This window comes from Pseudomonas sp. NUPR-002 (genome assembly GCF_056322725.1).
The window spans coordinates 6,183,574-6,240,096 of the sequence record NZ_CM150476.1; the positions used below are offsets into that span (position 1 = coordinate 6,183,574).

Annotated in this window: 54 protein-coding genes (2 of these 54 cut by a window edge); 27 read left to right on the plus strand and 27 right to left on the minus strand. The window is 60.1% G+C overall.

What is annotated here, in order from left to right; translation table 11 throughout:
* From exbD to ACVWSC_RS28550, 5 genes are all read left to right on the plus strand, one after another.
* A protein-coding gene (exbD, locus tag ACVWSC_RS28530) for a TonB system transport protein ExbD (RefSeq protein WP_133213767.1) crosses the window boundary here: on the plus strand, positions 1-181 show its end. It extends 245 nt beyond the left edge of the window; the window shows 181 of its 426 coding nt (coding positions 246-426); its start codon lies off the left edge, out of view; the stop codon is at positions 179-181.
* Positions 178-915: an energy transducer TonB gene (locus tag ACVWSC_RS28535; protein ID WP_442110894.1), complete on the plus strand. Its 738-nt coding sequence runs from the start codon at positions 178-180 to the stop codon at positions 913-915. The genes exbD and ACVWSC_RS28535 overlap by 4 nt, the downstream gene beginning before the upstream one ends.
* A gap of 93 nt (positions 916-1,008) precedes the next feature.
* The gene (locus ACVWSC_RS28540) at positions 1,009-1,929 is read left to right on the plus strand and encodes a hydrogen peroxide-inducible genes activator (protein ID WP_442110896.1); all 921 of its coding nucleotides are present in this window, start codon (positions 1,009-1,011) and stop codon (positions 1,927-1,929) included.
* Positions 1,930-1,938: 9 nt separating this feature from the next.
* Positions 1,939-4,014 carry an ATP-dependent DNA helicase RecG gene (gene recG / locus ACVWSC_RS28545; protein ID WP_442110897.1) on the plus strand — a complete coding sequence of 692 codons (2,076 nt, stop codon included), beginning with the start codon at positions 1,939-1,941 and terminating at the stop codon, positions 4,012-4,014.
* Between the two features lie 78 nt (positions 4,015-4,092).
* Positions 4,093-5,493 carry an aminoacyl-tRNA deacylase and HDOD domain-containing protein gene (locus ACVWSC_RS28550; protein ID WP_442110899.1) on the plus strand — a complete coding sequence of 467 codons (1,401 nt, stop codon included), beginning with the start codon at positions 4,093-4,095 and terminating at the stop codon, positions 5,491-5,493.
* A gap of 23 nt (positions 5,494-5,516) precedes the next feature.
* Here the strand turns inward: ACVWSC_RS28550 and ACVWSC_RS28555 are convergent, their stop codons facing one another.
* The 4 genes from ACVWSC_RS28555 to ACVWSC_RS28570 all read right to left on the minus strand — a co-directional run bounded on the left by ACVWSC_RS28555 (position 5,517) and on the right by ACVWSC_RS28570 (position 7,976).
* Complete coding sequence (locus tag ACVWSC_RS28555) at positions 5,517-5,891, minus strand: helicase (protein WP_442110901.1); 375 nt, start codon at positions 5,889-5,891, stop codon at positions 5,517-5,519.
* Between the two features lie 273 nt (positions 5,892-6,164).
* A complete protein-coding gene (locus ACVWSC_RS28560) occupies positions 6,165-6,440 on the minus strand; it encodes an HU family DNA-binding protein (protein ID WP_133213757.1) in 276 nt (91 codons plus the stop codon).
* 186 nt (positions 6,441-6,626) lie between these two features.
* Positions 6,627-7,775, minus strand: a complete 1,149-nt coding sequence (locus tag ACVWSC_RS28565) for an NAD(P)/FAD-dependent oxidoreductase (protein ID WP_442110903.1) — start codon at positions 7,773-7,775, stop codon at positions 6,627-6,629.
* A 33-nt stretch (positions 7,776-7,808) separates the two neighbouring features.
* Positions 7,809-7,976, minus strand: a complete 168-nt coding sequence (locus ACVWSC_RS28570) for a rubredoxin (protein ID WP_028942479.1) — start codon at positions 7,974-7,976, stop codon at positions 7,809-7,811.
* A gap of 207 nt (positions 7,977-8,183) precedes the next feature.
* Between ACVWSC_RS28570 and ACVWSC_RS28575 the strand changes: the two genes are divergently transcribed.
* A complete protein-coding gene (locus ACVWSC_RS28575) occupies positions 8,184-8,708 on the plus strand; it encodes a chorismate--pyruvate lyase family protein (RefSeq protein ID WP_442110906.1) in 525 nt (174 codons plus the stop codon).
* Entirely contained in the window at positions 8,708-9,595 is an 888-nt protein-coding gene (ubiA, locus tag ACVWSC_RS28580; protein WP_442110908.1) for a 4-hydroxybenzoate octaprenyltransferase, read from the plus strand. The genes ACVWSC_RS28575 and ubiA overlap by 1 nt, the downstream gene beginning before the upstream one ends.
* Before the next feature lie 67 nt (positions 9,596-9,662).
* On the opposite strand, the gene ACVWSC_RS28585 is transcribed toward ubiA, so the two are convergent.
* The gene (locus ACVWSC_RS28585) at positions 9,663-10,034 is read right to left on the minus strand and encodes a COG4315 family predicted lipoprotein (RefSeq protein WP_442110910.1); all 372 of its coding nucleotides are present in this window, start codon (positions 10,032-10,034) and stop codon (positions 9,663-9,665) included.
* Between the two features lie 145 nt (positions 10,035-10,179).
* On the opposite strand from ACVWSC_RS28585, the gene phoB reads away from it, so the two are divergent.
* From phoB to ACVWSC_RS28600, 3 genes are all read left to right on the plus strand, one after another.
* Positions 10,180-10,869: a phosphate regulon transcriptional regulator PhoB gene (gene phoB / locus ACVWSC_RS28590; RefSeq protein WP_010225936.1), complete on the plus strand. Its 690-nt coding sequence runs from the start codon at positions 10,180-10,182 to the stop codon at positions 10,867-10,869.
* Between the two features lie 116 nt (positions 10,870-10,985).
* Positions 10,986-12,296 carry a phosphate regulon sensor histidine kinase PhoR gene (gene phoR, locus ACVWSC_RS28595; protein WP_442110912.1) on the plus strand — a complete coding sequence of 437 codons (1,311 nt, stop codon included), beginning with the start codon at positions 10,986-10,988 and terminating at the stop codon, positions 12,294-12,296.
* Between the two features lie 115 nt (positions 12,297-12,411).
* A complete protein-coding gene (locus ACVWSC_RS28600; protein WP_442110914.1) occupies positions 12,412-13,752 on the plus strand; it encodes a hemolysin family protein in 1,341 nt (446 codons plus the stop codon).
* A 111-nt stretch (positions 13,753-13,863) separates the two neighbouring features.
* Here ACVWSC_RS28600 and ACVWSC_RS28605 read toward each other — a convergent pair whose 3' ends face one another.
* The 8 genes from ACVWSC_RS28605 to ACVWSC_RS28640 all read right to left on the minus strand — a co-directional run bounded on the left by ACVWSC_RS28605 (position 13,864) and on the right by ACVWSC_RS28640 (position 24,416).
* Positions 13,864-14,760, minus strand: a complete 897-nt coding sequence (locus ACVWSC_RS28605; RefSeq protein WP_442110915.1) for a peptidoglycan DD-metalloendopeptidase family protein — start codon at positions 14,758-14,760, stop codon at positions 13,864-13,866.
* 223 nt (positions 14,761-14,983) lie between these two features.
* Positions 14,984-15,880 carry a response regulator gene (locus ACVWSC_RS28610; RefSeq protein WP_442110916.1) on the minus strand — a complete coding sequence of 299 codons (897 nt, stop codon included), beginning with the start codon at positions 15,878-15,880 and terminating at the stop codon, positions 14,984-14,986.
* A gap of 162 nt (positions 15,881-16,042) precedes the next feature.
* The gene (gene phoU / locus ACVWSC_RS28615; protein WP_442110917.1) at positions 16,043-16,801 is read right to left on the minus strand and encodes a phosphate signaling complex protein PhoU; all 759 of its coding nucleotides are present in this window, start codon (positions 16,799-16,801) and stop codon (positions 16,043-16,045) included.
* 120 nt (positions 16,802-16,921) lie between these two features.
* Positions 16,922-17,755 (minus strand): phosphate ABC transporter ATP-binding protein PstB, encoded by an 834-nt coding sequence (gene pstB, locus ACVWSC_RS28620; protein ID WP_442110918.1) that lies wholly within the window; start codon positions 17,753-17,755, stop codon positions 16,922-16,924.
* A 96-nt stretch (positions 17,756-17,851) separates the two neighbouring features.
* Positions 17,852-19,522 carry a phosphate ABC transporter permease PstA gene (gene pstA / locus ACVWSC_RS28625; RefSeq protein WP_442110919.1) on the minus strand — a complete coding sequence of 557 codons (1,671 nt, stop codon included), beginning with the start codon at positions 19,520-19,522 and terminating at the stop codon, positions 17,852-17,854.
* A 17-nt stretch (positions 19,523-19,539) separates the two neighbouring features.
* Positions 19,540-21,828 carry an ABC transporter permease subunit gene (locus tag ACVWSC_RS28630; RefSeq protein WP_442110920.1) on the minus strand — a complete coding sequence of 763 codons (2,289 nt, stop codon included), beginning with the start codon at positions 21,826-21,828 and terminating at the stop codon, positions 19,540-19,542.
* 138 nt (positions 21,829-21,966) lie between these two features.
* Positions 21,967-22,965 carry a phosphate ABC transporter substrate-binding protein PstS gene (locus tag ACVWSC_RS28635; RefSeq protein WP_442110921.1) on the minus strand — a complete coding sequence of 333 codons (999 nt, stop codon included), beginning with the start codon at positions 22,963-22,965 and terminating at the stop codon, positions 21,967-21,969.
* 161 nt (positions 22,966-23,126) lie between these two features.
* Positions 23,127-24,416: an MFS transporter gene (locus ACVWSC_RS28640; RefSeq protein ID WP_442110923.1), complete on the minus strand. Its 1,290-nt coding sequence runs from the start codon at positions 24,414-24,416 to the stop codon at positions 23,127-23,129.
* A 373-nt stretch (positions 24,417-24,789) separates the two neighbouring features.
* Between ACVWSC_RS28640 and ACVWSC_RS28645 the strand changes: the two genes are divergently transcribed.
* Together ACVWSC_RS28645 and ACVWSC_RS28650 are read left to right on the plus strand one after the other, a co-directional pair.
* Positions 24,790-25,191 (plus strand): acyl-CoA thioesterase, encoded by a 402-nt coding sequence (locus ACVWSC_RS28645; protein WP_009402429.1) that lies wholly within the window; start codon positions 24,790-24,792, stop codon positions 25,189-25,191.
* 72 nt (positions 25,192-25,263) lie between these two features.
* Positions 25,264-26,160, plus strand: coding sequence for a D-hexose-6-phosphate mutarotase (locus ACVWSC_RS28650; RefSeq protein WP_442110925.1), 897 nt, complete (start codon positions 25,264-25,266; stop codon positions 26,158-26,160).
* A 61-nt stretch (positions 26,161-26,221) separates the two neighbouring features.
* On the opposite strand, the gene ACVWSC_RS28655 is transcribed toward ACVWSC_RS28650, so the two are convergent.
* The 6 genes from ACVWSC_RS28655 to purE all read right to left on the minus strand — a co-directional run bounded on the left by ACVWSC_RS28655 (position 26,222) and on the right by purE (position 29,632).
* The gene (locus tag ACVWSC_RS28655; protein WP_442110927.1) at positions 26,222-26,488 is read right to left on the minus strand and encodes a DUF3077 domain-containing protein; all 267 of its coding nucleotides are present in this window, start codon (positions 26,486-26,488) and stop codon (positions 26,222-26,224) included.
* Positions 26,485-26,745: a hypothetical protein gene (locus ACVWSC_RS28660; RefSeq protein WP_442110929.1), complete on the minus strand. Its 261-nt coding sequence runs from the start codon at positions 26,743-26,745 to the stop codon at positions 26,485-26,487. Before ACVWSC_RS28660 ends, ACVWSC_RS28655 begins: the two co-directional genes overlap by 4 nt.
* A 385-nt stretch (positions 26,746-27,130) precedes the next feature.
* The gene (locus tag ACVWSC_RS28665; RefSeq protein ID WP_442110930.1) at positions 27,131-27,664 is read right to left on the minus strand and encodes a DUF3299 domain-containing protein; all 534 of its coding nucleotides are present in this window, start codon (positions 27,662-27,664) and stop codon (positions 27,131-27,133) included.
* A gap of 44 nt (positions 27,665-27,708) precedes the next feature.
* Positions 27,709-27,954, minus strand: coding sequence for a GlsB/YeaQ/YmgE family stress response membrane protein (locus tag ACVWSC_RS28670; protein WP_442110931.1), 246 nt, complete (start codon positions 27,952-27,954; stop codon positions 27,709-27,711).
* Between the two features lie 93 nt (positions 27,955-28,047).
* Positions 28,048-29,130: a 5-(carboxyamino)imidazole ribonucleotide synthase gene (locus tag ACVWSC_RS28675; RefSeq protein WP_442110933.1), complete on the minus strand. Its 1,083-nt coding sequence runs from the start codon at positions 29,128-29,130 to the stop codon at positions 28,048-28,050.
* 10 nt (positions 29,131-29,140) lie between these two features.
* On the minus strand, positions 29,141-29,632 hold the full coding sequence (gene purE, locus ACVWSC_RS28680; RefSeq protein WP_028942499.1) for a 5-(carboxyamino)imidazole ribonucleotide mutase: 492 nt from the start codon (positions 29,630-29,632) through the stop codon (positions 29,141-29,143).
* A 330-nt stretch (positions 29,633-29,962) separates the two neighbouring features.
* Here purE and ACVWSC_RS28685 point away from each other — a divergent pair, with 330 nt between their 5' ends.
* Complete coding sequence (locus tag ACVWSC_RS28685) at positions 29,963-30,574, plus strand: zinc metalloprotease (protein ID WP_442110935.1); 612 nt, start codon at positions 29,963-29,965, stop codon at positions 30,572-30,574.
* Positions 30,575-30,590: 16 nt separating this feature from the next.
* Here the strand turns inward: ACVWSC_RS28685 and ACVWSC_RS28690 are convergent, their stop codons facing one another.
* The gene (locus ACVWSC_RS28690) at positions 30,591-31,499 is read right to left on the minus strand and encodes a LysR substrate-binding domain-containing protein (RefSeq protein WP_442110937.1); all 909 of its coding nucleotides are present in this window, start codon (positions 31,497-31,499) and stop codon (positions 30,591-30,593) included.
* A gap of 178 nt (positions 31,500-31,677) precedes the next feature.
* Here ACVWSC_RS28690 and aspA point away from each other — a divergent pair, with 178 nt between their 5' ends.
* The 4 genes from aspA (at position 31,678) to ACVWSC_RS28710 (ending at position 36,559) form a co-directional block, all read left to right on the plus strand.
* Positions 31,678-33,102, plus strand: a complete 1,425-nt coding sequence (gene aspA / locus ACVWSC_RS28695) for an aspartate ammonia-lyase (protein WP_442110939.1) — start codon at positions 31,678-31,680, stop codon at positions 33,100-33,102.
* Between the two features lie 227 nt (positions 33,103-33,329).
* On the plus strand, positions 33,330-34,322 hold the full coding sequence (locus tag ACVWSC_RS28700; RefSeq protein WP_442110941.1) for an asparaginase: 993 nt from the start codon (positions 33,330-33,332) through the stop codon (positions 34,320-34,322).
* 57 nt (positions 34,323-34,379) lie between these two features.
* A complete protein-coding gene (locus ACVWSC_RS28705) occupies positions 34,380-35,372 on the plus strand; it encodes an AraC family transcriptional regulator (protein WP_442110943.1) in 993 nt (330 codons plus the stop codon).
* A gap of 143 nt (positions 35,373-35,515) precedes the next feature.
* Positions 35,516-36,559, plus strand: coding sequence for a histone deacetylase family protein (locus tag ACVWSC_RS28710; protein WP_442110945.1), 1,044 nt, complete (start codon positions 35,516-35,518; stop codon positions 36,557-36,559).
* Between the two features lie 150 nt (positions 36,560-36,709).
* On the opposite strand, the gene pdxR is transcribed toward ACVWSC_RS28710, so the two are convergent.
* Entirely contained in the window at positions 36,710-38,236 is a 1,527-nt protein-coding gene (gene pdxR / locus ACVWSC_RS28715) for a MocR-like pyridoxine biosynthesis transcription factor PdxR (protein ID WP_442110947.1), read from the minus strand.
* Between the two features lie 90 nt (positions 38,237-38,326).
* Between pdxR and ACVWSC_RS28720 the strand changes: the two genes are divergently transcribed.
* The 3 genes from ACVWSC_RS28720 to ACVWSC_RS28730 are packed head-to-tail and all read left to right on the plus strand — an operon-like array spanning position 38,327 to position 40,103.
* Positions 38,327-38,956: an FMN-binding negative transcriptional regulator gene (locus ACVWSC_RS28720; protein ID WP_442110948.1), complete on the plus strand. Its 630-nt coding sequence runs from the start codon at positions 38,327-38,329 to the stop codon at positions 38,954-38,956.
* A 12-nt stretch (positions 38,957-38,968) separates the two neighbouring features.
* Positions 38,969-39,415 carry a GNAT family N-acetyltransferase gene (locus ACVWSC_RS28725; protein WP_442110950.1) on the plus strand — a complete coding sequence of 149 codons (447 nt, stop codon included), beginning with the start codon at positions 38,969-38,971 and terminating at the stop codon, positions 39,413-39,415.
* A gap of 16 nt (positions 39,416-39,431) precedes the next feature.
* A complete protein-coding gene (locus ACVWSC_RS28730; RefSeq protein WP_442110952.1) occupies positions 39,432-40,103 on the plus strand; it encodes a GNAT family N-acetyltransferase in 672 nt (223 codons plus the stop codon).
* 166 nt (positions 40,104-40,269) lie between these two features.
* Here the strand turns inward: ACVWSC_RS28730 and oadA are convergent, their stop codons facing one another.
* Positions 40,270-42,078 carry a sodium-extruding oxaloacetate decarboxylase subunit alpha gene (gene oadA, locus ACVWSC_RS28735; protein ID WP_442110954.1) on the minus strand — a complete coding sequence of 603 codons (1,809 nt, stop codon included), beginning with the start codon at positions 42,076-42,078 and terminating at the stop codon, positions 40,270-40,272.
* Between the two features lie 11 nt (positions 42,079-42,089).
* On the minus strand, positions 42,090-43,505 hold the full coding sequence (locus ACVWSC_RS28740; RefSeq protein WP_133213701.1) for an acetyl-CoA carboxylase biotin carboxylase subunit: 1,416 nt from the start codon (positions 43,503-43,505) through the stop codon (positions 42,090-42,092).
* A gap of 188 nt (positions 43,506-43,693) precedes the next feature.
* On the opposite strand from ACVWSC_RS28740, the gene ACVWSC_RS28745 reads away from it, so the two are divergent.
* Positions 43,694-44,656, plus strand: coding sequence for a LysR family transcriptional regulator (locus ACVWSC_RS28745; RefSeq protein ID WP_442110957.1), 963 nt, complete (start codon positions 43,694-43,696; stop codon positions 44,654-44,656).
* Here the strand turns inward: ACVWSC_RS28745 and ACVWSC_RS28750 are convergent.
* Together ACVWSC_RS28750 and hexR are read right to left on the minus strand one after the other, a co-directional pair.
* Positions 44,598-44,816 carry a PA3496 family putative envelope integrity protein gene (locus ACVWSC_RS28750; RefSeq protein WP_442110959.1) on the minus strand — a complete coding sequence of 73 codons (219 nt, stop codon included), beginning with the start codon at positions 44,814-44,816 and terminating at the stop codon, positions 44,598-44,600. The two genes, ACVWSC_RS28745 and ACVWSC_RS28750, sit on opposite strands and share 59 nt — an antisense overlap.
* A gap of 170 nt (positions 44,817-44,986) precedes the next feature.
* Complete coding sequence (hexR, locus tag ACVWSC_RS28755; RefSeq protein WP_442110961.1) at positions 44,987-45,853, minus strand: transcriptional regulator HexR; 867 nt, start codon at positions 45,851-45,853, stop codon at positions 44,987-44,989.
* A gap of 104 nt (positions 45,854-45,957) precedes the next feature.
* Here hexR and zwf point away from each other — a divergent pair, with 104 nt between their 5' ends.
* From zwf to ACVWSC_RS28770, 3 genes are all read left to right on the plus strand, one after another.
* The gene (gene zwf / locus ACVWSC_RS28760) at positions 45,958-47,400 is read left to right on the plus strand and encodes a glucose-6-phosphate dehydrogenase (protein ID WP_442110963.1); all 1,443 of its coding nucleotides are present in this window, start codon (positions 45,958-45,960) and stop codon (positions 47,398-47,400) included.
* Between the two features lie 85 nt (positions 47,401-47,485).
* On the plus strand, positions 47,486-47,809 hold the full coding sequence (locus ACVWSC_RS28765) for a hypothetical protein (RefSeq protein WP_442110965.1): 324 nt from the start codon (positions 47,486-47,488) through the stop codon (positions 47,807-47,809).
* 134 nt (positions 47,810-47,943) lie between these two features.
* A complete protein-coding gene (locus tag ACVWSC_RS28770; RefSeq protein WP_442110967.1) occupies positions 47,944-48,276 on the plus strand; it encodes a hypothetical protein in 333 nt (110 codons plus the stop codon).
* A gap of 37 nt (positions 48,277-48,313) precedes the next feature.
* Here the strand turns inward: ACVWSC_RS28770 and ACVWSC_RS28775 are convergent, their stop codons facing one another.
* A complete protein-coding gene (locus tag ACVWSC_RS28775) occupies positions 48,314-51,193 on the minus strand; it encodes a putative bifunctional diguanylate cyclase/phosphodiesterase (protein WP_442110968.1) in 2,880 nt (959 codons plus the stop codon).
* Between the two features lie 224 nt (positions 51,194-51,417).
* Here ACVWSC_RS28775 and uvrD point away from each other — a divergent pair, with 224 nt between their 5' ends.
* From uvrD to ACVWSC_RS28790, 3 genes are all read left to right on the plus strand, one after another.
* On the plus strand, positions 51,418-53,601 hold the full coding sequence (gene uvrD / locus ACVWSC_RS28780) for a DNA helicase II (protein WP_442110970.1): 2,184 nt from the start codon (positions 51,418-51,420) through the stop codon (positions 53,599-53,601).
* 158 nt (positions 53,602-53,759) lie between these two features.
* The gene (locus tag ACVWSC_RS28785; protein WP_442110972.1) at positions 53,760-54,617 is read left to right on the plus strand and encodes a TIM44-like domain-containing protein; all 858 of its coding nucleotides are present in this window, start codon (positions 53,760-53,762) and stop codon (positions 54,615-54,617) included.
* 111 nt (positions 54,618-54,728) lie between these two features.
* The gene (locus ACVWSC_RS28790) at positions 54,729-55,136 is read left to right on the plus strand and encodes an SMI1/KNR4 family protein (protein ID WP_038616029.1); all 408 of its coding nucleotides are present in this window, start codon (positions 54,729-54,731) and stop codon (positions 55,134-55,136) included.
* 146 nt (positions 55,137-55,282) lie between these two features.
* Here ACVWSC_RS28790 and ACVWSC_RS28795 read toward each other — a convergent pair whose 3' ends face one another.
* Positions 55,283-56,523 carry the 3' portion of a cation:proton antiporter gene (locus ACVWSC_RS28795; protein ID WP_442110974.1) on the minus strand. The gene runs 520 nt beyond the window's last position, so the window shows 1,241 of its 1,761 coding nt (coding positions 521-1,761); its start codon lies beyond the right edge, outside the window; the stop codon is at positions 55,283-55,285.

Consider the following 56,523-nt stretch of genomic DNA (forward strand, 5'->3'; position numbering starts at 1 on the left):
GCGCGATCAGCTCGGCGCCGTGCTCGACGCCAAGACCAAGGGCGACAAGGACACCACGATCTTCTTCCAGGCTGACAAAGGCGTGGATTACGGTGATCTGATGGAAGTCATGAATTCGCTGCGCGCGGCCGGTTACCTGAAAGTCGGTCTGGTCGGCCTTGAGACGGCAGCCAAGAAATGATCAAGACGCGGCATAAGCTGGCGCGTTACAGCAGTAGTCTGGCGATTGTGCTGGGTATCCATGCCGTCGCCGTGCTGCTGACGCTCAATTGGTCAGTGCCCCAAGCGATCGAACTGCCGCCAGCGGCGATGATGATCGAAATGGCGCCGATGCCTGAACCGGCACCTCCACCACCGCCTAAGGTGGTGACCCCGCCACAGCCGCCAGCGCCGGTTGAAGAACCGCCGTTGCCGAAACTGGCCGAGGCGCCAAAACCGAAAATCGCCATTGCCAAGCCGGTCAAGCCGAAGGCCAAACCGCAGCCGCCCAAGCCAGAGAAAAAGCCTGAGCCGCCGCAGGAAAAGCCTGCTGACGAAGAAGTGGTCGACACGCCGCCAAGCAACGCGCCGACGCAAAAATCCGCAGCGCCTGCGCCAAGCATCGCGACCAACAGCAATGCCCTGCCCACCTGGCAGAGCGATCTGTTGCGCCACCTGGCCAAGTACAAGCGCTACCCGGAAAACGCCCGTCGTATGCGTATGGAAGGCATCAACCGCTTGCGCTTTGTCGTCGATGGCGAGGGCAAGATCCTGTCTTACACCCTGGCCGGCGGCTCGGGCAGTGCGGCACTGGATCGGGCAACGCTGGAGATGATCCGTCGCGCCCAGCCGGTTCCACCTCCACCGAAGGAATTGCTTAACAACGGCAGCATCGAGGTGATCGCGCCTTTCGTCTACTCGCTGGACAAGCGCTAACACATTGTTTCTGTCACAACCAAGCAACTCTGATAACGTGCGTCTATCGATTGCAGCCGCTATGCTGGGGCCGCAACTTCATGGACGCACGTTATGACCCTCACAGAATTACGCTACATCGTCACCCTCGCTCAAGAACAGCACTTCGGCCATGCCGCCGAGCGCTGCCATGTCAGCCAGCCGACCCTGTCGGTGGGCGTGAAAAAGCTCGAGGACGAGCTGGGTGTACTGATCTTCGAGCGTAGCAAAAGCGCGGTACGCCTGACCCCGGTTGGCGAAGGTATCGTCGCCCAGGCCCAGAAGGTGCTTGAGCAGGCCCAGGGCATTCGCGAACTGGCCCAGGCCGGCAAGAACCAACTGACCGCGCCGCTGAAAGTCGGGGCGATCTACACGGTCGGTCCGTACTTGTTCCCGCACCTGATCCCGCAACTGCATCGGGTTGCCCCGCAGATGCCGCTGTACATCGAAGAAAACTTCACCCACATCCTGCGCGACAAGCTGCGCAATGGTGAGTTGGACGCGGTGATCATCGCGCTGCCGTTCAATGAAGCCGATGTCCTGACCCTGCCGCTGTACGATGAGCCCTTCTATGTGCTGATGCCCAGCGAGCACCCATGGACCAAGAAGCAAACCATCGACGCCAGCCTGCTGAACGACAAGAGCCTGCTGCTGCTCGGTGAAGGCCATTGCTTCCGTGATCAGGTACTCGAAGCCTGCCCGACCCTGACCAAGGGTAGCGACGGCGCCAAGCACACCACGGTTGAATCCAGCTCGCTGGAAACCATCCGTCACATGGTTGCCTCGGGCCTTGGCGTGTCGATCCTGCCGCTGTCGGCAGTGCACAGCCACCACTATGCCCCTGGGGTCATCGAAGTGCGTCCGTTGAGCCCACCGGCGCCGTTTCGCACCGTGGCGATTGCCTGGCGCGCAAGCTTCCCGCGGCCGAAAGCGATCGAGATCCTCGCCGACTCCATCCGCCTGTGCTCGGTGGCCAAACCACCAGTGAGCGCGTAGGACGTCAACATGCCGGAGTTGTCGCAGGTCTCGGTAACTGCACTGAAGGGCGTTGGCGAGGCCATGGCCGAGAAGCTGGCCAAGGTCGGCCTGGAGAACCTTCAGGACGTACTTTTCCACCTGCCCCTGCGCTATCAGGACCGCACCCGTGTGGTCCCGATCGGCGCTTTGCGCCCTGGCCAGGATGCGGTGATCGAAGGCGTTGTCAGCGGCGCCGATGTGGTCATGGGCAAGCGCCGCAGTTTGGTCGTGCGCCTGGGTGACGGCACTGGCGTACTGAGCCTGCGTTTCTACCACTTCAGCAATGCGCAAAAAGAAGGCCTGAAACGAGGCACGCACCTGCGCTGCTATGGCGAAGCCCGCCCTGGCGCCTCGGGCCTTGAGATCTACCACCCGGAATACCGCGCCCTGACCGGCGATGAACCGGTCCCGGTGGAGCAGACCCTGACGCCGATCTACCCGACCACCGAAGGCCTGACCCAGCAGCGCCTGCGCCAGCTGTGCCAACAAAGCCTGGCGATGCTCGGCCCGCGCAGCCTGCCCGACTGGTTGCCGCTGGAACTGGCCCGGGATTACCAACTGGCGCCGCTGGATGAAGCCATCCGCTACCTGCACCATCCACCGGCCGATGCCGACGTCGACGAACTTGCCGAAGGCCAGCATTGGGCCCAGCACCGCCTGGCCTTCGAAGAGCTGCTGACCCATCAGCTGTCGCAGCAACGCCTGCGCGAAAGCCTGCGTGCCCAGCGTGCACCGGTGCTGCCCAAGGCCACGCGCTTGCCCCAGCAATACCTGGCCAATCTCGGCTTTGCCCCCACCGGTGCTCAGCAACGGGTCGGCAACGAGATTGCCTACGACCTCAGCCAACCGGAGCCGATGCTGCGCCTGGTACAAGGTGACGTCGGTGCCGGGAAAACCGTGGTGGCCGCGCTGGCGGCCCTGCAAGCCCTGGAAGCGGGCTATCAGGTTGCACTGATGGCCCCCACCGAGATCCTCGCCGAACAACACTTCGCCACCTTCAAGCGCTGGTTGGAGCCGCTGGGTATTGAAGTCGCCTGGCTGGCCGGCAAGCTCAAAGGCAAAGCCCGCGCCAGTGCCCTGGAACAGATCGCCAGTGGCACACCGATGGTGGTCGGCACCCATGCGCTGTTTCAGGAAGAAGTGAAATTCCACAACCTGGCCCTGGCAATCATCGACGAGCAACACCGTTTCGGCGTTCAACAGCGCCTGGCGCTGCGCCAGAAAGGTGTGGGTGGCGAGCTGTGCCCACACCAGTTGATCATGACCGCAACGCCCATCCCACGCACCCTGGCGATGAGTGCCTACGCCGATCTGGACACCTCGATCCTCGACGAGCTGCCGCCCGGGCGCACGCCGGTCAACACCGTCCTGGTCGCTGACAGCCGTCGCTTCGAAGTGGTCGAGCGGGTACGCGCGGCGTGCGCGGAAGGGCGTCAGGCTTACTGGGTGTGTACGCTGATCGAAGAGTCGGAAGAACTCACCTGCCAGGCCGCAGAAACCACATTCGAAGAACTGGGTAGCGCCTTGGGCGAGTTGCGTGTCGGCCTGATTCACGGGCGCATGAAGCCTGCCGAAAAGGCAGCGGTGATGGCCGAGTTCAAACAAGGCAACCTACAGTTGCTGGTCGCGACCACGGTGATCGAGGTGGGCGTCGATGTGCCCAACGCCAGCCTGATGATCATCGAGAACCCCGAACGCCTGGGCCTGGCCCAGTTGCACCAGCTGCGCGGGCGGGTCGGACGCGGCAGCGCCGTGAGCCACTGTGTACTGCTCTACCACCCGCCGCTGTCACAGATTGGCCGCGAACGCCTGGGGATCATGCGCGAAACCAACGACGGCTTTATCATCGCCGAGAAAGACCTTGAGCTGCGCGGTCCCGGTGAAATGCTCGGAACACGCCAGACCGGCCTGCTGCAGTTCAAGGTGGCCGACCTGATGCGTGATGCCGACCTGTTGCCGGCGGTACGCGATGCCGCCCAAGCGCTGCTGGCTCGCTGGCCGGAGCATGTCAGTCCGCTACTGGACCGCTGGCTGCGTCACGGCCAGCAATATGGCCAGGTGTGACCCTTGTCTCAAATTGGATCCAGCTCGAGGTTGAAGCTGGTTATACTCTTGCGAACCTAAAACCTCTGGATACAGACAATGACTGAAGTTGCCTTGGACACCGCAACCCCCCACGCTCCGTCTGTTATCCGGCTGTTGCTGGAAAAGCTCGGTATTGCCTACCGGGAAGTACTCGATCATCCGCACTTGCTGCCTGAGCGCAAAGTCCAGGCCGTCTTGCTCGACGACGCGGTCGGCGCCCTGATGGTGCTGTTCCCGCAGAACCAGCTACTGGACCTTAACCGCCTCACTGAACTGACCGGCCGTAAGCTGGCTGCCGTGCCCCTGGATCGCCTCAAGACCATGCTGGACAAGCACACGCTGAAGATCCTGCCCGGCATTCCAGCGCTGACCAGCTCGCCGTGCCTGTATGAAGAGAGCCTGCTCGAACCCGAGAAGCTACTGGTCCACTCTGGCGAAGCGCACCTGTGGCTGGAAATTGAGCGGGACGATTTCAAGAAGATGTTGAGCAAGGCCAGCGCGGGCAATTTCGGTGAGCCAGTGGCGCGCATCCGCCCCAACCTCGATCGCCCAACCGACGACCGCGCGGAAATCTCCCAGGCGGTCCAGGTCTTTACCGCCCGGCGTATTCAACAGCGCCTGGAAAACACCATCGAGATTCCGCCACTGGCAGAAACGGCGCAGAAGATCATCAAGCTGCGGGTTGATCCCAACGCGACAATCGACGACATCACCGGCGTGGTCGAGACCGACCCGGCCCTGGCTGCACAAGTGGTCAGCTGGGCGGCGTCACCCTACTACGCCTCACCGGGCAAGATTCGCTCGGTAGAAGACGCCATTGTGCGCGTGCTGGGTTTTGATCTGGTGATCAACCTGGCGCTGGGCCTGGCCCTGGGCAAAACCCTGAGCCTGCCCAAAGACCACCCGCAGCAAGCCACGCCGTACTGGCAGCAGTCGATCTACACCGCCGCAGTGATTGAGGGCCTGACCCGTGCCATTCCACGGGCAGAACGCCCGGAAGCCGGGCTGACCTACCTGGCCGGGCTGCTGCACAACTTTGGCTACCTGCTGTTGGCGCATGTCTTCCCGCCGCACTTCTCGCTGATCTGCCGTCACCTGGAGGTCAACCCGCACCTGTGCCACAGCTACATCGAGCAGCACCTGCTGGGTATCAGCCGCGAACAGATCGGTGCCTGGTTGATGCGCTTCTGGGACATGCCTGATGAGTTGGCCACCGCGCTGCGCTTCCAGCACGATCCTTACTACGATGGCGAACATGCCGCCTTCCCGAACCTGGCGTGCCTGGCCGTGCGCCTGTTGCGCGCCCGAGGCATCGGCTCGGGCCCTGATGAGCCGATTCCGGACGAGCTGCTGCAACGCCTGAACATCTCCCGCGACAAGGCAGAAGATGTGGTCACCAAAGTGCTAGAGGCCGAGGCGCTGCTGCGCGAGCTGGCCTCGCAGTTCAACCAGCACTGATCAGCACAGGCCTGAGCCTAGGCTCAGGCCTTTTTCTTCGGTTTCAGGTACTTCATCAGGCCCTGGAACCAGATCACCAGCGCCGGATTGCCCTTGATCTGGATGCTCTTGTCCTGAATCCCCTGCATAAATGCCAACTGCTTGTTCTTCGCTTGCAAGGTGGCAAAGCCGAAGGCTGCGTCTTTGAAGGCGATGGCAAATGCCGGCTGCGGGTGGACGCCAGACTGGCTGTTGATGCGCATGTCTTTGACGATGAAGTGGCGCGCGACCTTACCGTCGAGCGTCTGCAGCTGGAAAACCAGATCCTTGTCGGTCAGCTGCTGCTGAAACGCCGGGTTCTGACGGCTGGCCTTGGCCATCAGCAAGCCCATGGCCCAAAGGAGAAAGCGAAACTTCATGTGCACGCCTCGGCTAAAAAATGACTGGCGAAGCAGTTTATAGTCTCGCTACAAAAACACCATACTTTGCCGCACATTTCGCGACGTTCATCGCCGTTTACATCTTTGTGGGAGCGGGCTTGCCCCGCGATGCGATGTTGGCTGACACACCGCTATCGCGGGGCAAGCCCGCTCCCACAGGTGGTGCAAGACAGGTACTCCTATCAAGCGCCCATAAAAAACGGGCACCGTCGCCGGTGCCCGTTTCTCAATGCAGTCAATCGGTGCGAGGCATCACGGATTGACGCTGTCCTTCAGGGATTTGCCTGGCTTGAAGGCAACCGTGTTGCTGGCTTTGATTTTTACCGGCTCACCGGTTTGCGGGTTCTTGCCGGTACGGGCACCGCGATGACGCTGCACGAAGGTACCGAAACCGACCAGCGTCACACTGTCTTTACGATGCAGGGCGCCGGTGATTTCTTCGAGTACGGCGTTAAGCACGCGATTGGCTTGCTCTTTGGTGAGATCGGCCTTTTCAGCGATAGCTGCGGCGAGTTCTGGTTTGCGCATAGTGAAGCCTCTTTGACGGTTTTTTGTTGTTATGCCGTGCTGCCCTTCAGGACAGCGCCCAAGGCACCGCAGGCTCTAAACTGCGGCAGACGGGAGTGAGGATGGCATGCTGTCGGGGGCCGCGCCAGTCTCTGGACGGCCATTGTTGAGGCAATAACAGGGGAAATCCGACAGAACGCCCGCTATTTACGCCATTAGCGCCGGAAGTTGCCGATTTAGAGCCAGTTTCTCCATCACCGCCGAGCCGGTCAGGGCATAGCCCAGCAGGTTGCCATCAGCATCGTGGCACAGCACTTTGAGGTCTGTACCCTGGCCTTCAACCTGCCATGTGCCTTCACGGCCATGGGGTGGCGGCGACACCACCAACGGGCACGCCGGGGTTTTCACGGTCACCGGCATAGGGCCATAGGCAACGCTCGTTGGATGACCGGCCAGGGTTTGCGCCAATGCCCGCGCGCAGCTCATCAGGGGCATGACGTAGAGCAGGTTGAGGCCATCGACTTCGGCACAATCGCCCAACGCGTAGATGTTGGCATGCGAGGTACGCAGCTGGCGGTCGACCACCACGCCACGATTCACCTGCAAGCCGGCAGCGGCGGCCAGATCGATACGCGGGCGCAGGCCAACGGCTGAAACCACCAGGTCGCAGGCGATAACAGTGCCATCGCTCAGATGCGCCTCCAGAGCGTCGCCAATGCGCTGCAAACGGTTAAGCACGGGGCCAAGATGGAAACGCACGCCAAGCCCTTGCAACCCAGCCTGCACGGCGCCAGCGGCCGCAGGATGGAGCAAGGTCGGCATGACCTGCTCGCAGGGCGCTACCAGATCAACCTGAAAACCACCCAGGCTCATGTCGTTGGCAAACTCGCAGCCGATCAACCCGGCACCGAGAATCAACACGCGCTGCTTGCCAGCGGCAGCGGCGCGAAAGCGTGCGTAATCTTCCAGATCGTTGATCGGGAAGATCGCGTCGGCCGCATCACCCGCAACGGGCACCTGAACGGTTTGCGCGCCCCACGCCAGGACCAGGTCACGGTAAGCCACCTGTTCCTCACCAATCCACAGGCGCTTATGGCCCGGATCGATGCCGCTGATGCGGGTGTGCGTACGCACTTCGGCGTTGAGCTGCTCGGCCATGGCGCCGGGTTCGGCCATGCTCAGGCCATCAGCATCCTTGTTCTTGGCAAAGCCGGTGGACAGCATCGGCTTGGAATAGGAACGGCCGTCATCGGCGGTAATCAACAGCAACGGCGTGTCGCTGTCGTGTTTGCGAAATTCGCGGGCCAGGTTGTAGCCCGCCAACCCTGTACCCACAATTACCACCGGTGCCGTCATGCCTTGTGTCCTTGCATCCTGATTAAAGAGTGATCAGCCGATGGCGATCATTTCGAAGTCCATCTTGCCCACGCCACAATCCGGGCACAGCCAGTCTGCCGGTACGTCTTCCCAACGGGTGCCCGGGGCAATACCGTCATCAGGCCAGCCTTCAGCCTCGTCGTAGATCAGACCGCACACAATACACTGCCACTTTTTCATTACGCACTTCCTCAACAGACCCAGGCATTGGAGGGGTCGCTCTTGGATAAATTACAGTGGCGACCCGCTAAGGAGGGGCTTTGTACTGGAGCCAGGTGCCAGCATGCAAGCCGGATCGGGCAATCATGCTAAGCTCGCGGTCTCTTTGGCCTGTTAATCCATACCATCGTGCCGTACGAAACATCGCAAGCGCCCGCTGCAGAATGGTTGCAGTACTCTCAGGTAGCAGACAGCACAACGCCTGCACTCCTTGACTGGTTGTTCGATCAAGGGTCACTGACGCGTCGCCTGACTCGATTATCCGCCGATCACTTTTCTGTTACACCCCTTTGCGAGGGCTGGCAGCCGCTGCGTGATGACGAGTGTCAAGCGCTCGACCTGCCGCCCGGCAGCGAAGGCTGGGTGCGCGAAGTGTACTTGCGTGGTCACGGCCAGGCCTGGGTATTCGCCCGTAGTGTTGCCGCGCGCAGTGCCCTGGAGCGCGGCGGGCTGGATATGGAGGCGCTGGGCAGCCGCTCGCTGGGCGAACTATTGTTCTGCGACCAGGCGTTCACCCGCCGTGCCATTGAGGTCTGCCACTATCCCCGCGGCTGGCTGCCAAGTGCAGACGCCAGCGACACACTCTGGGGGCGGCGCTCGCGCTTTGATCGCGGCGAGTTGAGCATTCTGGTTGCCGAAGTCTTCCTGCCATCACTGTGGCAGGCCGCTGAGATCACCGGGGAGATCCGCTGATGTACCTGCAGCTGCTCAAGTCGTTCAATCGTCTGCACCCTCGGGCCTGGGACTTCATTCAGCTAAGCCGCATGGATCGTCCGATCGGTATCTATCTGCTGCTGTGGCCCACCCTCTCAGCCGTATGGATCGCCGCCAAGGGTTCGCCAACCCTGGCCAATGTGCTGATTTTCACCCTTGGCGTGGTGCTGATGCGCGCCGCCGGCTGTGCCATCAATGACTTTGCCGACCGCAAGGTCGATGGCCATGTCAAACGCACCGCCGAGCGTCCGCTGGCGGCCGGCAAGATCAAGGCCCGCGAGGCCTTGGTGCTGTTTGCCGTGCTGGTGGGCGTGAGTTTCTTGCTGGTGCTGTGCACCAATGCCCAGACGGTGTGGCTGTCCTTCGGCGCGGTGGCGTTGGCCGCCTGTTACCCGTTCATGAAGCGTTACACCTACTACCCGCAAGTGGTACTCGGGGCCGCTTATTCCTGGGGCATTCCCATGGCCTTCACCGCCGCCACCGGTGAACTGCCTGCCATCGCCTGGCTGCTGTACATCGCCAACCTGCTGTGGACGGTGGGTTATGACACCTACTACGCCATGGTCGACCGCGATGACGACCTGAAAATCGGTGTGAAGTCTACAGCGATCCTGTTCGGTGAAGCCGATCGGGCAATCATCCTGACCCTGCAGGTGCTGTCGTTGGCGTGTTTGCTGCTGGCCGGCAACCGCTTTGAGCTGGGTGGCTGGTTCCATCTGGGGCTGGTAGCGGCGCTGGTGTGCTTTGTCTGGGAGTTCTGGTCGACCCGCAAGCTGGACCGCGAGTCGTGCTTCAAGGCGTTCCTGCACAACCACTGGGCGGGGTTGCTGGTATTTGTCGGGATTGTGCTGGATTACAGTTTTTGATGTGTCGCGGGGCAAGCCAGCTCCCACAGAGCCTGTAGGAGCGGGCTTGCCCCGCGATCAGAAACTGCTACTTAATCACGTGCCAAACATCTTTCATGCCGTCACCGGTCATGTCACCGGCTTTCTTGTCCTTGATGAAGGTGTACACCGGCTTGCCTTTGTAGGCCCATTGCATTGAGCCGTCGTCGCGCTTGATCTGCGTCCAGCCCTCTTCGGCCGTATCTCCCGCTTTGACCATCAACGGTGGCCAGTTCTTGGCACACTCGCCGTTGCACATGGACTTGCCGTCAGAGTCCTTGTCAAAGGTGTAGAGCGTCATGCCCGCATGATCGACCATCATCCCGTCTTTCATCATGGCATGATGGGCCGAGGCTATCCCTGGCAACGCCAGTGCCACCGCAGCGAAAAGCGTCATCCAGTTCAGCGTATGTCGTGTCATTGGATCCACCGTGTTTCTCGGGAGAGGGAATTTAAGCCTAGCTCAGTAACAGAATGTTGCTGGAAGCGTCACACCCTGTCACACGACTGCAATAATTCCGTTATCTAATGCGGGCCAAGACACCTGAACGGGAAGAGGTTTGAACATGGTTGGCAGAAACATTCTGATCGTTGACGACGAAGCGCCAATCCGCGAGATGATCGCCGTTGCATTGGAAATGGCCGGCTATGACTGCCTGGAGGCAGAGAACTCGCAGCAGGCCCACGCCATCATCGTTGACCGCAAGCCGGACCTGATCCTGCTCGACTGGATGCTTCCGGGCACCTCGGGTATCGAACTGGCCCGCCGCCTCAAGCGCGATGAGCTGACCGGTGATATCCCGATCATCATGCTCACTGCCAAGGGCGAGGAAGACAACAAGATCCAGGGCCTGGAAGTCGGTGCAGACGACTACATCACCAAACCGTTCTCGCCGCGCGAGCTGGTGGCCCGCCTAAAGGCTGTACTGCGCCGTGCCGGCCCCAGTGATGGCGAAGCACCGATCGAAGTCGGTGGCCTGCTCCTCGACCCCATCAGTCACCGCGTCACCATCGATGGCAAACCTGCGGAAATGGGCCCGACCGAATACCGCCTGCTGCAGTTCTTCATGACCCACCAGGAACGCGCCTATACCCGTGGGCAACTGCTCGATCAGGTCTGGGGCGGCAACGTGTATGTCGAAGAACGCACCGTCGATGTGCATATCCGTCGCTTGCGCAAAGCGCTGGGTGACGCCTACGAGAATCTGGTACAAACGGTACGCGGCACCGGCTACCGGTTCTCAACTAAAAGTTGATTCAAGCGGCAAGCTGTAAGCTGCAAGCCTCAAGAAAGAGCAAAAGCAATACGCGATCCGCTTCAATCTTGCAGCGTGTAGCTTGCAACTTGTAGCTGATCCGCTAAGGATCCAAATTGAACCAAAATTGGCATGGCACCCTGATTCGCCACATGCTGCTGTTGATCACCGTCTGCCTGCTGGTCGGTCTGGTCAGCGGCTATTACGGCTGGAGCCTGGCCGTGGGCCTGGCGCTGTACCTGGGCTGGACGCTGAAACAGCTGCTGCGCCTGCATGAGTGGCTACGCCTGCACAAACCAGATGAAGCGCCCCCCGACGGCTACGGTTTGTGGGGTGAGGTATTCGACAGCATCTATCACCTGCAACGCCGCGATCAGCGTGTGCGCGGGCGACTGCAGGCGGTGATCGACCGTGTACAGGAGTCCACCGCCGCGCTCCGGGATGCGGTGATCATGCTCGACAGTGACGGCAACCTGGAATGGTGGAACCGTGCTGCCGAAACATTACTGGGTCTGAAAACCCCGCAAGACAGCGGCCAGCCGGTCACCAACCTGGTGCGCCACCCGCGCTTCAAGGAGTACTTCGAGCAGGAGAATTACCTTGAACCGCTGGAGATTCCTTCACCAATCAACGACCGCCTGCGCGTTCAGCTGCATATCACCCGCTACGGCAACAACGAGCACCTGATGCTGGTACGCGATGTCACGCGCATCCACCAGCTTGAACAGATGCGCAAGGACTTCGTCGCCAACGTCTCCCATGAGCTACGCACGCCGCTGACGGTGATCGCCGGTTACCTGGAAACCCTGCTCGATAATGTCGAAGACGTGAACCCTCGCTGGGTTCGGGCCTTGCAGCAAATGCAGCAGCAAGGCGGACGCATGCAGACCCTGCTCAACGACCTGCTGCTACTGGCCAAACTGGAAGCCACCGATTACCCCTCGGACAATCAACCCGTGGCCGTTGACGCCTTGCTGCAATCGATCAAGGGCGACGCGCAGGCCTTGTCGGGCCAGCGCAATCAACGCATCACCCTGGAAGCCACACCGGGAATTTTCCTCAAGGGCAGTGAGGCAGAGCTGCGCAGTGCGTTCTCCAACCTGATTTTCAATGCGGTCAAATACACCCAGGACGAAGGGCAGATCCGCATTCGCTGGTGGAACGACGAACAGGGCGCGCACCTGAGCGTCCAGGATTCGGGGATTGGCATCGACGCCAAGCACCTGCCGCGCTTGACTGAGCGTTTTTACCGGGTCGACTCCAGCCGAGCGTCCAATACCGGCGGTACCGGCCTGGGGTTGGCGATCGTCAAGCACGTACTGTTGCGTCATCGCGCACGCTTAGAGATCAGTAGCGTACCCGGGCATGGCAGCACCTTTACCTGCCATTTTTCCCCCGCCCAGATTGCCCAACGCGTGGCCTCTTGAGGCCCCGCCCCTAGGCAATTGCGCCCTCACCCGCTACATTGGCGAACCTGTGCCAGCGAATGCTGGCACCGTATTTCTCTCTTTTTTCAGATGACGGACCCCGTAAAAATCCATCATGGACCCTTCCCCTGGTATTAGCCTCGCGTCACTTTTCGCCGATTTCGGCATGATTCTTTTTGCTTTCCTGCTGGTGCTGCTCAACGGTTTCTTCGTTGCGGCCGAGTTTGCCATGGTCAAATTGCGCTCGACGCGTGTCGAGTCGATTGCCGAGCAACATGGCTGGCGGGGGCAGATCCTGCGCACCGTCCACAATCAGCTGGATGCCTACCTTTCGGCCTGCCAACTGGGTATCACCCTGGCCTCGCTGGGCCTGGGTTGGGTGGGTGAGCCGGCCTTCGCACACCTGCTGGAGCCCATGCTGGCGGCGATTGGTGTGCAATCGCCAGAAGTGATCAAGGCGGTGTCGTTCTTCAGCGCCTTCTTCGTGATTTCCTACCTGCACATTGTGGTCGGTGAGCTGGCGCCCAAGTCGTGGGCGATTCGCAAACCTGAGCTGCTGTCGCTGTGGACTGCCGTGCCGTTGTACCTGTTCTACTGGCTGATGTACCCGGCCATCTACCTGCTCAACGCCAGCGCCAACGCCATCTTGCGCATCGCTGGCCAAGGTGAGCCCGGGCCGCACCACGAGCACCATTACAGCCGCGAAGAACTGAAACTGATTCTGCACTCCAGTCGTGGCCATGACCCGAGCGACCAAGGCATGCGCGTATTGGCTTCGGCCGTGGAAATGGGTGAGCTTGAGGTGGTCGATTGGGCCAACTCCCGCGAAGACATGGTGTTCCTGGACGCTCATGCGCCGCTCAAAGAAATCCTGGCGATGTTCCGCCGCCACAAATTCAGCCGTTACCCGGTGTTCGATGCCGAGCGGGGTGAGTTTATCGGCTTGCTGCACATCAAGGACCTGCTGCTGGAGTTGGCCGACCTGGACCACCTTCCGGCGTCGTTCAACCTGGCCGAACTGACCCGGCCGCTGGAGCGCGTGTCCCGGCACATGCCGTTGTCGCATTTGCTCGAGCAGTTCCGTAAAGGCGGCGCGCACTTTGCCCTGGTCGAAGAAGCTGATGGCAAGGTCATTGGCTACCTGACCATGGAAGATGTGCTGGAAGTGCTGGTTGGCGACATCCAGGACGAACACCGCAAGGCCGAACGCGGCATCCTCGCCTACCAGCCCGGCAAGTTGCTGGTCCGTGGTGATACACCACTGTTCAAGGTCGAGCGTCTGCTTGGTGTCGACCTCGACCATATCGAGGCAGAAACCCTGGCGGGCCTGGTTTACGAGACGCTCAAGCGCGTACCGGAAGAAGAAGAAGTGCTGGAAGTCGAAGGCCTGCGCATCATCATCAAGAAGATGAAAGGCCCGAAAATTGTCCTGGCCAAGGTGCTCAAGCTCGATTGAACCGCCGGTGGGAGCGGGCTTGCTGTGGGAGCGGGCTTGCCCCGCGATTGCGGTGTGTCAGCTACATCGTATCGCGGGGCAAGCCCGCTCCTACAGTGACTGATCCTGCAGTCAGGGGTTGCCGGCAGTAAAGTTCGGCAATCCCCCGACAGCTTGGTTGAACTGGAACGGAATCGACTCCAGCGCCAGCCCGACGTTGCGTTGTATGACAAAGTGCAGGTGCGGGCCAGTGCTGTTGCCGGTGTTGCCCGACTTCGCCAACGGTGTTCCGTACACTACTGACTGCCCCTCACGGACCACCACCGACCCACGCATCAGGTGCAGGTAAACCCCCATCGTGCCGTCATCATGCAAGATGCGCACAAAGTTGCCTGACGGGTGCGTACCCCGCCCACTCTGGTTGTTCTCAGTCTTGATCACCACACCCGCCCGTGAGGCAATGATTGGCGTCCCTTCAGGCATGGCGATGTCCATGGCATAGCGCCCTTTCGGCCCAAAATGGCTGTATTGCCCGTTCGGCCCCTGGGTCAGGCGAAATGGCCCGCCGCGCCACGGCACCGGGTAGCGGTAGGCCAGCTGGCGCTGCTTGGGGTTGCCCAGGGCAAAAGTGAACTTCTCCTGGTAACCCACCGGCTGCCCCGGCTGCTGCGCGTTGACCACCGTCAGCACCACTGCTGCACGCGCTGGCACCACCCGCCGAACCAACCGTGTAGCACCGCCTTTGGCGTTGCTCAGGCGCTCCAGACGCAGTTCCACCTCCACCGGCGCGTAAGTGTCGTTACGCGCACTGAAGCTCACGCCGCCGGTGAACGTGATGGCATGCAGTTTCACCTGGCGTTCCAGCTGCTCGACCATTCGATCGCGAAAAACCAGCGGCTGCGAGTCCGGCATGGGCCGGTCAGAGTACGAGACCACACCGTAGGCATCGGTGCTTTTGAAGATCGGAGTGGCCAAGGCCGGGCCACACGCCACGAGCAAGGCACAAAACAGCAGCGAGCGTGCTGGCATGATGGTGGCTTTTTGACAGTTGATATCTGTCGAAGACTAGCAGCAGATTTTGCCGTGAGAATCGCTGAAGTGTTGCAGAGGTGTACCAATGGACGAACGGTGGCAAACCCACCCCCGCCTGTGGGAGCGGGCTTGCCCCGCGACTGTGGCTCGTCTGCCACACCGCATCGCGGGGCAAGCCCGCTCCCACAGGCGGGGCAAGACAGTTCCACACAGAGCTGTATCAGGCTCCAGGCACAAAATGCTTCTGTGCCGTACCACGGGCAATCAGGCGCGACAGGTAATCCAGCTTCTGCGCATCCTGATCGACAAACTTGAAGGTCAACTGCAGCCAGTCGCTGTCCGGCTTGGGCTCCAGCGCGGCAATCGCATGCAGATAGCCATTAAGCCGGGCCACTTCAGCGTTCTCGCCCTGCTCCAAGTCGAGTACAGCGCCTTCGAGTACCTGAGGCAGGGTTTCGCCACGGCGCACCACCAGCAGCGCCTCCTTGAGGCTCAAGGCCTTGATCACGCAAGGCTGCACACCACTGGGCAAACGCAGTTGCCCCTGGCCACGCCCGGCAGGCGCGGCAGTGGCTGGCTTGGCGGCGTTGACCAACGGTTTGGCGGCAGCAACCGGCGCTGCTGGCGCCGCAGGCTTGACCACTTCGGCGCGCCCAGCGGTCAGCGCATTGAGCGAGTCGTTGGCAAACGCCGAGGTGGCCCGCGTCGGTGCGCTGGCCATGACTGCATCGAGCTTGCCGACCTTGGTCAGGGCTTTCTTCACTTTGGTCAGCAGTTGCTCGTTGGTGAACGGTTTACCAACAAAGTCGGAGACACCGGCCTGAATCGCCTGGACCACGTTCTCCTTGTCACCCCGGCTGGTCACCATGATGAACGGCAGGGTCTTCATCGACTCTTGCTGACGGCACCAGGTCAGCAGTTCCAGCCCGGACATTTCCGGCATTTCCCAGTCGCACAGAACCAGGTCGAATGCTTCGCGCGACAGCAAGGTCTGGGCCTTGCGGCCGTTCACTGCGTCTTCAATGACCATGCCGGGAAAATAGTTGCGCAGGCACTTCTTTACCAGGTCACGAATGAACGGCGCATCATCCACAACCAATACACTGACTTTACTCATCGCCACTCCTATTGAATCCCGACTAGCATAACGCTGACTGATGGCCATTTGCCAAACACTGGCTCATGCCGGGACTCGTTGCTTCGTTCACGGCTGCCTTGAGGTGCTCGACCGCAAACGAAAACGCCCGGCCTAAGCCGGGCGTTCATTCTCGGGGCAGTCTTACTTATCGTCAGAATTGCCTGGAACATTAGCCTTTTCGCCGCTGCCCTGAACCTCTTCCTTCATCCGTGCCAGGCCCAGGTGACGCACGTCAGTGCCGCGCACCAGGTAGATCACCAGCTCCGAGATGTTGCGTGCATGGTCGCCAATACGCTCCAGCGAACGCAGGGCCCAGATCACGCTCAGCACTCGCGAAATCGAGCGCGGATCTTCCATCATGTAGGTGACCAACTCGCGCAGTGCGGTTTTGTACTCACGGTCGATGGTTTTGTCGTATTGAGCAACCGACAGCGCCAGGTCTGCATCGAAGCGGGCGAACGCATCCAGGGCGTCACGGACCATGTTGCGCACCTGATCGCCGATATGCCGGACTTCAACATAACCACGCGGCGACTCACCCTCTTCACACAGCTGGATCGCCCGGCGGGCAATCTTGGTCGATTCGTCACCGATACGCTCCAGGTCGATCACCGACTTGGAAATGCTGATGATCAGACGCAGGTCGGAAGCCGCTGGCTGACGGCGAGCGAGAATGCGTACGCACTCCTCGTCGATGTTGCGCTCCATCTGATTGATTTGCTCATCGACTTCACGCACCTGCTGAGCCAGGCCCGAATCGGCCTCGATCAGCGCGGTAACCGCGTCATTGACCTGCTTCTCGACCAGGCCGCCCATCGCCAGGAGGTGGCTGCGGACCTCCTCAAGTTCGGCGTTGAACTGCTGGGAGATGTGATGGGTAAGGCTGTCTTTATCAATCATGCTTTCGCTCCGCTAAGCTGCAAGCTTCAAGCTGCATGCTTCAAGTCGTTCGTGTCGTTCCCAGGCACCGCTATCCTTCTTGCCGCTTGTAACGTGCAGCTTGAAGCTGTCGCCCTGCGACTAGCCATAGCGACCGGTGATGTAGTCTTCGGTCTGCTTCTTCGCCGGGTTGGTGAACAGCGTGTCGGTGTCACCGAATTCGATCAGCTTGCCCATGTACATGAAGGCGGTGTAGTCGGAAACCCGCGCGGCCTGTTGCATGTTGTGGGTAACGATGACGATGGTGTACTTGGACTTCAGCTCGTAGATCAGCTCTTCGACTTTCAGCGTCGAGATCGGGTCGAGTGCCGAGCACGGTTCGTCGAGCAGCAGTACTTCAGGCTCTACAGCAATGGTCCGGGCAATCACCAGACGCTGTTGCTGACCACCGGACAAGCCCAGTGCCGACTCGTGCAAACGGTCTTTGACCTCATCCCACAGGGCCGCACCCTTGAGGGCCCATTCCACGGCTTCATCCAGCATGCGTTTCTTGTTGATGCCCTGGATACGCAGACCGTACACCACGTTTTCGTAGATGGTCTTGGGGAACGGGTTCGGCTTCTGGAACACCATGCCCACCCGGCGGCGCAGCTCGGCCACGTCTTCGCCCTTGCGGTAGATGTTGTTGCCGTACAGGTTGATTGCGCCTTCAACACGGCAACCATCAACCAGGTCGTTCATGCGGTTGAAGGTACGCAGCAAGGTCGACTTACCGCAGCCGGACGGGCCGATGAAGGCGGTCACGCGCTGTTTCGGGATGTTCATGCTGACGTCGAACAGCGCTTGTTTCTCACCGTAGTACAGGCTCAGGCCTGGTACTTCGATGGCGACGGTTTCTTCAGCCAACTGCAGGCTTTGCTTGGTGCGACCCAGGGCCGACATATCAATACCGTGAGAATGAGTTTCGTGTTGCATAATTTCACTCCTTTTGTGGCTGCAACTTCAAGCTGCTAGCCGCAAGTCTGAGCAAAAGCGGCGGGTAGCTTGCCGCTTTTGGCTAATAGCTTTCAATCAGCTGTCCAGCGCCTTGTACTTCTCGCGCAGGTGGTTACGAATCCATACCGCCGAGAGGTTGAGGGTCGCGATCACCAGTACCAGCAGCAACGCGGTGGCGTACACCAGCGGTCGTGCGGCTTCGACGTTCGGGCTCTGGAAGCCGACGTCATAGATGTGGAAGCCCAGGTGCATGATCTTCTGGTCCAGGTGCAGGTACGGGTAGTTGCCGTCCACCGGCAGCGATGGCGCCAGCTTCACTACACCCACCAGCATCAGCGGTGCCACTTCACCGGCGGCACGCGCAACGGCGAGGATCATGCCGGTCATCATTGCCGGGCTGGCCATTGGCAGAACGATCTTCCACAGGGTCTCGGCCTTGGTTGCACCAAGCGCCAGCGAGCCTTCACGCACGGTACGTGGAATCCGCGCCAGGCCTTCTTCAGTGGCCACGATCACCACCGGTACCGCCAGCAGCGCCAGGGTCAGCGAAGCCCAGAGCAGGCCTGGGGTACCCAGGGTTGGTGCTGGCAGTGCCTCCGGGAAGAACAGACGGTCGAGCGAACCACCCAGCACGTAGACGAAGAAGCCCAGACCGAACACGCCGTACACAATCGCGGGTACACCGGCCAGGTTGTTCACCGCAATACGGATCAGGCGGGTCACCGGACCTTGGCGTGCGTATTCACGCAGGTACACCGCCGCCAGTACACCGAACGGGGTGACGATCACGGCCATGATCAGGGTCATCATCACGGTGCCGAAAATCGCCGGGAAAATCCCGCCTTCGGTGTTGGCTTCACGCGGGTCGTCGCTGAGGAATTCCCAAACCTTGGCGAAGTACACACCCATCTTGGTGAAGAAGCCCATGCCGTTAGGCTGGTAGGCGTGCACCACTTTGCTCAGGTTGATTTCAACTTCACGACCATTGCCATCCTTTGCTACCAGGCTGTCGCGAGCGAAGTCCTGGTGCAGGCCGCTCAGGCGCTCTTCAATGGCCTTGTAGCGATTGTTCAGCTCGGCACGTTCGGCTTCGATGTCAGCCTGGGCAGCCGCATCGAGCTTGCCATCAAGCTCCAGCTTGCGGGTTTGCAGACGCAGGCGCTCAAGACCGTAGTTGATCGCGCCGATGTCTTTCTTTTCCAGATGCTGCAAGTCACCGGCCAGCTTGTCGGCACGCTTGAGACGCGCCTGCAGCTCAGCCCAGGCGGCCTGACCTTCGGCCACGACCTTGCCGTTTTCCTTGACGCTGACCAGATAGCCGTAGAAGTTGCCCCACTCGCGGCGCTCCAGCGCAATCAGCTCAGCTGGCGTCTGGATGTCGGTCAGCCAGTCACCCACCACCCAGGTGAAGTCGCTGCCGTTGAGGTCGCGGTTACCGACCTTGATCAGCTCACGGGTCATGAACTCCGGGCCGTTATCAGGTACCGGCAAGCCGGCACCTTTCAGACGCGCCAGCGGCACTTCTTCCTTTTGCACCACTTCGCCAATCACAACGTGATCGGCCTGGCCCGGCACCTTATAGGTGGCCTGGATCAAATCAGCCGGCCAGAAGTGGCCAAGGCCGCGTACAGCGATGACCGAGAGCAGACCAATGGTCATGATCACCGCGATGGCGACGGCGCCACCGCTGATCCAGACGCCAGGGGCGCCGCTCTTGAACCAGCTTTTGAGGGAATCCTTTTTCACGGATCTCTACCTTTCTATCAAAGCGACGAGTATTTCTTGCGCAGACGCTGGCGAATCAGCTCGGCCAAGGTGTTCATCACGAAGGTGAACATCAGCAGCACCAGCGCGGCGAGGAACAGCACGCGGTAATGGCTGCCGCCAACTTCCGATTCCGGCATTTCCACCGCAACGTTCGCGGCCAGGGTACGCATACCTTCGAACAGGTTCAGTTCCATGACCGGGGTGTTACCGGTTGCCATCAAGACGATCATGGTTTCACCCACCGCACGGCCCATACCGATCATCAGCGCCGAGAAAATGCCCGGGCTGGCGGTCAGGATGACCACGCGGGTCAGGGTCTGCCATGGCGTTGCACCCAGGGCCAGGGAGCCCAGGGTCAGGCTGCGCGGCACGCTGAACACGGCGTCTTCGGCAATCGAGTAGATGTTCGGGATAACGGCGAAGCCCATGGCAATACCCACTACCAGGGCGTTGCGCTGGTCGTAGGTGATACCCAGGTCATTGGTGATCCACAGCCGCATGTCGCCACCGAAGAACCAGGTCTCCAGCAGTGGGCTCATGTACAGGGCAAACCAGCCGGTCAGCAGGATCACCGGGATCAGAATCGCCGACTCCCAACCATCCGGCACCCGCAGGCGAATCGACTCAGGCAGACGGCTCCAGGTGAAGCCGGCCACCAGGATGCCGATTGGCATCAGCAGGAACAGGCTGAATACACCCGGCAGGTGCCCTTCCAGGTACGGCGCCAGGAACAGACCGGCGAAGAAGCCGAGAATGACCGTTGGCATCGCCTCCATCAGTTCGATCACCGGCTTGACCTTGCGGCGCATGCCAGGGGCCATGAAGTAGGCGGTGTAGATCGCTGCAGCAATGGCCAGCGGAGCCGCCAGAATCATCGCGTAGAACGCCGCTTTCAGGGTGCCGAAAGTCAGCGGCGACAGGCTCAGCTTGGGTTCGAAGTCGGTGTTCGAGGCGGTGGACTGCCAAACGTATTTCGGCTCGTCATAGTTCTCGTACCAGACCTTGCTCCACAACGCGCTCCAGGACACTTCCGGGTGCGGGTTCTTCAGCGTCAGCGGCAGCAGCTTGCCACCTTCTTCAACGATGATGCGGTTGGCCCGCGGCGACAGCGCCAGAACGCCTGCGCCTTCGGCTACTGGCTCGACCAGCAGGGTACGGTGTGCGGTGCTGTGGAACACGCCAAGCTCGCCAGCGGCATCCAGGGCAACGAAACCTTTACGACGCTCTTCGGCATCGATCTGAACGATCGGCGAGGTGCCCATCTGGAAGTCGCGGATACGCTTGAAGCGCTGTTCGCCATCCGGGTCACGGGCCATGAACCACTGGGCCAGGCCACCTTTGGAATCACCGATGATCAGCGAGATGCCACCCACCAGCTGCGTGCTGGCAGTGACTTCGGCATTGCCGTCTTCGAGCAGCTTGTAACGGCCGTTGAGGTTCTTTTCACGCAGGCTGAAGACATCCGCCTGAGCGCGACCGTTGATCACATACAACCACTGCTGACGCGGGTCGATGAAGATCGCTTTAACCGGCTCGGTCATCTGCGGCAGGTCGATACGGTTCTGCTCGGTGGTGACCTCGCCGGTCATCATGTTTTCTTCGCGGCTCAGCGACATCACCTGCAGGTGCGCACCGGTAGAGCCAGCAACCACCAGGGTTTCGCCGTTCACATTAAGGCTGACGTGCTCCAGGGCACGGCCCTGGTCATCGAGCACGAAAGGCTCCTGGCCATAAGGGAAGTCGATGGCCGGGGTGATGGTTTTCTTGTTGTCCGGGTAGGTGATCTTGTAGCTGTGGCTGAACGCCAGCGCCTGACCATTGGACAAGCCCAGCACCACCAGCGGGTTACCCGGCTGATCAGCACCGATGGACGTCACCTGGGTACCGGCGGGTACCGGCAACTCGACGCGCTTGAGTTCGGCACCGGTCTTGGTGTCGAAGAACAGCGCCTGGCCTTTGTCGGAAACCCGCATGCCCACAAGGTTCTGTTCTTCCAGGGCAATCATCAGCGGTTTGCCGGCGTCCTGGCTCAACCAAGTCGGCTCCAGGGCTTTCTTGCTGGTCAAGGTAGCGCCCTGGAACAGCGGCACGACCACGTAGGCCAGGTAGAAGAAAATCAAGGTGATCGCTGCCAGCACGGCAAGCCCGCCTACCAGTACGTACCAGCGGGTCAGGCGATCTTTGAGTGCACGCACGCGACGCTTGCGTTGCAGTTCGGGCGTATTGAAATCAATCCGCACGGGGGGAGAATTTTGGGTCATGGTGGAGTTGGCCAGATCATTCATGCGCACACCCTAGCGGTCCCGTATGACAAAAACATTACAGTGCAGTGACGCAACAAAGCCCGCCGCTCAGTAACCCTGGCGGCGGACTCGCAATTTTCAGCAGGACCTGGTCAATTCCAGACCCTGCCTAGTTCACTCTCAGTTCTTAGCTACGCCTTTGGCGTGGTCCAGGCCCAGGTCTGCCAGGGCTTTTGCAGCGACTTTGGCAGGCAGTGGGATGTAACCGTCCTTGACCACAACTTGCTGGCCGGCTTGCGACAGCACCAGCTTCACGAACTCAGCTTCCAGCGGAGCCAGCGGCTTGTTCGGCGCCTTGTTGACGTAGACGTAGAGGAAACGCGACAGCGGGTAGGTGCCGTTCAGCGCGTTGGATTCGTTGTCTTCAACGAAAGCGCCGCCTTCTTTCTTGGCCAGAGGCACGGTCTTGACGGAGGCGGTCTTGTAACCGATACCCGAGTAGCCGATACCGTTCAGCGAGCTGCTGATCGACTGCACAACCGAAGCCGAGCCTGGTTGTTCGTTGACGTTCGGCTTGAAGTCGCCTTTGCACAGGCCTTCTTCTTTGAAATAGCCGTAGGTGCCCGACACCGAGTTACGGCCGAACAGTTGCACCGGCTTGTTGGCCAGGTCGCCGGTCACGCCCAGGTCACCCCAGGTTTTCACGTCGGCTTTGGCACCGCACAGGCGGGTCGAGGAGAAGATCGCATCGACCTGAGCCATGGTCAGGCCTTTGATCGGGTTGTCCTTGTGTACGAATACGGCCAGGGCATCGACGGCAACCGGGATTGCGGTTGGCTTGTAGCCGTACTTCTGTTCGAACGCCTGCAGCTCGACGTCCTTCATTTTGCGGCTCATCGGGCCGAGGTTGGCGGTGCCTTCAGTCAGCGCGGGTGGCGCAGTGGAAGAACCAGCAGCCTGAATCTGGATGTTTACGTTCGGGTATTCCTTCTTGTAGGCCTCAGCCCACAGAGTCATCAGGTTCGCCAAGGTATCGGAACCGACGCTGGAGAGGTTGCCCGACACACCGGTGGTTTTGGTGTAGGTCGGGATAGCAGGGTCAACAGCGGCAACCGCGTTGGCGGTAGCAACGCCAGCGGCGACGAAAGTCAGGGCCGCCATCAAACGCTTCAGTTTCATGCCTTACTCCTAGCAGGAATTGGGGTGAGCTGGATCTGGCCCAAGTATCTGCAGGCCGCATGAACACTTTATGAATCGAATATGACAATTAGATGAAAGGCCATCATCGGAAACCGAGGATGGCCTTTTCAAAATGTTGCGAGGGTTGAGCTAGAGCGGTCTTAGCGTTTGTTGGCCAGCAAATAAACGCCAACCAGCAGACCAATGGTGGAGATACCCGCCACATAGTAGGCCGGCGCCATTGGGCTGAACTTGAGCAATGCGGTCACCACCATCGGCGTCAGACCGCCGAAGATCGCATAAGCCATGTTGTAGGAAAACGACAGGCCGCTAAAACGCACCACCGGCGGGAACGCCTTGACCATGACATAGGGCACGGCGCCCACGATGCCGACACACAGCCCGGTCAGGGCGTACAGCGGAACCATCCACTCAGGGTGGGTAGGCAGGCTGTGATAAAACGTCCAGGACGACGCCAGCAACGCCAGGCTACCGACGATGAACACCCGACCAGCGCCCAGGCGGTCAGCCAGTGTGCCGGTGGCAATGCAGCCGAAGCTGAGCAGGACGATGGCCAGGCTGTTGGCCTTGAGCGAGTCGGTCGGGCTGATCTGATAGAGGCTCTGCAACAGGGCTGGGGTCATCAGGATCACCACGACGATACCGGCCGACAACAGCCAGGTCAGCAGCATCGACAGGACAATGGCGCCACGGTGATCACGCAATACCGCGCGCAGTGGCACTTCTTCGGCCAGCGCCTTGCGTGCCTGCATTTCGGCAAACACCGGTGTTTCGTGCAGCCAGCGACGCAGGTACACCGCGAACAGGCCAAACACGCCGCCAAGCAGGAACGGCAGACGCCAGGCGTAGTCAGCCACTTCTTCAGGGGTGTAGATGCTGTTGATCAGGGTTGCCACCAGCGAGCCAAGCAGAATCCCGGAGGTCAGCCCCGCCGTCAGGGTGCCGCAGGCATAACCAGTGTTGCGTGCCGGCACATGCTCAGACACGAATACCCAGGCGCCTGGCACTTCACCGCCAATCGCCGCGCCCTGAATCACCCGCATCAGCAGCAACAGAATCGGTGCCCACATGCCGATCTGTGCGTAGGTAGGCAGCAAGCCCATGATCAGCGTCGGTACCGCCATCATGAAGATGCTCAGGGTGAACATCTTTTTGCGCCCCAGCAGATCGCCAAAGTGCGCCATGACAATGCCGCCCAAAGGCCTCGCCAGGTAACCCGCGGCGAAAATACCAAACGTTTGCATCAAACGGAGCCATTCAGGCATGTCGGCGGGAAAGAACAGCTTGCCGACCACGGTGGCGAAGAACACAAAAATAATGAAATCGTAGAACTCCAGCGCACCGCCCAGGGCGGAAAGCGACAGAGTTTTATAGTCACTGCGGGTGAGCGGCCTCGAAGGCTGCGCAATACTGCCTGGCACGGAGGTCATAAGTATCTCTTATTGGATTTTCATTATGGATACCGCAGGCCGCCTGCGACAGGGCTTTCGGCCTGAGAAGCCCCGAACGATATCAAATTGCCGGAAAAAGCACATCGCAGTACATATTCAATACAAGTATTCATGACTGCATGGTCGTCGCTGCGCTTTCAGCTCTATATACTGGCCGCCTGTAGGATGAGGTTGGACCTTGCGAAGGATGTTGTGCGAAAACGTCGCTAAGCAGGCTTAGTCGATTTCGCAGAGTTTCCCTTCGCCGCCTGGCAAAGCGAAAGCAGCGTAAAATAGTTGTGCTGAATCGTTTTTCGAGGCGTCTGTCATAGCGCCAACCAACGAAGCGTCATGGGTCAGAGGCACCCCCGGCATGATTGAACTCGAACAAGAAGATCCTATCCCGCAGGGCGACCTGGCCTTGCAGATCACCGCATTACCGCGTGAAACCAATGGTTTCGGCGACATCTTCGGCGGCTGGCTGGTCGCCCAGATGGACTTGGCCGGTACCGCCATGGCCAGCCGTGTCGCCGGTGGCCGAGTCGCGACCGTAGCGATTGATCGCATGGCCTTCCTGGTACCTGTCGCCGTTGGCGCACAGTTGTCCTTCTATACCCAAACCCTGGAAATTGGCCGCAGCTCGATCCAGATGATGGTTGAAGTATGGAGCGACGACCCGCTGTCCAGCGAGTGGCGCAAGGTGACTGAAGCCGTATTCGTGTTCGTTGCCATCGACGGCAGTGGCCGTACCCGCTCGGTTCCTCCTCGTCGCTGACCTGGCTGCGCGGTAAACTCAAGGGTATGCAAGCGGTCCAAAACCGTACGGCAAACCAATGAGAGCATGCGCATGTCCACACCCAAGGTCGAATCCGAAAAGCACGGTGAGCTTAACTGCTGGCGCATCACCAGCGACACTGCCGAACTGCTGGTAGCCCAGCAGGGCGCGCAGGTCCTGAGTTATCAGCGCCTCGGCGAGCCACCGGTGCTGTGGCTGAGTGAGCAGGCCATCTTCAAACAGGGCAAATCTGTGCGTGCCGGTGTTCCGGTGTGCTGGCCCTGGTTTGGCAACCTCAAGCGCAACCCTGAAACTGTCCAGGCCCTGTATCACGGCGAAGAAGCGCCAGCCCACGGCTTGGTACGGGGTCGTGACTGGGAATTGCTGGGCATCGCCAACGAAGGCAGCGCGGTACGCGTGGACTTTAGCTTGCCGCACACTCAGGGTGGCCTGCCCGGCTGGCCACACAATGTCGAGCTCACCCTGAGCATCGTCATGGCTGAACAACTGCGAATCACCCTCACCAGTTACAACCTCGACAACGTGCCGGTCACCCTCAGCCAGGCGCTGCACAGCTACTTTGCCGTCAGTGATGTGCGTGAAGTACAGGTCGAAGGCGTGGAGGGTCTGGGCTATATCGAAACCCTGGCCAACTGGGAACAGCGCACACAAGCAGGCGCGCTGGGCTTTGCCGGAGAGACTGACCGCATTTACCTGCAGGTGCCGGAGCAGTTGAGCATTGTTGATCCGAACTGGAACCGACGCACTCGTGTAACCAGCACCGGCTCGCGCTCGGCTGTCATCTGGAACCCCTGGATCGAGCGCGCTGCTGAACTGCCAGACATGGCTGATGATGGCTGGCAGCGCATGCTGTGCATTGAAACGGCGAATGTCTGGGACGATGTGGTGACGCTGGCGCCAGGTGCGAGTCATACGTTGAGCTTGAGTATCGGTAGCGAACCGCTCTAGAACGCAGATCGCGGGGCAAGCCCGCTCCCACAGGAGCAGGCTTGGCCAAAAGGCAGCTACCTCAGCCTCGCTTCATACCCATCTGCACAACATCAATGATCGCCTTGGCGAAGCCGCTGAGGTAATACGCGGCCCAGACTGTGCAGTCGTCTTCATCCATGACCCCGGCCATGATCAGCTTGTGCACACAGCCGAGTATCGTTGATGCCTGTTCCAGCGCGTAGTCACAGGGAACACCCGGTGCAATGCAAAACAGCTCCAAGGGCGGATGCCGGCTGTTGATAAACGTTGCGATTCCGACTGTCTCGGGAGGTGAATCCTTGTTCATACCGAGCCTCCTTGCACTTTGATCAGCGCATGCTCGACCAATGCCCTGGCCATCTCGGCCGAATGCAGCACATTCACCAGCATGCCCTGGCCCGGTTCGTTGGCATGGGCTCGGCAGTATTCTTCAGTGGTTTCGCGGATGCCGTGCAGTAGCTCGCTGGCGAAGGCCAGGGAGTCTGGAGGGATCAGATCGCTGTGGATGGAAAAGTATGGGGTGGTGATAAGAGAAGGCGGTGGATCGGGGACAATTTTCTTCATGACGTAACTCCTATATCTATCAGGAGCTACCCCCATATCCCTCTCACAGGATAAGGGTGGCAGCCGTACGCGGGGTGAGAGACCGGTAGACATAGGAAACCCGGCCAGACCGAAGCCTGCCCGCGCACAGCCGCCATAACTAGCTGCAACTACATCCACAAAGGCTCTCACACCCAGCGAGAAAGCTAGCCCTGTAGTGCCTTACTCACAACAGCGAAAAGGCGACAGCGTTCGTAGGATAGATCTGAACAGCATCCAAGTGAATTTTTTTGCCAACACCTCAGCGGTGGGAGCGGGCTTGCCCCGCGATAGCGATCTGTCAGCCACATCGCTTCGCGGGGCAAGCCCGCTCCCACAGGCGGGGCAAGATGGTTGCCCCCACCGGTCAAAGGTCTGCGTCTTCCACTACCCGCACGTTGCCTGCATCCATGGCATAGGCAGCATCAGCCAGGTCGTTACTGACTTTCTCGATCTGCAGGGTGCCGTCGACCCACAGCGGTGTGTAGATATCGTCCAGCTTCAGGCCTTTGGGGTAACGCACCAGTACCAATTGGTTCGGCGGCGGTGGCGGAACGTGGATGCAGGCACCAGGGTACGGCACCAGGAAGAACAGGGTGCTGTTGCCTTTGGCGTCGGTTTCCAACGGCACCGGATAGCCACCCAGGCGGATGTGTTTGCCGTTCATCGCCGCCACGGTTTTGTTCGAGTACATCACCGCAGGCAAACCCTTGCTCTGCTTCAGGCCGCCCTTTTCGGTGAAGGTGCCCGTGGCTTCCGGCGAGTTGTGGTCGATCTCGGGCATCAGCTCAAGGGCTTTCTGGTCCGACTTGGGCATCAGCTCCAACCAGTCGGTTTCCGGCAGCTCGGCATGGGCAAGGCTGCTGATCAGCAGCAGTGAAAACAGAAATACACGGCGCATGAAAATGCTCGGCAACAAAAATTGCCGAGCATTTTAGCCTGCCGTCAGTTCTTTTTGACTATGCCGTATATCACCAGAAGAACCACAGCGCCCACCAGCGCGCCGAGGAAACCTGCACCTTCTCCGGCCTGGTAGATACCCAGCGCCTGGCCGCCGTAGGTCGCCGCAAGCGAACCGGCAATGCCGAGGAGAATGGTCATGATCCAGCCCATGCTGTCGTCGCCGGGCTTGATGAAGCGTGCCAGCAGACCAACGATCAGGCCGATGAAGATGGTTCCGATGATACCCATGGCAATCCCTCTGAATGGAATGACGCATGCCAAAGCCTAGTCAGCGCTTTGGCATCCCGCCATCAGAGGGATTGTGGAAGAGGAAGGTTCCCCTCAGCCCTGGATCAAGGCCTCTACCTGCTGGATTTTCTGCTCCAGGGTAGCAATATCGGCACAACGCAGGGTGGCGTGGCCAACCTTGCGCCCGACCTTGAAGGCTTTGCCGTAGTGATGCAGGTGGCATTCGTCGATGGCAACCACCTTGTCTACCGCCGGCACTTCACCGATGAAGTTGAGCATGGCGCTCTCACCGACTTTGGCCGTCGAGCCCAGCGGCAAGCCAGCAACGGCACGCAGGTGGTTTTCGAACTGGCTGCACTCGGCGCCTTCGATGGTCCAGTGCCCGGAGTTGTGCACACGCGGGGCAATTTCGTTGGCTTTCAGGCCACCGTCGACTTCGAAGAATTCGAAGGCCAGCACGCCGACATAGTCGAGTTGCTTGAGCACGCGCCCGGCGTAATCTTCGGCCAGCGACTGCAGCAGGTGGTCTTCACTGGCCACCGACAAGCGCAGGATGCCGCTCTCGTGGGTGTTATGCACCAGCGGGTAGAAACGGGTTTCACCGTCGCGAGCACGCACAGCGATCAGCGAGACTTCACCGGTGAACGGCACGAAGCCTTCCAGCAGGCACGGCACACTGCCCAGTTCGGCGAAAGTACCCACTACATCTTCGGCCGTTCGCAGCACTTTCTGGCCTTTTCCGTCATAACCCAAGGTACGGGTCTTGAGTACGGCTGGCAGACCAATGCTGACCACTGCGGCGTCCAGGTCGGCTTGCGACTGGATATCGGCGAACGACGGCGTTGGGATGCCCAGGTCCTTGAACATGCTCTTTTCGAACCAGCGGTCGCGGGCGATACGCAGGGATTCGGCGCTCGGGTAGACCGGTACGAACTGCGAGAGGAAGGCGACGGTTTCAGCCGGAACGCTTTCGAACTCGAAGGTGACCAGATCAACTTCGTCAGCCAACTGGCGCAGATGGTCCTGGTCGCCGTAATCGGCACGCAGGTGCTCGCCCAATGGCGCGGCACACGCGTCTGGCGCTGGGTCGAGGAAAGCGAAGTTCATGCCCAGCGGAGTTCCTGCCAGGGCCAACATGCGACCGAGCTGGCCGCCACCGATTACACCGATTTTCATGCTTGTGACCTCAGGCCTGGCGCGGATCTGGATTGTCCAGAACGTTGTCTGTCTGCTCTGCGCGGAACTGCTTCAACACGCTGTGGAACTGCGGGTGCTTGGCGCCGAGGATGCTCGCCGAGAGCAGCGCGGCGTTGATTGCGCCGGCTTTGCCGATTGCCAAGGTGGCCACCGGAATGCCTGCTGGCATTTGCACGATCGACAGCAGCGAGTCGACGCCGGAGAGCATCGAGGACTGCACCGGCACACCCAGCACCGGCAGGTGAGTCTTGGCGGCGCACATGCCAGGCAGGTGGGCAGCACCACCGGCACCGGCGATGATCACCTCGATGCCTCGGCCTTCGGCCTCTTCGGCATACTGGAACAGCAGGTCCGGGGTGCGGTGGGCGGAGACCACTTTAACCTCGTAGGGAATGCCGAGTTTTTCCAGCATATCGGCGGTGTGGCTAAGGGTGGACCAATCGGACTTGGAGCCCATGATCACGCCAACCAGTGCACTCATCGTCGAGCCTCTTCTCTTGGGCGCCCGCAGGCGCGTCAAAAAACAACAAGCCACGCGGGACGACCGGCGTGGCTTGTTATACGAATTAGGGTCGGGCGAACCGACCGAAGGCCGCGCAGTATATCGCAAAGCCGCGACGTTGATGCACTCCGTCGACCAACTGTCGGCCTTATTTTTCGGGGCCCGGACTGACTTTGGGGTCAAATAGCGACCCCCCTCGCATGGACTATCGCCCTACCACTGCAGTCAGCCTTTCCCGCTGCCTGCACCGCCTCAGTCGCCTTAGCGTAGGTACCTCCTAACGTCACAACGTCCAAGGAGGACACCACAATGACCCCTTTCAAACCCTTTGTAGCGCTGTTCGCCCTGCTGTGCGCGGTGCACTTACCCTCAGCCATGGCGGCCAAATCGCTGGTAGTTGAAGTTTTTGCCCACGACGAATTGGCTGACATCAGCAACGAAAGTCTTGAAAAAGACTACTTTTCGCACTGGATAAAGGAAATGCGCGAGATCAGCGCCCACCCGGTTGAGATCGTGTTCCGCCGCGGCATCGCAGGGGTGACGGACATCGATTACCGCAACAAGCCACCTCAACAAACCCTGGAAACGTTCGGCGACAATGCCAGCCAACAGGCAAAGACCGATGGCAAGTTGATACTCATCACCAAAGATATCTTCGACAGCAACACCGCCGGGCTGGCAAGCGTGTTCTTCGGCTCCGGCACTTACGCCATGGCCTCCATGTCAGCCTACGGTAACGCCGCCCATGAACTGGGGCATCTGCTGTCGGCAGTGCATGAGGATTCGGAAATCCGCTTCAATGGTTGGGCCTGCGAAACCTACATGCAACCAGGCCGCAACCAGCTTCGCTCGAACTGCTATCGCTACAGCGATGCAAACCGTGAACGTATCGCGCAAAACCTTCAGCGTACGCTCGAGTAACGCCAGCTCGTAACTGTCATTCGCCTGTGCTGGCTGCCGTCTCCAGCTTGCGCCACAGCAAGCGCACGTTGGCCTTGCGTACCAGGGCGCAGCGATACAGGCGAATTTCCAGGGGCACATGCCACTGGCTGCTGCCACAGATCACCAGCTCACCACGCTCAAGTTCTGCGCGTGCCGAAAGCCTCGGCACCCAGGCGACACCCAGCCCTTCCAGGGCCATGCTCTTGAGACTGTCGGCCATGGCGGTCTCATAGACCGTGGTGAAACGCAGGTTGCGCTGACGCAGCAGCAGATTGACCGAACGCCCGAGGAACGCCCCGGCGCTGTAGGCCAGCAACGGCACACTGCCCTCACCCTCCAGGTCGAACAGTGGCTTGCCATTGGCGTCAGCGGCGCACACCGGCAGCATCTCGGTGGTGCCCATGTGCAGTGACGGGAAGATTTCGGCATCCATCTGCAGGGCGGCATCGGGGTCGTAGAACGCCAGCATCAAGTCGCAGCCGCCTTCACGCAACGCATGCACCGCGTCGCCAACGTTGGTGGCCACCAGCCGGGTGGCGATGTTCAGCCCATCGTTGCGCAGTTGGGCAATCCAGCGCGGGAAGAATCCCAATGCCAGGGAGTGCGCCGCTGCCACCTGAATCACTTCGCCCTGCCCACCTTCCAGGTGGTGCAGGTGTCGCAGCACTTCGCCCAACTGATCGACCACGGTCCGTGCCGTGACCAGAAACAACTGGCCGGCTGCGGTCAGTTCGATGGGGGTGCGCGAGCGGTTGACCAAGGTCAGCCCCAGCGCAGCCTCAAGGCTGCGAATGCGGCGGCTGAAGGCCGGCTGGGTCACGAAGCGGCGCTCAGCGGCCTGGGAAAAGCTGCGGGTCGCCGCCAGGGCACTGAAGTCTTCCAGCCATTTGCTTTCGAGGTTCATTTGTCTCTCCAGGCATGCACCAAAATGGCACACGCTCGAATGTCGGTTGGCGTCACATCAACCATTATGCCGTTTGTGCATAGGTTAGCGTGCAACAGCATTGGCCGCAAAACCGGCGCAGGCCTAGGATTGGCGCCATTCCGGCATGTGCCGGGCCAAACTCGAGATGATATTTATCATGTCCGCTGCTGCATCGTTCCGCGTTGAAAAAGACCTGCTTGGCACCCTTGAAGTCCCAGCTGATGCCTACTACGGCATCCAGACCCTGCGCGCTGCCAACAACTTCCACCTCTCCGGTGTTCCGCTGTCGCACTACCCGAAGCTGGTCGTGGCCCTGGCCATGGTCAAGCAAGCAGCTGCCGACGCCAACCGTGAGCTGGGTCACCTGAGCGATGCCAAGCACGCCGCCATCAGCGAGGCTTGCGCCCGTCTGATCCGCGGTGACTTCCACGAGCAGTTCGTGGTCGACATGATTCAAGGCGGTGCTGGTACTTCTACCAACATGAACGCCAACGAAGTTATCGCCAACATCGCGCTGGAGGCCATGGGCCACCAGAAAGGCGAATACAAATACCTGCACCCGAACAACGACGTGAACATGGCGCAGTCGACCAACGACGCCTACCCGACCGCGATCCGTCTGGGTCTGCTGCTGGGTCACGACGCCCTGCTGGCTAGCCTCGACAGCCTGATCCAGGCCTTCGCTGCCAAAGGTAAAGAGTTCGACCACGTCCTGAAGATGGGCCGTACCCAGCTGCAAGACGCCGTACCGATGACCCTCGGTCAAGAATTCCGCGCCTTCGCCACCACCATGACCGAAGACCTGCAGCGCCTGCGCTCGCTGGCACCGGAACTGCTGACCGAAATCAACCTCGGTGGTACCGCGATCGGCACCGGCATCAACGCCGACCCTGGCTACCAGGCCCTGGCCGTACAACGCCTGGCAACCATCAGCGGTCAACCGCTGGTACCGGCTGCCGACCTGATCGAAGCAACCTCCGACATGGGCGCCTTCGTCCTGTTCTCCGGCATGCTCAAGCGTACTGCGGTCAAGCTGTCGAAGATCTGTAACGACCTGCGCCTGCTATCCAGCGGCCCGCGTACCGGCATCAACGAGATCAACCTGCCAGCACGTCAGCCAGGCAGCTCGATCATGCCAGGCAAGGTCAACCCGGTTATCCCGGAAGCGGTCAACCAAGTGGCCTTCGCCATCATGGGCAACGACCTGGCCCTGACCGTCGCCGCCGAAGGTGGCCAGCTGCAGTTGAACGTTATGGAGCCGCTGATCGCCTACAAGATCTTCGACTCGATCCGCCTGCTGCAACGCGCCATGGACATGCTGCGCGAGCACTGCATCGTCGGCATCACCGCCAACGAACAGCGCTGCCGTGAACTGGTCGAACACTCGATCGGCCTGGTTACTGCGCTGAACCCGTACATCGGCTACGAAAACGCCACCCGTATCGCCGCCATCGCCCTGGAAAGTGGCCGTGGTGTGCTGGAACTGGTCCGCGAGGAAGGCCTGCTGGACGAAGAGATGCTCAACGACATCCTGCGTCCGGAAAACATGATTGCTCCGCGTCTGGTTCCGCTGAAAGCGTAACGGATGCTGTAACACCGCTCACCAGGTCGAGGGACTAGACACCTCTCACCTTTTGAGGGCCCAGGGTTGATACCCCGGGCCCTTTTTTTATGCCTGTGAAAACCCGTAGGAGTGGGCTTGCCCCGCGATCACGGTCTATCAGTCACATCGCATCGCGGGGCAAGCCCGCGCCTACCCGGTGGCGTATAGTGGGCAGCTAACTATAAGCCGACCACGGAGACCGCCCGATGCCAACCGCACATACCGCCCGCACCATCATGGTGCTGTACACCGGTGGCACCATCGGCATGCAGGCGAGTGCTCATGGCCTGGCGCCGGCTTCCGGCTTCGAGCAGCGGATGCGCGAGCAACTTGATGGGGTTGCCGATATCCCGTCGTGGCGGTTTCGCGAAATGCAGCCATTGATCGACAGCGCCAACATGACACCTCAATACTGGCAGCGCTTGCGTGAGGCGGTCATCGAAGCGGTCGACGAGCAAGGCTGCGATGGCGTGCTGATTCTGCACGGCACCGATACCCTCGCCTACAGCGCGGCCGCCATGAGCTTTCAGTTGCTTGGCCTGCAAGCACCGGTACTGTTTACCGGCTCGATGCTGCCCGCCGGAGTCGCCGACAGCGATGCCTGGGAGAACCTGGTCGGAGCCCTGCAGGCACTCAAGCGCGGAATCGCCCCAGGGGTGCAGCTGTACTTTCATGGGGAACTGCTCGCCCCGCATCGCACCGCCAAGGTGCGCAGCTTCGGCCGCCACCCTTTCGTCCCCCTCAAACGCGCCGGTGGTGCACCCAGCGTGCAAGCATTAGCGCCCGAGCTGGACTATCGCCACCCCAAACAAACCGCCAAGGTTGCAGTCTTGCCGCTGGTTCCGGGATTCGACGCGCGCCTGTTGCAAGCAGTGCTCGCCAGCGGTGTGCAGGGTTTGGTTCTGGAGTGTTTCGGCAGCGGTACTGGCCCGGCCGACGACACCGAATTCCTCGATGCGCTGGCTCAGGCGCAGGCCAAAGGCGTGGTGGTGGTTGCGATCACCCAGTGCCATGAAGGCGGGGTTGAGCTGGATGTGTATGAAGCGGGCAGCCGACTGCGCCAGGCCGGGGTTTTGTCTGGCGGTGGAATGACCCGTGAGGCGGCATTCGGCAAATTGCAGTTGCTACTCGGCGCCGGTTTACCGCTGCCCGAAGTACGCCAGCTGATTGAACAAGACCTCTGCGGGGAACTGCGCTGACCCGGCAAGGCACGCATATTGCTGGCTTGCAGGTAGCCCTTCAGCAGGAAGCCCACCATGCTCCACTCGCACCTCACGACCCTCAACGCCGTGTCGCTGATTCTACAAGCCTTCAAAAATGACGGCGTAGAGGCAGCAGCGCTGCTCGACGGTAGCGGTATAAGCCCCGAGGACATGGGCCGCGCCGACCTGCGCATTACCACGCGCCAGGAGTTGTTGGTCTGCGCCAACGCGGTAGCGCGGCGTCGTGAAGTGGGCCTGGAGCTGGGTCGGCGCATGCATGTTTCCTGCTACGGCATGCTCGGTTACGCCCTGCTCTCCAGTGCCACCTTAGGTGACGCTTTGCGCCTGGCCATGCAGTACCCGGCGCTACTGGGAACACTTTTTCAACTGCGCCTGATCGACGACGGCGAGCGCATCTGGTTCAGCGCCAGCAACTATCGCGAAGTCCCGCAGTTGGCCGCGTTCAATGCCGAGTTCTGCCTGACCTCCTTGAAAGTCATTTGCGACGACTTGCTCGGGCAGTCATTGCCGCTGCTGGCGACACGCTTTGTCCATGCCGCACCAGACTATCAAGCGCTGTATGCCGACACCTTCAATTGCCCGTTGCAATTCGAAGCCAACGACAACGCTTTTGCTTTCGAGCGCCACTGGCTAGACAAACCCTTACCGTTGGCCGACCAGATCACCCACCGGGCCATGAGCGAACGTTGCCGTCGACAGAACCTTGAGTTCACCGGGCGTCAGGCCTGGCTGGGGCGCATCCGCCAGTTACTGCTCGAGCAACTGGACGCCGCACCCGGCCTGGAAGGCCTGGCCAAACAGATGAACTGCTCTTCACGTACGTTGCGCCGCCATTTGCAGGAGCTGGGCAGCAGCTATCAGCAATTGCTCGATGAGCTGCGCTTTGAGCGGGCCAAACAATTGCTGGCTGAAGACCAGCTGCCGATCTATCAAATTGCCGAAGCCTTGGGCTTTAGCGAAACCGCCAGCTTTCGCCATGCGTTTTTACGCTGGAGCGGTGTGGCGCCCAGTCATTTCCGCGCATAAATAGCGCGCCGCGCATCCACCCAGGGCGATATCCGGACCAGCAATCTGGCCATATCGATCCCCTTTTGGCCGTTTCCGCCGTTCTGAACCCAGGCCGATCCATCAACAATGGACCCCTGCCTGTGACTGTGGAAAACAAAAAAATGCTGACCATTTACTCTGATGACCATCGCCTGCACCACGGCCGCTGCGAGCTGATCGACGGGCAATTGATGCCGTGCTTCGAAATGCCTTCGCGCGCGGATCATGTACTGGAGCGGGTAAAAACGCGCGAACTGGGCCCGGTTCAAGGCCCGGTAGACTTTGGCCGTGCGCCCCTCCTACGCGTGCACAGCGCCGACTACCTGAACTTTTTCGAAGGCGCCTGGCAGCGTTGGGCCAGCCTCGGCCACGACGGTGACCTGCTGCCCTACACCTGGCCGGCACGCACGTTGCGTGGCGTTAAGCCAACTCACCTGCACGGCGAACTGGGTTATTACAGCTTCGATGCCGGCGCGCCCATCACGGCGGGCACATGGCAGGCCGCATACAGTGCCGCGCAAGTAGCACTCACCGCTCAGGCTGCCGTGCAAGCCGGTGCCCACAGCGCCTTTGCACTGTGCCGCCCACCAGGACACCACGCCGCCAGCGATGTCATGGGCGGTTACTGCTACCTGAACAACGCGGCGATTGCCGCTCAGGCGTTTATCGACCAAGGCCGCCGCAAAGTCGCCATCCTTGATGTGGACTACCACCACGGCAACGGCACCCAGGAGATTTTCTACCAGCGCAACGATGTGTTCTTCGCCTCGATTCACGGCGATCCACAAGCCGAGTTTCCGTTTTTCCTCGGTTATGCCGACGAACAGGGTGAAGGTGAAGGCCTGGGTTACAACGTCAACTATCCGCTGCCGGCAGGCAGTGACTGGCAGACGTGGGGTAACGCATTGGATCAAGCCTGCGAGCGCATTGCTGACTTTGGGGCGGAGATAATAGTGGTCTCGCTCGGGGTGGATACTTTCAAAGACGATCCGATCTCGCAGTTCAAACTGGACAGCCCCGACTACCTGAAAATGGGCGAACGCATCGCTCGCCTGGGTAAACCGACGCTGTTCGTGATGGAAGGTGGCTACGCGGTCGAGGAAATCGGCATCAACGCGGTCAACGTGCTGGAAGGCTTCCAGAACGCTCAGCCAACAGCCCGGTAATCTGGCGCCTGGGTGATACGTCACCCAATCGATAATGGGGGCGTATCACCATTCAGCAGTGAAACTGCTTATTGATACGCCGCCATCTTGTCCTTTTGCCAGGATGGACAAGAGCAATGCCGGTCATGCCCGGCAAAACATTGAACGCCATTACCTCCATACTTTGGATAATGCCTCCAGTGCGCTTATCACTGAACCTTCAGGCACTGAGGCAAAGCCCATGACCAAACCTGCCCGCGGCGCCAACTGCCCTTGTAGGTCCGGCATCGAAAAGTCACTCAGCGGGGTGATTTCCACCCCCACCTGCGCGGCCTGTGCAATCAACTGCCGCTCCCGCTCAATACTCTCGACTTCTACCGTGACATGCAGCCCGGCGTCGATATCCGGCAGCGGTTTGATACCGTCTTTACCGGCTGGCCAAGCGCTTATCAACGCGTTGCGCCGGGCCAGTGCCGCACGGCGCATGCGCCGGATATGACGCTGAAAGTGACCCTGAGCCATGAACTGCGCCATGACCCGTTGGGTGCCAATTTCCGAGTGCCTTACCGCCAATGCCCGACCTTGGGAAAATGCCTCGACCAGGCCTGGCGGCAGCACAAGATAGCCCAGCCTCAGGGCTGGAAAGGCAATCTTGCCGAAGGTTCCGACGTACAACACCCGACCATTGCCATCCAGCGCTGCAAGCGGTGCCAAGGGGGCACCGTTGTAGCGATATTCGCCGTCATAGTCGTCTTCGATGATCCAACCATCGTTGCGCTGAGCCCAGTCCAGCAAGGCCAGGCGCCGCGCAAGCGACATGGTCACGCCAAGTGGATACTGATGAGCTGGCGTTACATAGGCAAGACGGCACGTCGCAAGGGCCTGCAACGCAGAGCAATCGAATCCCTCCTGGTCCACAGCCACTCCCACAACCCGTGCCCCCGTCAGGGTAAAACTGTGGGCGGCGGCTCTGTAGCCAGGGTTTTCCACAGCAGCGATCTCGCCTGGCTGCAACAGCAGCTGTGCACAAAGGCTGATCGCTTGCTGCGCACCACTGGTGATCACAATTTGCTCAGCCCTGCAGGAAAGCCCGCGAGATCGACGAAGATAGGCAGCAATCAACTCACGAAGTTGCGGCTCACCCGCAGGGTCTCCGTAGCCCAGAGCCGCAAGTTCCGGATTACGCCAAAAACCCGCCTGCAGCTTGGCCCAGACCTCGAAAGGAAACAGATCGAGCGCCGGCAAACCGACACGAAATGCACGCGGCGACCCGCTTTTCGGGGCGGGTAAATGATTGCTTTGCAGGCGACTCAACGGGCCTTTGTGGATAACTTTACTGGACAAATCAACAGTATCAGAAGCCATTTTTGTGGATAAGGCTGTGGAAAAACCCCGGGATAACCCTGTGGATACTTTTGTGGATAGTTTTGGCAGCTGACTGACATAGGTCCCGTCACCGACCCGGCTTTCGATAAAGCCCTCGGCGTACAACTGGTCATAGGCACGCACCACACTGTTACGTGACAGCGACAAAGCACTGGCCATTTCGCGCGTGGCCGGCAAGCGCGTGCCGCTACTCAATCGACCATCCAGAACGCGCATGCGTAATGCCTGATAGAGCTGACGGCTGAGCCCCTGGCGCCGATCAAGGACGATACCCGCAGGGTCGAATTGCAGCGTGAGAGGATGCTCGCTCATGACAATGGACCTATCAAATTAGCTTTAAATGGCTCTTACCATAGACCAATAGCCTGCCTAGGATTGAGCCATTCGCCAAGGACAATCCCTATGTTCACACCGTCGCACTACAAGGAAACCGACCTCAGCCAACTGCATCAGCAGATTGAGCAGACGCGCCTGGCCGTTCTGGTAACCCAGGGTGAACAAGGCCTGCAGGCTAGCCACCTGCCGCTGTTGCTGGACCGCAGCGAAGGCAGCAACGGCACCCTGTACGGTCACTTTGCCCGCGCCAATCGGCAATGGCAGGAGCTGGCCAACGGCGCCGAAGCGCTGGTGATATTTGCCGGGCCCGATGCCTATGTCAGTGCCGGCTATTACCCCAGCAAGGCACAGAACCCGCGCACTGTACCAACCTGGAACTACCTGGCCGTGCATGCCTGGGGCAAAGCCGAGGTGTACCACGATGCCGAGCGCCTGCTGGACATTGTCCGACGCCTGAGCGACCACCACGAACAAGGCCAGGCCAAGCCGTGGTCGGTGGACGAAGCACCCGCCGATTACATGGCCGGGATGCTCAAGGCCATCGTCGGCTTCGCGCTGCCCATTGAGCGCCTGCAAGGCACCCGCAAGCTCAGCCAGAACCGTTCCCCCCTCGACATCGAGGGTGTCCGCACCGGCCTGGCCAACAGCCCTGATCCACTGGATAACCAACTGAGCGCATTGATGCGCCAACCTTGAAGGAACCGCCCCATGACTGCCGTCACTATCCGCCCGGTTACCGCCAACGACCATAGCGCCTGGCTGCCCCTGTGGCAGGCTTATCTACGCTTCTACGAAACCCGTCTTGCCGATGAGGTGACCACTGTCGCCTGGCAGCGCATGCTCGACCCGGCGGAGCCGACCAATGCCGCTCTGGCCTGGGTCGATGGCAAGGCGGTGGGCATGGTTCACTGGATCTATCATCGCTCCAACTGGAGCATCGAGAATTCCTGCTACCTGCAGGACCTCTATGTACAGAGCGAACTGCGTGGCCTTGGTGTCGGTCGCCAGTTGATCGAATACGTCTACGCTACGGCGAAGGAAGCTGGCTGCGCCAAGGTTCACTGGTTGACCCATGAAACCAACGCCACGGCCATCAGCCTCTATGAGCAAGTCGCTGAGCGGCCTGGCTTCATCCAGTTCCGCAAACCGTTGTAAGTCCAGGAGCCCTCATATGAGTACAACGTTGCACTGGCATCCGGCAAAACGCCCGCAACCTACCCCATTGGTTGGCCGCTTCATCCGCCTGGAGAAGCTCGACCCGCGGCGTGACCGCGAGGACCTGTGGCAAGTGTTCCAAGGCCCCGATGCCGACCCGAAACTCTGGGACTACCTGGCCTATGGCCCCTTCACCGAACGCGAAGACTTCGACCATTGGCTCGACAGCAATGCAGCCAGTAGCGATCCGTTGTTTTACAGCGTCATCGACAGTGCCAGCGGCCAGACCCAAGGCATCCTCAGCCTGATGTCGATCGTGCCTGACCAGGGCCGTATCGAAATCGGCCACATCGCCTTTGGCGCCGCCATGCAGCGCACACCCCGCGGCACCGAAGCGGTGTACCTGTTGGGCAAGCTGGCCTTCGAGCTGGGCAACCGGCGTCTGGAATGGAAGTGCAACAACGACAACGCCCGCTCGAAAAGGGCGGCTGAGCGCTTCGGTTTCCACTTTGAAGGGGTGTTTCGCAAACATATGGTCATCAAAGACCGCAACCGCGACACGGCGTGGTTCTCTATTACCGATGACGAGTGGCCGGCCATTGCGCTGGGGTTTGAGCGTTGGTTGTCGGCAAAGAATCAACAACCGCAAGGCCAAGTGCATTCACTAGAGGCATGCCGAGGCCTTTGAACCCGGTAGGAGCGGGCTTGCCCCGCGATGCGGTCAGACAGACAAACTGCAATCGCGGGACAAGCCCGCTCCTACAGGTGGTGCAAGACAATTGATCCCACCGCAAAAAAAAAAGGGGAGCATACGCCCCCCAGAGGTTAACCGCTTGTAGATGAGGGCTTGAGAATCAGCCCTCGATCTCGATCAGGATTTCACCCGGGTTGACCCGGTCGCCCTTGGCCACGTGAATGGCGGTGACCTTACCGGCGATGTCCGCCTGAACTTCGGTCTCCATCTTCATGGCTTCGGTAATCAGCACCGCCTGGCCGGCCTTGACCACGTCACCTTCCTTGACCAGCACATCGACGATGTTGCCCGGCATGGTGGTGCTGACATGGCCCGGTGCACTGGCCTGCTTGCGCTTGCTGCTGCCACCGCCGACGAATTCGTTGAGCGGCTCGAACACCACTTCTTCCGGCATGCCATCAATCGACAGGTAGAAGTGACGCTTGCCTTCAGCCTTGACGCCAACACCGGTGATGTCGACGCGGTAGGTTTCACCGTGTACGTCGATGACGAACTCGGTCGGTACGCCTTCACCGCTGGCCGAGGCCACGGCACCGGCTTCCGGAATCGGCAGTAGCACTTCAGGGGTCAGGGTTCCGGCTTCGCGCTCTTCAAGGAACTTGCGCCCGATGTCCGGGAACATGGCGAAGGTCAGCACGTCTTCTTCAGACCGGGCCAGGCTGCCGATGTCGTTACGCAGCTTGGTCATTTCCGGCTTGAGCAGGTCGGCCGGGCGCACGTCGATCACTTCTTCGCTGCCGATGGCCTGGCGGCGCAGGTTCTCGTTGACCACGCCCGGCGCCTTGCCATAACCACCTTGCAGGTACAGCTTCACCTCGTTGGTGATGGTTTTGTAGCGCTCACCGGCCAGCACGTTGAAGAACGCCTGGGTGCCGACGATTTGCGAAGTCGGGGTGACCAGTGGCGGGAAGCCGAGGTCTTCACGCACCCGTGGGATTTCCGCCAGCACTTCGTTCATGCGATTGAGTGCGCCCTGCTCTTTGAGCTGGTTGGCCAGGTTGGAAATCATGCCGCCCGGTACCTGGTTGACTTGCACACGGGTATCGACGGAGGTGAATTCGCTTTCGAACTGGTGGTACTTCTTGCGTACGGCGTAGAAGTACAGGCCGATTTCCTGCAGCAGCTCCAGGTCCAGGCCGGTGTCGAACTCACTGCCCTTGAGCGCCGCAACCATCGATTCGGTACCTGGATGGCTGGTACCCCAGGCAAAGCTGGAGATCGCGGTATCGATGTGGTCGGCACCGTTCTCGACCGCCTTGAGCTGGCACATGGCAGCCAGACCGGCAGTGTCGTGGGAGTGGATGAACACCGGCAGCGATTGCTCGGCTTTCAGTGCCTTGACCAGTTCACCTGTGGCGAACGGCGTCAACAGGCCGGCCATGTCTTTGATCGCCACCGAGTCGCAACCCATGGCTTCCATCTGCTTGGCCTGGGCCACAAACGCATCGATGGTGTGCACGGGGCTAGTGGTGTAAGCGATGGTGCCCTGGGCGTGTTTGCCGGCAGCTTTGACCGCTTCGATCGCCACGCGCAGGTTACGCACGTCGTTCATCGCATCGAAGATACGGAACACGTCGATACCGTTGACCGCAGCCTTGGCCACGAAGGCTTTGACCACGTCGTCGCTGTAGTGGCGGTAGCCGAGCAGGTTCTGCCCGCGCAGCAGCATTTGCAGACGGGTGTTAGGCAGTGCCGCACGCAGTTTGCGCAGACGCTCCCACGGGTCTTCCTTGAGGAAGCGCACACAGGCGTCGAAGGTCGCACCACCCCAGACTTCCAGCGACCAGTAGCCGACCTTGTCGAGCTTGTCGCAGATCGGCAGCATGTCTTCGGTACGCATGCGGGTGGCCAGCAGGGACTGGTGAGCGTCGCGCAGGATTGTGTCGGTTACAAAGATTTTCTTGGACATTATGGGATTCCTCACAGGCCTGCGTGGGCGGCAATGGCGGCAGCGATGGCCAGGGCCAGCTCTTCGGGTTTGCGCTTGATCGAGTAGTTGGTCAGTTCCGGATGGCTTTCAACGAAGCTGGTATTGAACTGACCGCTGCGGAATTCCGGATTGCGCAGGATTTCCTGGTAGTAGGCGGCGGTGGTTTTCACCCCTTGTACGCGCATGTCGTCCAGGGCCCGCAGACCACGGTCCATGGCTTCTTCCCAGGTCAGCGCCCAGACCACCAGTTTCAGGCACATGGAGTCATAGAACGGTGGAATGGTGTAGCCGGTGTAGATCGCCGTGTCGGTACGCACGCCAGGGCCGCCGGGTGCGTAGTAACGGGTGATCTTGCCGAAACTTGGCAGGAAGTTGTTTTTCGGGTCTTCAGCATTGATCCGGAACTGCAGGGCGAAACCGCGGTGCTGGATGTCTTCTTGCTTGACCGACAGTGGCAGGCCCGAGGCAATGCGGATCTGCTCACGAACAATGTCGATACCGGTGATTTCTTCGGTGATGGTGTGTTCCACCTGCACCCGGGTGTTCATTTCCATGAAGTACACCTCGCCATCGGCGAGCAGGAACTCCACGGTACCGGCGTTCTCGTAACCCACAGCCTTGGCTGCGCGCACCGACAGGTCACCGATGTAGGCGCGCTGTTCGGGGGTCAGTTGCGGGCTTGGGGCGATCTCAATCAGCTTCTGGTTGCGGCGCTGGATCGAGCAGTCACGCTCGAACAGGTGCACCACGTTGCCGAAGCTGTCACCGAGGATCTGCGCCTCGATGTGTTTCGGGTTGACGATGCATTTTTCCAGGAAGACTTCCGCCGAACCAAAGGCTTTGGTGGCCTCGGAAATCACTCGTGGGAAAGCTTGTTCCAGCTCATCACGGCTGTTGCAGCGACGAATACCGCGGCCGCCACCACCGGAGGTGGCCTTGAGCATGACCGGGTAACCGATGCGGTCACCTTCCTCAAGCGCCTCATGAATGTCGGCAACGTTGCCTTCAGTGCCCGGGGTGACCGGTACACCGGCTTTGATCATGCTGCGACGGGCTTCAGTCTTGTCACCCATGCGGCGAATGACTTCGGCGGCAGGGCCGATAAACTTGATGCCACGCTCAGCGCAGATGTCGGCAAGTTCAGCGTTCTCCGACAGAAAACCATAACCCGGGTGCAGCGCATCACAACCGGTTTCCACTGCCAGGTTCACCAGCTTGCGCGGGTTCAGGTAGCCGGCCAGGGGCTCGGCACCAATGCTGTGGGCCTCATCCGCACGTTTCACGTGCAAGGCGTGGCGGTCGGCGTCGGAGTAGATCGCCACGGAGCGAATGCCCATCTCGGCGCAGGCACGCACGATCCGAACAGCAATTTCACCACGGTTGGCGATCAGGATCTTTTTTATCACTGGAGTATTCCCAAGGCCGCTAGAACAAACGAGTCGGCAAAGCCGGTCGGCGCGTGACCAATCGTCGCTGGCCAGTCGCATCTTTACCCTAGCGCTGTCTCTTGATAAACAAAAATCAATATTTATTAGGGTGTGCATTAGCAAAAGCTTATAGTGCTGTTACAAGGTTTTGCCGAGATAAGAAAAAAATGCGTAAGTCATTGATGCGTATGACATTGCGTCAATTGCAGATCTTCAATGAGGTCTGTGATTTGCGTTCCTACAGCCGGGCGGCCGAGGAGATGAACCTGACGCAACCCGCCGTTAGTCTACAGATCCGCCAGCTTGAAGAATTGGTGGGCCAACCGCTGTTTGAATACGTCGGCAAAAAACTCTACCTGACCGAAGCTGCCGAAGCCCTTCAGCGTGCCAGCCGCGACATCTTCGGCCGCCTGGAAAGCCTCGACATGCAGCTTTCCGACATGCAGGGCTCGCTGCAAGGGCAGCTGAAGCTGGCGGTCGAGTCGAGCGCCAAATACTTCGTTCCACACCTGTTCGCCGCCTTCAAACGCCTGCACCCAGAGGTCAATCTTACCCTCACGGTGGTCAACCGGGCCCAGGCTATCCGTCGTCTTTCCGACAATCGCGACGACCTGATCATCATGTCCATGGTGCCTCAGGACATGGGCCTGGAATTTCTGCCCTTCCTCAACAACCCGATTGTAGCCGTGGCACCGCCCAATCATCCGCTGTGCAAGCTGGAGACGCTGCGCCTTCAGGACTTGGAACCGCATACCCTGCTGGTTCGCGAGCAAGGCTCGGGAACGCGTAAAGCGTGCGAGGAGTACTTCAAGGACAAGCGTGTGCACTTTACCCAGACGCTTGAGGTGGCCTCCGCCGATGCCCAGCGCGAGTGCGTGATTGCCGGGCTGGGCATTGCCCTGCTCACCCGCCACGCCCTGAACCTGGAACTGGCCACGGGCGTGTTGCGCGAGTTACCGGTCGAAGAACTTCCGCTGTACCGCAGTTGGTGCGTGGTGCAGTCCAAGGCCAAGCGGCAATCGCCGGTGGCCTTGGCCTTTCTTGCATTCATCCGCAGCGAACGTACGCAAATTAGCGCACTTGTTGAGCGTTTTTCGGGGAGCTTGCCGCCGATACCTGCCACACACTGATGGCCTGCAAATCGGGGTAATCGGCAATTTCCTGCAATAAGCGGCGTTGCTCGGAGTAGCTTTCGATCGCGCGTCGGAACTCCATGCGACGCTGATCCTTCTCCTGCTGCTTACGGGATTTGACGGTGGGTTGATACGAGCCATCGAATTCACGAGCCATTGCCTATCTCCCTGATCGAGTGCGGGAGTTTCAGCCTGACTACGTGGCGTTACGGTTTGGCGGCGCGCCAATGACAAATCAATGAAACGATTGTTGTAGGAGCGGGCTTGCCCCGCGATAGCGATCTTTCAGACACGTCGCATCGCGGGGCAAGCCCGCTCCTACGGAGGTCAGTCGTCCATCGCTTTGATTGATTTGGGCGACAGTCGCAGGCTGCGCAAGCTGCGCTTGACGCTCTTGAGGTGGTTGACCAGGCTTGGACCACGGGCCATCGCCACCCCCATCGCCAGCACATCGATCACCACCAGGTGGGCAATACGCGAGGTCAGCGGCGTGTAGATTTCCGTGTCTTCATGCACGTCGATGGCCAGGTTGACGCTCGACAGCTCGGCCAGTGGGGTCTGGCTCGGGCACAGGGTGATCAACGTGGCACCGCTCTCACGCACCAGGTTGGCGGTGATCAGCAGGTCTTTGGAGCGCCCTGACTGGGAAATGCAGATCGCCACATCGCCTGGCTTGAGGGTCACGGCCGACATCGCCTGCATGTGCGGGTCAGAGTACGCCGCCGCCGTGAGCAGCAAGCGGAAAAACTTGTGCTGCGCATCCGCAGCCACCGCGCCGGAAGCACCAAAGCCATAGAATTCGACGCGCTGAGCCTGAGCCATGGCCGACACCGCACGCTGCAAGGCCTGAGGGTCAAGATGCTCACGCACCTCCATCAGGGTATGCAATGTTGTATCGAAGATTTTCAGGCTGTAGTCGGCGACGGAGTCGTCTTCATGGATGGCGAACTGGCCGAAGCTGGCACCGGCCGCCAGGCTCTGGGCCAGCTTCAGCTTGAGGTCCTGGAACCCTGAACATCCGATGGCTCGGCAAAAGCGCACGATGGTCGGCTCGCTGATACCAACGCTGTGGGCAAGATCGGCCATGGAGCTGTGCATGACGGCTGCGGGATCCAGCAGCACGTGATCGGCAACTTTCAGTTCCGATTTGCGTAACAGATGGCGCGACTGGGCGATGTGTTGCAACAGATTCAAGGGCAGGACTCGGTTATGATCGACTGACCGGGTTGTAGCTTTCTTGTAGTTATACTACATGACCGGCGACCCGCCCAGCTAAACCAACTAGGAGAGTGGTGGTATTGACTATCCCCTGCGACATTATGGTGTTCGGCGGCACCGGTGATCTGGCCTTGCATAAACTGCTTCCGGCGCTCTACCACCTGTATCGCGAGGGTCGTCTGCACATTGCCGTGCGGATCATTGCGCTGGCCCGGCGCAACCTGCCACGCAGCGAATATCTCAAGCTCGCTGAACGCCGTTGCCGCGCCCAGATTGCCCGCAACGACTTCGACGAAGACGTCTGGGCGCGCTTCTCTGCCCGCTTGGACTACTTCTCCATGGATGCCGCGCAAAGCGCCGACTTCGGGCGCCTGGCACGCTATCTCGGGGAAGCCGGTGGTTTGACACGGGTGTACTACCTGGCGACCGCGCCGAACCTCTTCGTGCCGATCGCCAACCACCTGAAAGTGGCCGGTCTGGCTGACAGCGAAGCGCGTATCGTCCTGGAAAAGCCGATTGGCCATTCGCTGGACTCTGCCACTGCAATCAACCAGGCGATCGGTGCGGTATTCGACGAGTCGCAGGTGTTTCGCATCGATCACTACCTCGGCAAGGAGACCGTGCAGAACCTCATGGCCCTGCGCTTTGCCAATGCCCTGCTGGAGCCGGTGTGGCGTAACAGTCAGGTCGAGCACGTGCAAATCAGCGTTTGCGAAACCCTGGGCGTGGAAAACCGTGGTGCCTACTACGATCGTGCAGGTGCTACCCGCGACATGCTGCAGAACCACTTGCTGCAACTGCTCTGCCTGGTCGCCATGGAGCCACCCGCGCAGTTCGAGGCCGAAGCGGTGCGCGATGAAAAGGTAAAAATCCTCAAGGCGCTCAAACCCATTTGCGGCCAGGATGTGCAGGACAAAACTGTGCGCGGGCAATACAGCGCGGGCAAGATCGGCGGCCAGGAAGTTCCTGCGTACTACTTCGAGAAAGATGTCGACAACGACAGCGATACTGAAACCTTCGTCGCCGTAGAAGCACACATCGACAACTGGCGCTGGGCCGGCGTGCCGTTCTACCTGCGCACCGGCAAGCGTCTGGCCAAGCGCACGTCGCAAATCGTCATTCAGTTCAAGCCCGTTCCCCATCGCCTGTTCGACGGCGACCAGGCCAACCAGCTGCTGATTCAGCTACAGCCCGACGAGCGCATCAGCCTGCAGATGATGACCAAGTCCCCCGGCAAAGGCATGCGTCTGGAGCCGGTGGAACTGAACCTGAACCTTGCCCAAGTGTTTGGCCAGACGCGCCGCTGGGACGCTTACGAGCGCCTGTTGCTGGATGTCCTCGACGGCGACTCGACGCTGTTTATGCGCCGTGACGAGGTGGAAGCGGCGTGGGCCTGGATCGACCCGATCCTCACCGGCTGGCAAGAGTACTTTCAGGCGCCCAAGCCCTACCCTGCGGGCTCCAACGGGCCCGACCAGGCTCATAGCCTGCTGGGACGCCAAGGGAGCATGTGGCACGGCTGAAGGTTTTCCAACTCCACTGCCAACCTCGGTAACAACAAGATGGGGCTGCAACCTGTGTTGCGACCCACTATCGAGGAAACAAGACATGATGATCTCATCCAAGGACTGGCGTATTCACCATAATCTGATGCCAGGCGTCGATGGCAACAGCTTCAAGGTGCGCGGCACCGTCACTGTCGCCAATCCAGGCATCAAGGCGACACTGGAGAAGGCCAGAATTCAGGACAAATCCTTTGCCCTGAATCTGGAGCTCAAGCTTGAGCAGGAGTCAGGCCTCACCGTTCAGGTGATCACCGATCAAGAAGCCTGCTTCGAGATGCTCGGCGATCACAGCAATATCCCCTGGGTGAACATCTTTCATGAAGGCAAGCTGCTGACCACCGTCACAGAAGTCATCATTACCAAGTGACCCTGCACTGGCAGGCCTGCGCTCGCGTACGGTCTGCCAGCTCGCCAAGGGAGTATCCGCAACGGTTGAAGGCCGTTCAGCTCCACTGGTGAGCCTGCAACCTGTGTTGCGACACACAATTGAGGCATTACGTTATGACGATCGAGACCAAGGACTGGCGTTATCAAGTAGACCCGATATCAGGCAGCGACGATATGCGCGTCACGGTGCGTGGCACCGTTACTGTCGCCCACCCAGGCATTAAGCCGACACTGGTGAAAGGCAGGAAACTCAGAAGAGACGGTAGCGAACCTCTAGATCTCAAACTCGAGCAAGAGGCAGGCACGTTCATCCAAGTGAAGACCGATAAAGAGGTCTGTTTCGAAGTAATCGACATCCCAGGCAATCAACCCAAACTTGTTCATGTGAGAATACTCCATGAGCGTGCGGAAATTGCCACCCTCTTTGAAGTCGTCAAACCCGACTGATGTTTGCACTGGCAGGCCTGTGCCCGTACACGGCCTGCTACCCGCAGAAGCGGGTCATGCTGGATGCCAGCAGATTGCCGAAGGCAGTGGCATCCACCGGCTTGCTGATCAAGTAACCCTGCACTTCATCACACCCCTGCTCGCGCAGCAGTGCCAGTTGCTCCTGGGTTTCCACACCTTCGGCCACGACTTTCAGCTCCAGGCTCTTGGCCATGGCGATGATCGCCCGGGTAATCGCGGCATCTTCACTGCCTTCATGCAGGCCACGAACAAAGGCCTGATCGATTTTCACGTAGTCCACCGGGAAGCGCTTGAGGTAGCTGAGTGATGAATAGCCCGTACCAAAATCATCAATCGCCAGCTTGACCCCCAGTTCATGCAGTTGCTCAAAGGTGGTGATGATGTGCTCGACACTGTCGAGTAACTGGCTCTCGGTCAGTTCCAGTTCCAACAGGTGCGGCGCCAGGCCACTTTCCTCCAGCACCTGGCGCACCAGGCTGACCAGCTTGCCTTGACGCAGCTGATACACCGACAGGTTCACCGAAACACGGATCGGCGCCAGCCCTTGCCGCTGCCATTCACAGGCCTGCCAGCAGGCCTGGCGCAGGACAAATTCACCAATCGGTGCGATCAACCCGGTTTCTTCGGCCAGGCCAATGAACTCACCCGGCGGCACCATGCCCCACTCCGGATGCTGCCAGCGCACCAACGCTTCAGCGGCCAACAACTGACCATGGCGCAGGCACAACTTGGGCTGGTAATACACCAGCAACTGGCGCTCTTCGATGGCTTTGCGTAAATGATTTTCCAGTTGCAGGCGCTCGAGCGTGCTTGCCCGCAGGCTCTCGGTATAAAACTGGAAGCTGTCACCGCCCAAGTGCTTGGCGTGTTGCTTGGCCATATCGGCCTGGCTGACCAAGGCATTGAGATCGAACGTGGCATCGGACAACACACTGATGCCCACCGAGGCACTGATCACCACTTCATGGCCACCCAGGCGCTGCGGCACGCGCAGTTTGTCGAGCAGGCGTGTGGTCACCCGTACCAGGCTGGAGAGGTTGTTGTAACCGTCGAACAGCACGGCAAACTCGTCACCGGACAGGCGCGCGACAGTGTCAGCTTCAGGCAGCGCGCTGGCGATACGCTGGGCCATTTTCTTGAGCAACTCATCCGCCAGTTCATGGCCCAGGCTTTCATTGAGTAGCTTGAAGCGGTCTAGATCGATGTGCAGCAATGCCAGGCTGCGGCCATTAAGCCGTACTCGCTGCCCGGCCTCATGCAGGCGCAGGCGAAACAGTGCACGGTTGGCCAGCCCGGTGAGTTCGTCATAATGTGCCAGGTAGCGTAAACGCTCTTCCGACTCCCGACGTGCCGACAAGTCGGTGAAAAAGCCGACGATATTGCTGATGTTGCCTCGCGCATCCCGTACACCATTGAGCTGTAGCCATTGCGGGTACAGCTCTCCATTCTTGCGCGCTTCAACCAGTTCGCCCTGCCAGCGCCCCTGCTGGTCCAGTGCCTGGTCAATGGCCATGCTGTGCCGCCGGGCATCCCGGCTGCAAGGCAGCTCCAGGGCATCACGCCCCAGTAATTCTTCGCGGCAGTAACCGGTGACTTCGCAGTACGCCTGATTGACGGCCAGCAGTTCGAAGTCCGGGCTGAGAATGGCAATGCCCTCGCTGGCGGCTTCGAACACGGTCGCTGCCAACCGTTGCTGTTCTTCATAGGCCTTCTGGGCAGAAACATCGCGACGCGTACCGAGCATGCGCACTACCTTGCCGCTGGCATCGTGCTCCACGGCCCGCCCGCGGTCTTCGACCCAGCACCAGTGTCCCTGGTTGTGGCGCACACGGTACTCAACCCGATAATCCTCGCTGCGCCCTTTAAGGTGCTCGACCAGGGTGCGCCGCAACACCGGCAGATCATCCGGGTGCAACCGAGGCTTGAGGTCATTGCGCACGCTACGTACCTGGGTCTGCTCAAGGCCGAACAGGGTGTGCAGCTGGGTGTGGTGAATTTCATCCGTCTCCAGGTTCCAATCCCACATCCCCAGCTCACTGGCTTGCAGAGCCAACGCCAGGCGTTGCTCGCTTGCACTGAGGGCGTGATTGGCGTGGTCCAGCGCCCGCCCGCGCTCTTCGACCCGTGACTCAAGGCCGGCCTGGGCCTCTCGCAGCTGTTCTTCTATAAGTCGCCGCTGCTCAACTTCGCCGGCCAGCGCCTGGTTGAGGCGTTCGCTGCGCCGCTGTGCAGCCTGCAGGTGTTCGATCAGCGCCTGATTCTGAAAGCGTTTGAGCAAGCCTGCCTCGATCAGTCGGTTGACCTGCCATGCCACCACCAGCAAAGCGCCCAGCAGAATCAGCCCGAGCCAGCCCCACCCCTGTTGCTGCTCGTCGCCCGTCCAGAACAGAAAGGCGATAGGGGGTAGCAGGCACGGTAGGGTAAAACTGAGGAACGCAGGCAGGCTGACGGCATAGGCGATGCTGGCAGACAGGGTCGCCACCCCAAGCAAGCCGAATACCCACGCTTGCTGGGTGAAGTTGTCCACAGGGACCAAGGCAATCGCTGCACTGGCCAGGGTCAGGCCACTGAACGCCGAGCCTAATAGAAACATTCGCCACCAGGTCGGCTTGGCCTGGCGTTCGGGCATGGCCGAATCAAAAGCAGCAACCTGAATAACCCGCAGGGCCACCAGCGCCATCAACCACACCACCCAGACACTGACTTGCAGGTAGCGCGCCGGGCTCCACAGCAACCAGGCACAGACCAAACCGGTGAGCAGCATGAATAAGGTGGGCAGCAACGAGCCTTGATAGAGCAAGCGGGTACGCTCTACCGCCAGTTGCGTCGCGAATTGCTTACGGATACCCCCGCGCGTCTGCAATGGAACGCCAACGGAGCTCACACCAGTGGTCATAGGCAGTGTTCTTGTAATGGTTAGCCCTAAACGTGCACGGAGCATACACAAGCAAAGGCCTGCGCCAAACTGCTCTGGATCATTAATTCTGCTAGCGGATTTCCGACGAAAAGCGCTCAAGCGCGCAGGCCTTGGGCTGCGGCACGGTGACCGGGTGGTCGTGGGGCTTAACTTTTTCTACTGTATGTTTGCCCAAGGGTTGATTGCGCCCCTAAAATGGCCGGATGCGCGATGATCTCTCTCTCCTGTTGAACTCCCTCAACGACGCCCAACGCCAGGCCGTAGCGGCCCCCGTCGGTCGTCAGTTGGTCCTGGCTGGTGCTGGCTCCGGCAAAACCCGCGTGCTTGTGCACCGTATCGCCTGGTTGATCCAGGTCGAACAGGCCTCGCCGCACTCGATCCTGTCGGTGACCTTCACCAACAAGGCTGCCGCCGAAATGCGCCAGCGTATCGAGCAACTGATGGGCATCAACCCAGCGGGGATGTGGGTGGGTACCTTCCACGGCCTGGCTCACCGCCTGTTGCGTGCGCACTGGCAAGAAGCCGGGCTGAACCAGAATTTCCAGATTCTCGACAGCGATGACCAGCAACGCCTGGTCAAGCGGGTAATCCGCGAGCTAGGCCTCGATGAACAACGCTGGCCCGCGCGCCAGGCGCAATGGTTCATCAATGGGCAGAAAGACGAAGGACTGCGCCCGCAACATATCCAGGCCAGCGGTGACCTGTACCTGGGCACCATGCGCAGCATCTATGAAGCTTACGAGGCAGCCTGTCAGCGCGCCGGGGTCATCGACTTCTCCGAACTGCTGTTGCGCGCCCTGGACCTGTGGCGTGATCACCCGGGCCTGCTGGAACACTACCAACGGCGTTTCCGCCATGTACTGGTAGACGAATTCCAGGATACCAACGCCGTGCAGTACGCCTGGTTGCGCCTGCTGTGCAAAGGCGGCGACAGCCTGATGGTGGTCGGCGATGACGACCAGTCGATTTACGGCTGGCGCGGCGCCAAGATCGAGAACATCCACCAGTACAGCGCCGACTTCCCCGACGCCGAAATGATTCGTCTGGAGCAGAACTATCGCTCCACCGCCGGCATCCTCAAAGCGGCCAACGCCTTGATCGCCAACAACAGCGATCGCCTCGGCAAGGAGCTATGGACCGACGGCGGCGACGGTGAGCCGCTGAGCCTGTACGCCGCGTTCAACGAGCACGATGAAGCGCGCTACGTGGTGGAAACCATCGAAAGCGTGCTGAAAACCGGCCTGGCACGCAGCGACATTGCCATCCTGTACCGTTCCAACGCCCAATCGCGAGTGCTGGAAGAAGCCTTGCTGCGCGAACGCATTCCCTACCGCATCTATGGCGGCCAGCGCTTCTTCGAACGGGCAGAAATCAAAAATGCCATGGCCTACCTGCGCCTGCTTGAAGGTCGCGGTAATGACGCGGCGCTGGAGCGGGTCATCAACGTCCCTCCGCGTGGCATTGGCGAGAAAACCGTCGAAGCCATCCGCGATCACGCGCGACACGCCGAAGTGTCGATGTGGGAATCGATGAGCCTGCTGATCGCCAACAAGGCCCTCAAGGGCCGTGCCGCCAGCGCCCTGGCAGCGTTTATCGAGCTGATCGAAAACCTCGCCGCGAAAGTCATGGACATGCCTCTGCATCTGATGACCCAAACCGTCATCGAGCAGTCCGGGTTGATCATCTATCACCAGGAAGAAAAAGGTGAGAAGGGTCAGGCGCGGGTAGAAAACCTTGAGGAACTGGTCAGCGCCGCGCGCAACTTCGAATCCAGCGAAGAAGATGCCGAACTGTCTCCACTGGCCGCGTTCCTCGGCCATGCGTCACTGGAAGCCGGTGATGCCCAGGCCGACGAGCATGAAGACAGCATCCAGCTGATGACCCTGCACAGCGCCAAAGGCCTGGAATTCCCCCATGTGTTCCTGGTCGGCATGGAAGAAGGGCTGTTCCCGCACAAAATGAGCCTGGAAGAGCCGGGCCGCCTGGCGGAAGAGCGCAGGCTGGCCTACGTCGGCATCACTCGGGCGATGCAGCAGTTGGTGATGACCTACGCCGAAACCCGACGCCTGTATGGCAGTGAAACCTACAACAAGGTTTCACGATTCGTACGCGAGATTCCGGCGGGGCTGATTCAGGAAGTCCGCTTGTCCAACAGCGTCAGCCGTCCGTTCGGCTCTGGCCAGCAGCAAAACACCAGCAGCCTGTTTGCCAACGCAAACATTCCGCAAACCGCGTTCAACCTCGGCCAGCGTGTACAGCACGCGGTGTTTGGCGAAGGCGTGATCCTCAACTTCGAGGGCTCCGGTGCCCAGGCGCGGGTGCAGGTCAACTTTGCCGAAGGCAGCAAATGGCTGATGCTTGGCTATGCCAAGCTCGAAGCGCTGTAGACGGCGTCTGTAGGAGCGGGCTTGCCCCGCGATGTCATTTCATCGCGGGGCAAGCCCGCTCCTACAGATAAAGATGGAAACATCTTGGCGCTGGTCATGTGTCCTACAACCTGTGCAACATGACGCGCGTGCAATCCACAAAACGGGAATACCCTTCTATGCAACGTTTTCTCAGCATCGCCCTGGCGCTGTGCATCGGTCTGACGATGAGCCTCGACGCCAGTGCCGCTAAACGCATGGGCGGCGGCAAAAGCTCGGGCGCCGCGCCAATCCACCAGACTCGCCAGGCTACCCCCGCCACTCCGGCTGCCTCGCCAACCGCTCCAGGTCGCGCACCTGCAGCCGCCAGCGGCGCTTCGAAATGGCTCGGCCCTCTGGCCGGTATCGCCGCCGGTGGCCTGCTGGCCTCGATGTTCATGGGCGATGGCTTCGATGGCATGCAGATCTTCGACATCCTGATCATGGCGCTGATCGCCTTCCTGGTGTTCCGCTTCATCGCCGCCCGTCGCCGCAAGCAGCAGCCACAAATGGCCGCCGCCGGCCACGCGCCGTTCCAGCGTGAAGCACACCAGCCTGCTGCCCAGCCGTCGATCTTCGGTGGTTCCGCTGCACCTGCTGCTGCCGCTCGTCCGGTGATCAACGCTCCAGCCTGGTTCAACGAACAGAACTTCCTGGCCGCTGCCCGTAACCACTTCCAGACGCTGCAGCAGCACTGGGACGCCAACGAAATGGACAAGATCGCTGAATTCGTCACCCCGCAGATGCTGCAATTCCTCAAGCAGGAGCGTGCTGATCTGGGTGATGGCTTCCAGTCCACCTACATCGACAACCTGGACGTGCAACTTGAAGGCGTCGATGACCGCGCCGACAAGACCATCGCCACCCTGACCTTCAGCGGTGTATCGAAGACCTCGCGCTTCGACCAGGGCGAAGTGTTCAGCGAAAGCTGGAACATGGAACGCGCCCAGGGCGAAAACCAGCCTTGGCTGGTCGCCGGGATCCGCCAGAACGGCTGATCTTAAGGCATTGCACAAAAAACCCCGGGCTCGTCCCGGGGTTTTGCTTTTAGCGCAGCAGGCTACTAGGGTATAACGCGCAGCGTGTCGTAAAGGTTAGAGGATAGAACCGTGGAAGAAGTCATCGAACAGCTCCGAGAAGCCAACGAGCCGGTGCCCGTGCCGCTTGAGTTACCGGACGAAGACCAACTGGTCGAAATCGAAGAAGAGTTGTTCATCAACATTCCATTCGTCTTCAAGGAGTTCTTGCTGACGGTCAGCGACGTGGTCTATGGCAGCCTGGAGCCGGTCACCGTCACCGATCCGCAGTCGCACACTTACCTGCCAGAGGTCGCGGCAAACGCCTGGGATGCGGGTGTGCCACGCGACCTGATCCCGATTTGCCAGGATGGCGACGATTACTACTGCGTCGAAGAAGACGGCACCGTTGTGCTGTGGTCTGGCGAGGAAGAAATCGTCACCGAGGAAAGCTGGGAATCGGTCTGGCACTGGGCCCGAGATGTCTGGCTGGAAAGCTGAATGAGAAATATCCGCACAAATTAATGGCTCTTAGCCATTAATGTTCGTAAAATCGCCATGCCTTCCTGTGCGTGGCGATTTCGCTACCGCTCCATCCCCTCGGACATACGAATCGTCCCGCGCGGGAAGCGTCTTTAATCACTGCGTCAGCGGTGATGCTCCTGATGATTATCCAGCGTCTCCAACAGCGCGATCTGCATGCGCGTATGCACGCGGATGAACCAGCGCCACAGCACTGCAACCACTCCCGCCGCCACCACTACGATCAAGATCAGCAACTCATTGGTGGGCAGAATGCTCGCCGACAATGCCGACAGCAGCAGAAAAATCACCAGCAGCGACAATAGCGGAATCACCTCGGCGATCACCCGACGCACTCGCTGGGTATGACGACCGGCCATTTCCGGTTTGACGCCCATCTCTGCCAGCAACATCGACAGCGCTTTGAGCTTGCGGTACGCGGCAATCAGGAACGGCAGCGAAAGCAGCAACGCAGCGCCCCAGATCAATGCTTTCTGCTGGCCGACATCGCTGACCCACTCGCCCAGGTATTCACCAATACGCACCGCGAAATAGCCGCCACTGAAGAAGATCGCCACCACCAACGCCAGGTTCACCCCCACTTGCAGCAAAATGCGCCGGATCATCGACGCCAGTAGCGCCCCCTCCCCGTGTGGCTGAATGCTGCGCAACCACTCGCCATACAACGACAGCACCCGTGCCAAACGCCGTGGCACCACCTTGGCAAGCTTGAGCGACAAGGGGTCGGCGCCACGAATCAGGTAAGGCGTGAGCAGCGTGGTAATCGCCGAAACAGCCACCGCAACCGGATAGAGGAAGTCGCTGGTTACCTGCAGGGTCATGCCCAAGGCGGCGATGATGAACGAGAACTCGCCGATTTGAGACAGCCCCATGCCTACGCGCAACGAGGTGCGCCCGTCGTTGCCGGCGATGAATGCCCCCATGCCGCAGGACAGCATCTTGCCCAACACCACTGCCACGGTGATGACCACAATTGGCCAGGCGTATTCGACCAGCACCATAGGGTCGATCATCATGCCAATGGCGACAAAGAAGATAGCGCTGAACAGGTCGCGAACCGGCTCGATCAAGCGTTCAATTTTCAGCAGCTGGCGGGATTCGGCCATGATCGCACCGATCAGGAACGCGCCGAGCACCATGCTGTATTCGAGTTTGACCACCAGCAAGCAAAAGCCGAAGCACAGGCCCAGTACCGTGATCAGCAGCATTTCGTTGCTTTCGAAACGTGCCACATAGGCCAGCAACCGCGGCACCAGCAAAATGCCAATGACCAGCGCCACGATCATGAACAACGACAGCTTGCCGACCGTGGAGAACACCTCACCGGAACTCACCGAACCACTGA

Excerpts from the sequence above, each read along its gene's own strand:
- ACVWSC_RS28785 (WP_442110972.1), top strand. The coding sequence starts at position 53,760 with ATGCAACGTTTTCTCAGCATCGCCCTGGCGCTGTGCATCGGTCTGACG.
- recG (WP_442110897.1), top strand. The coding sequence starts at position 1,939 with ATGCCGGAGTTGTCGCAGGTCTCGGTAACTGCACTGAAGGGCGTTGGC.
- ACVWSC_RS28585 (WP_442110910.1), bottom strand. The coding sequence starts at position 10,034 with ATGACACGACATACGCTGAACTGGATGACGCTTTTCGCTGCGGTGGCA.
- ubiA (WP_442110908.1), top strand. The coding sequence starts at position 8,708 with ATGTACCTGCAGCTGCTCAAGTCGTTCAATCGTCTGCACCCTCGGGCC.
- ACVWSC_RS28655 (WP_442110927.1), bottom strand. The coding sequence starts at position 26,488 with ATGAACAAGGATTCACCTCCCGAGACAGTCGGAATCGCAACGTTTATC.
- ACVWSC_RS28720 (WP_442110948.1), top strand. The coding sequence starts at position 38,327 with ATGTTCACACCGTCGCACTACAAGGAAACCGACCTCAGCCAACTGCAT.
- ACVWSC_RS28600 (WP_442110914.1), top strand. The coding sequence starts at position 12,412 with ATGGACCCTTCCCCTGGTATTAGCCTCGCGTCACTTTTCGCCGATTTC.
- ACVWSC_RS28770 (WP_442110967.1), top strand. The coding sequence starts at position 47,944 with ATGACGATCGAGACCAAGGACTGGCGTTATCAAGTAGACCCGATATCA.
- ACVWSC_RS28725 (WP_442110950.1), top strand. The coding sequence starts at position 38,969 with ATGACTGCCGTCACTATCCGCCCGGTTACCGCCAACGACCATAGCGCC.
- ACVWSC_RS28555 (WP_442110901.1), bottom strand. The coding sequence starts at position 5,891 with ATGAAGTTTCGCTTTCTCCTTTGGGCCATGGGCTTGCTGATGGCCAAG.
- aspA (WP_442110939.1), top strand. The coding sequence starts at position 31,678 with ATGTCCGCTGCTGCATCGTTCCGCGTTGAAAAAGACCTGCTTGGCACC.
- ACVWSC_RS28640 (WP_442110923.1), bottom strand. The coding sequence starts at position 24,416 with ATGACCTCCGTGCCAGGCAGTATTGCGCAGCCTTCGAGGCCGCTCACC.
- ACVWSC_RS28650 (WP_442110925.1), top strand. The coding sequence starts at position 25,264 with ATGTCCACACCCAAGGTCGAATCCGAAAAGCACGGTGAGCTTAACTGC.
- ACVWSC_RS28745 (WP_442110957.1), top strand. The coding sequence starts at position 43,694 with ATGCGTAAGTCATTGATGCGTATGACATTGCGTCAATTGCAGATCTTC.
- pdxR (WP_442110947.1), bottom strand. The coding sequence starts at position 38,236 with ATGAGCGAGCATCCTCTCACGCTGCAATTCGACCCTGCGGGTATCGTC.
- purE (WP_028942499.1), bottom strand. The coding sequence starts at position 29,632 with ATGAGTGCACTGGTTGGCGTGATCATGGGCTCCAAGTCCGATTGGTCC.
- ACVWSC_RS28635 (WP_442110921.1), bottom strand. The coding sequence starts at position 22,965 with ATGAAACTGAAGCGTTTGATGGCGGCCCTGACTTTCGTCGCCGCTGGC.
- ACVWSC_RS28700 (WP_442110941.1), top strand. The coding sequence starts at position 33,330 with ATGCCAACCGCACATACCGCCCGCACCATCATGGTGCTGTACACCGGT.
- ACVWSC_RS28765 (WP_442110965.1), top strand. The coding sequence starts at position 47,486 with ATGATGATCTCATCCAAGGACTGGCGTATTCACCATAATCTGATGCCA.
- ACVWSC_RS28705 (WP_442110943.1), top strand. The coding sequence starts at position 34,380 with ATGCTCCACTCGCACCTCACGACCCTCAACGCCGTGTCGCTGATTCTA.
- ACVWSC_RS28535 (WP_442110894.1), top strand. The coding sequence starts at position 178 with ATGATCAAGACGCGGCATAAGCTGGCGCGTTACAGCAGTAGTCTGGCG.
- ACVWSC_RS28665 (WP_442110930.1), bottom strand. The coding sequence starts at position 27,664 with ATGCGCCGTGTATTTCTGTTTTCACTGCTGCTGATCAGCAGCCTTGCC.
- ACVWSC_RS28675 (WP_442110933.1), bottom strand. The coding sequence starts at position 29,130 with ATGAAAATCGGTGTAATCGGTGGCGGCCAGCTCGGTCGCATGTTGGCC.
- ACVWSC_RS28560 (WP_133213757.1), bottom strand. The coding sequence starts at position 6,440 with ATGCGCAAACCAGAACTCGCCGCAGCTATCGCTGAAAAGGCCGATCTC.
- oadA (WP_442110954.1), bottom strand. The coding sequence starts at position 42,078 with ATGTCCAAGAAAATCTTTGTAACCGACACAATCCTGCGCGACGCTCAC.
- ACVWSC_RS28610 (WP_442110916.1), bottom strand. The coding sequence starts at position 15,880 with ATGAGTAAAGTCAGTGTATTGGTTGTGGATGATGCGCCGTTCATTCGT.
- ACVWSC_RS28670 (WP_442110931.1), bottom strand. The coding sequence starts at position 27,954 with ATGGGTATCATCGGAACCATCTTCATCGGCCTGATCGTTGGTCTGCTG.
- ACVWSC_RS28565 (WP_442110903.1), bottom strand. The coding sequence starts at position 7,775 with ATGACGGCACCGGTGGTAATTGTGGGTACAGGGTTGGCGGGCTACAAC.
- uvrD (WP_442110970.1), top strand. The coding sequence starts at position 51,418 with ATGCGCGATGATCTCTCTCTCCTGTTGAACTCCCTCAACGACGCCCAA.
- ACVWSC_RS28540 (WP_442110896.1), top strand. The coding sequence starts at position 1,009 with ATGACCCTCACAGAATTACGCTACATCGTCACCCTCGCTCAAGAACAG.
- ACVWSC_RS28685 (WP_442110935.1), top strand. The coding sequence starts at position 29,963 with ATGACCCCTTTCAAACCCTTTGTAGCGCTGTTCGCCCTGCTGTGCGCG.
- ACVWSC_RS28775 (WP_442110968.1), bottom strand. The coding sequence starts at position 51,193 with ATGACCACTGGTGTGAGCTCCGTTGGCGTTCCATTGCAGACGCGCGGG.
- ACVWSC_RS28690 (WP_442110937.1), bottom strand. The coding sequence starts at position 31,499 with ATGAACCTCGAAAGCAAATGGCTGGAAGACTTCAGTGCCCTGGCGGCG.
- ACVWSC_RS28710 (WP_442110945.1), top strand. The coding sequence starts at position 35,516 with ATGCTGACCATTTACTCTGATGACCATCGCCTGCACCACGGCCGCTGC.
- phoB (WP_010225936.1), top strand. The coding sequence starts at position 10,180 with ATGGTTGGCAGAAACATTCTGATCGTTGACGACGAAGCGCCAATCCGC.
- ACVWSC_RS28645 (WP_009402429.1), top strand. The coding sequence starts at position 24,790 with ATGATTGAACTCGAACAAGAAGATCCTATCCCGCAGGGCGACCTGGCC.
- ACVWSC_RS28550 (WP_442110899.1), top strand. The coding sequence starts at position 4,093 with ATGACTGAAGTTGCCTTGGACACCGCAACCCCCCACGCTCCGTCTGTT.
- phoU (WP_442110917.1), bottom strand. The coding sequence starts at position 16,801 with ATGATTGATAAAGACAGCCTTACCCATCACATCTCCCAGCAGTTCAAC.
- ACVWSC_RS28730 (WP_442110952.1), top strand. The coding sequence starts at position 39,432 with ATGAGTACAACGTTGCACTGGCATCCGGCAAAACGCCCGCAACCTACC.
- ACVWSC_RS28630 (WP_442110920.1), bottom strand. The coding sequence starts at position 21,828 with ATGAATGATCTGGCCAACTCCACCATGACCCAAAATTCTCCCCCCGTG.
- ACVWSC_RS28570 (WP_028942479.1), bottom strand. The coding sequence starts at position 7,976 with ATGAAAAAGTGGCAGTGTATTGTGTGCGGTCTGATCTACGACGAGGCT.
- ACVWSC_RS28605 (WP_442110915.1), bottom strand. The coding sequence starts at position 14,760 with ATGCCAGCACGCTCGCTGCTGTTTTGTGCCTTGCTCGTGGCGTGTGGC.
- ACVWSC_RS28750 (WP_442110959.1), bottom strand. The coding sequence starts at position 44,816 with ATGGCTCGTGAATTCGATGGCTCGTATCAACCCACCGTCAAATCCCGT.
- ACVWSC_RS28660 (WP_442110929.1), bottom strand. The coding sequence starts at position 26,745 with ATGAAGAAAATTGTCCCCGATCCACCGCCTTCTCTTATCACCACCCCA.
- pstB (WP_442110918.1), bottom strand. The coding sequence starts at position 17,755 with ATGCAACACGAAACTCATTCTCACGGTATTGATATGTCGGCCCTGGGT.